This is a genomic window from Mycobacterium sp. (genome assembly GCF_965229105.1).
Taxonomy (GTDB): domain Bacteria; phylum Actinomycetota; class Actinomycetes; order Mycobacteriales; family Mycobacteriaceae; genus Mycobacterium.
The window spans coordinates 6,567,918-6,624,662 of the sequence record NZ_OZ245858.1; the positions used below are offsets into that span (position 1 = coordinate 6,567,918).

General features: G+C 66.0%; 53 protein-coding genes (1 of these 53 cut by a window edge). 24 read left to right on the top strand and 29 right to left on the bottom strand.

The window, feature by feature from the left end; all coding sequences use genetic code 11:
- Positions 1-143: the end of an AMP-binding protein gene (locus ADBZ9O_RS30930; RefSeq protein ID WP_526527325.1), read on the top strand. Its footprint begins 1,339 nt before the window's first position; 143 of the gene's 1,482 nt are visible here — the last part of the coding sequence; its start codon lies beyond the left edge, outside the window; its stop codon occupies positions 141-143.
- On the opposite strand, the gene ADBZ9O_RS30935 is transcribed toward ADBZ9O_RS30930, so the two are convergent.
- Positions 109-1,248 carry an acyltransferase family protein gene (locus tag ADBZ9O_RS30935; protein ID WP_526533694.1) on the bottom strand — a complete coding sequence of 380 codons (1,140 nt, stop codon included), beginning with the start codon at positions 1,246-1,248 and terminating at the stop codon, positions 109-111. The genes ADBZ9O_RS30930 and ADBZ9O_RS30935 overlap by 35 nt on opposite strands.
- A 201-nt stretch (positions 1,249-1,449) precedes the next feature.
- On the opposite strand from ADBZ9O_RS30935, the gene pgfA reads away from it, so the two are divergent.
- Together pgfA and ADBZ9O_RS30945 are read left to right on the top strand one after the other, a co-directional pair.
- Positions 1,450-2,661, top strand: coding sequence for a cell envelope lipid trafficking protein PgfA (gene pgfA / locus ADBZ9O_RS30940; protein WP_526527326.1), 1,212 nt, complete (start codon positions 1,450-1,452; stop codon positions 2,659-2,661).
- 11 nt (positions 2,662-2,672) lie between these two features.
- Positions 2,673-4,400: an MmpA family trehalose lipid delivery protein gene (locus ADBZ9O_RS30945; RefSeq protein WP_526533696.1), complete on the top strand. Its 1,728-nt coding sequence runs from the start codon at positions 2,673-2,675 to the stop codon at positions 4,398-4,400.
- On the opposite strand, the gene ADBZ9O_RS30950 is transcribed toward ADBZ9O_RS30945, so the two are convergent.
- Positions 4,376-5,572, bottom strand: coding sequence for a glycosyltransferase family 4 protein (locus ADBZ9O_RS30950; RefSeq protein ID WP_526527327.1), 1,197 nt, complete (start codon positions 5,570-5,572; stop codon positions 4,376-4,378). The genes ADBZ9O_RS30945 and ADBZ9O_RS30950 overlap by 25 nt on opposite strands.
- Before the next feature lie 19 nt (positions 5,573-5,591).
- On the opposite strand from ADBZ9O_RS30950, the gene ADBZ9O_RS30955 reads away from it, so the two are divergent.
- From ADBZ9O_RS30955 to ADBZ9O_RS30965, 3 genes are all read left to right on the top strand, one after another.
- Positions 5,592-6,356 (top strand): class I SAM-dependent methyltransferase, encoded by a 765-nt coding sequence (locus ADBZ9O_RS30955; RefSeq protein WP_526527328.1) that lies wholly within the window; start codon positions 5,592-5,594, stop codon positions 6,354-6,356.
- A gap of 55 nt (positions 6,357-6,411) precedes the next feature.
- The gene (locus tag ADBZ9O_RS30960; protein WP_526527329.1) at positions 6,412-7,884 is read left to right on the top strand and encodes an aldehyde dehydrogenase; all 1,473 of its coding nucleotides are present in this window, start codon (positions 6,412-6,414) and stop codon (positions 7,882-7,884) included.
- A 180-nt stretch (positions 7,885-8,064) separates the two neighbouring features.
- On the top strand, positions 8,065-9,249 hold the full coding sequence (locus ADBZ9O_RS30965; protein WP_526527330.1) for a thiolase family protein: 1,185 nt from the start codon (positions 8,065-8,067) through the stop codon (positions 9,247-9,249).
- 7 nt (positions 9,250-9,256) lie between these two features.
- On the opposite strand, the gene ADBZ9O_RS30970 is transcribed toward ADBZ9O_RS30965, so the two are convergent.
- Positions 9,257-11,092, bottom strand: a complete 1,836-nt coding sequence (locus tag ADBZ9O_RS30970) for an acyl-CoA dehydrogenase C-terminal domain-containing protein (protein ID WP_526527331.1) — start codon at positions 11,090-11,092, stop codon at positions 9,257-9,259.
- 166 nt (positions 11,093-11,258) lie between these two features.
- On the opposite strand from ADBZ9O_RS30970, the gene ADBZ9O_RS30975 reads away from it, so the two are divergent.
- The gene (locus tag ADBZ9O_RS30975) at positions 11,259-11,426 is read left to right on the top strand and encodes a hypothetical protein (protein WP_526527332.1); all 168 of its coding nucleotides are present in this window, start codon (positions 11,259-11,261) and stop codon (positions 11,424-11,426) included.
- 62 nt (positions 11,427-11,488) lie between these two features.
- Positions 11,489-12,064 carry a TetR/AcrR family transcriptional regulator gene (locus ADBZ9O_RS30980; RefSeq protein WP_526527333.1) on the top strand — a complete coding sequence of 192 codons (576 nt, stop codon included), beginning with the start codon at positions 11,489-11,491 and terminating at the stop codon, positions 12,062-12,064.
- Here the strand turns inward: ADBZ9O_RS30980 and ADBZ9O_RS30985 are convergent.
- The 4 genes from ADBZ9O_RS30985 to ADBZ9O_RS31000 are packed head-to-tail and all read right to left on the bottom strand — an operon-like array spanning position 12,061 to position 15,397.
- A complete protein-coding gene (locus ADBZ9O_RS30985) occupies positions 12,061-12,360 on the bottom strand; it encodes a hypothetical protein (protein WP_526527334.1) in 300 nt (99 codons plus the stop codon). The genes ADBZ9O_RS30980 and ADBZ9O_RS30985 overlap by 4 nt on opposite strands.
- 10 nt (positions 12,361-12,370) lie before the next feature.
- On the bottom strand, positions 12,371-13,873 hold the full coding sequence (locus ADBZ9O_RS30990) for a class I adenylate-forming enzyme family protein (RefSeq protein WP_526527335.1): 1,503 nt from the start codon (positions 13,871-13,873) through the stop codon (positions 12,371-12,373).
- 47 nt (positions 13,874-13,920) lie between these two features.
- Positions 13,921-14,463 (bottom strand): dihydrofolate reductase family protein, encoded by a 543-nt coding sequence (locus ADBZ9O_RS30995; protein ID WP_526527336.1) that lies wholly within the window; start codon positions 14,461-14,463, stop codon positions 13,921-13,923.
- A 1-nt stretch (position 14,464) separates the two neighbouring features.
- Positions 14,465-15,397, bottom strand: a complete 933-nt coding sequence (locus ADBZ9O_RS31000; RefSeq protein WP_526527337.1) for a helix-turn-helix domain-containing protein — start codon at positions 15,395-15,397, stop codon at positions 14,465-14,467.
- A gap of 75 nt (positions 15,398-15,472) precedes the next feature.
- Between ADBZ9O_RS31000 and ADBZ9O_RS31005 the strand changes: the two genes are divergently transcribed.
- The 3 genes from ADBZ9O_RS31005 to ADBZ9O_RS31015 are packed head-to-tail and all read left to right on the top strand — an operon-like array spanning position 15,473 to position 18,591.
- On the top strand, positions 15,473-16,306 hold the full coding sequence (locus tag ADBZ9O_RS31005) for a PaaI family thioesterase (protein WP_526527338.1): 834 nt from the start codon (positions 15,473-15,475) through the stop codon (positions 16,304-16,306).
- Positions 16,307-16,327: 21 nt separating this feature from the next.
- Positions 16,328-17,497 carry an acyl-CoA dehydrogenase family protein gene (locus ADBZ9O_RS31010; protein ID WP_526527339.1) on the top strand — a complete coding sequence of 390 codons (1,170 nt, stop codon included), beginning with the start codon at positions 16,328-16,330 and terminating at the stop codon, positions 17,495-17,497.
- Entirely contained in the window at positions 17,494-18,591 is a 1,098-nt protein-coding gene (locus tag ADBZ9O_RS31015; protein WP_526527340.1) for an acyl-CoA dehydrogenase family protein, read from the top strand. The genes ADBZ9O_RS31010 and ADBZ9O_RS31015 overlap by 4 nt, the downstream gene beginning before the upstream one ends.
- Here ADBZ9O_RS31015 and ADBZ9O_RS31020 read toward each other — a convergent pair whose 3' ends face one another.
- Entirely contained in the window at positions 18,592-19,431 is an 840-nt protein-coding gene (locus ADBZ9O_RS31020; RefSeq protein ID WP_526527341.1) for an arylamine N-acetyltransferase family protein, read from the bottom strand.
- 250 nt (positions 19,432-19,681) lie between these two features.
- On the opposite strand from ADBZ9O_RS31020, the gene ADBZ9O_RS31025 reads away from it, so the two are divergent.
- Positions 19,682-21,619 carry a WXG100-like domain-containing protein gene (locus ADBZ9O_RS31025; protein WP_526527342.1) on the top strand — a complete coding sequence of 646 codons (1,938 nt, stop codon included), beginning with the start codon at positions 19,682-19,684 and terminating at the stop codon, positions 21,617-21,619.
- A complete protein-coding gene (locus ADBZ9O_RS31030) occupies positions 21,616-21,927 on the top strand; it encodes a hypothetical protein (protein ID WP_526527343.1) in 312 nt (103 codons plus the stop codon). Before ADBZ9O_RS31025 ends, ADBZ9O_RS31030 begins: the two co-directional genes overlap by 4 nt.
- Before the next feature lie 233 nt (positions 21,928-22,160).
- Here ADBZ9O_RS31030 and ADBZ9O_RS31035 read toward each other — a convergent pair whose 3' ends face one another.
- Complete coding sequence (locus ADBZ9O_RS31035; protein WP_526527344.1) at positions 22,161-22,937, bottom strand: enoyl-CoA hydratase/isomerase family protein; 777 nt, start codon at positions 22,935-22,937, stop codon at positions 22,161-22,163.
- A gap of 200 nt (positions 22,938-23,137) precedes the next feature.
- Between ADBZ9O_RS31035 and ADBZ9O_RS31040 the strand changes: the two genes are divergently transcribed.
- The 3 genes from ADBZ9O_RS31040 (at position 23,138) to ADBZ9O_RS31050 (ending at position 26,770) form a co-directional block, all read left to right on the top strand.
- Positions 23,138-23,878, top strand: coding sequence for a 1-acyl-sn-glycerol-3-phosphate acyltransferase (locus tag ADBZ9O_RS31040; protein ID WP_526533698.1), 741 nt, complete (start codon positions 23,138-23,140; stop codon positions 23,876-23,878).
- A gap of 71 nt (positions 23,879-23,949) precedes the next feature.
- On the top strand, positions 23,950-25,536 hold the full coding sequence (fadD12, locus tag ADBZ9O_RS31045; protein ID WP_526533700.1) for an acyl-CoA ligase FadD12: 1,587 nt from the start codon (positions 23,950-23,952) through the stop codon (positions 25,534-25,536).
- The gene (locus tag ADBZ9O_RS31050) at positions 25,526-26,770 is read left to right on the top strand and encodes an alpha/beta hydrolase (protein WP_526527345.1); all 1,245 of its coding nucleotides are present in this window, start codon (positions 25,526-25,528) and stop codon (positions 26,768-26,770) included. Before fadD12 ends, ADBZ9O_RS31050 begins: the two co-directional genes overlap by 11 nt.
- Here ADBZ9O_RS31050 and ADBZ9O_RS31055 read toward each other — a convergent pair.
- The gene (locus ADBZ9O_RS31055) at positions 26,767-28,188 is read right to left on the bottom strand and encodes a WS/DGAT/MGAT family O-acyltransferase (protein ID WP_526527346.1); all 1,422 of its coding nucleotides are present in this window, start codon (positions 28,186-28,188) and stop codon (positions 26,767-26,769) included. The two genes, ADBZ9O_RS31050 and ADBZ9O_RS31055, sit on opposite strands and share 4 nt — an antisense overlap.
- Positions 28,189-28,232: 44 nt before the next feature.
- Positions 28,233-29,453, bottom strand: a complete 1,221-nt coding sequence (locus ADBZ9O_RS31060; protein WP_526527347.1) for an alpha/beta hydrolase — start codon at positions 29,451-29,453, stop codon at positions 28,233-28,235.
- A 169-nt stretch (positions 29,454-29,622) separates the two neighbouring features.
- On the opposite strand from ADBZ9O_RS31060, the gene ADBZ9O_RS31065 reads away from it, so the two are divergent.
- The gene (locus tag ADBZ9O_RS31065) at positions 29,623-31,263 is read left to right on the top strand and encodes an amidohydrolase (protein WP_526527348.1); all 1,641 of its coding nucleotides are present in this window, start codon (positions 29,623-29,625) and stop codon (positions 31,261-31,263) included.
- Here ADBZ9O_RS31065 and ADBZ9O_RS31070 read toward each other — a convergent pair.
- The 6 genes from ADBZ9O_RS31070 to ADBZ9O_RS31095 are packed head-to-tail and all read right to left on the bottom strand — an operon-like array spanning position 31,260 to position 37,020.
- The gene (locus tag ADBZ9O_RS31070; RefSeq protein WP_526527349.1) at positions 31,260-32,057 is read right to left on the bottom strand and encodes an ABC transporter permease; all 798 of its coding nucleotides are present in this window, start codon (positions 32,055-32,057) and stop codon (positions 31,260-31,262) included. The two genes, ADBZ9O_RS31065 and ADBZ9O_RS31070, sit on opposite strands and share 4 nt — an antisense overlap.
- Positions 32,032-32,973, bottom strand: a complete 942-nt coding sequence (locus tag ADBZ9O_RS31075; RefSeq protein WP_526527350.1) for a 2-aminoethylphosphonate ABC transporter permease subunit — start codon at positions 32,971-32,973, stop codon at positions 32,032-32,034. The genes ADBZ9O_RS31070 and ADBZ9O_RS31075 overlap by 26 nt, the downstream gene beginning before the upstream one ends.
- Positions 32,970-34,124: an ABC transporter ATP-binding protein gene (locus ADBZ9O_RS31080; protein ID WP_526527351.1), complete on the bottom strand. Its 1,155-nt coding sequence runs from the start codon at positions 34,122-34,124 to the stop codon at positions 32,970-32,972. The genes ADBZ9O_RS31075 and ADBZ9O_RS31080 overlap by 4 nt, the downstream gene beginning before the upstream one ends.
- A 1-nt stretch (position 34,125) precedes the next feature.
- A complete protein-coding gene (locus ADBZ9O_RS31085) occupies positions 34,126-35,175 on the bottom strand; it encodes a 2-aminoethylphosphonate ABC transporter substrate-binding protein (protein ID WP_526527352.1) in 1,050 nt (349 codons plus the stop codon).
- 19 nt (positions 35,176-35,194) lie between these two features.
- Positions 35,195-35,881: a phosphonatase-like hydrolase gene (locus tag ADBZ9O_RS31090; protein ID WP_526527353.1), complete on the bottom strand. Its 687-nt coding sequence runs from the start codon at positions 35,879-35,881 to the stop codon at positions 35,195-35,197.
- Between the two features lie 23 nt (positions 35,882-35,904).
- On the bottom strand, positions 35,905-37,020 hold the full coding sequence (locus ADBZ9O_RS31095) for a TIGR03364 family FAD-dependent oxidoreductase (protein ID WP_526527354.1): 1,116 nt from the start codon (positions 37,018-37,020) through the stop codon (positions 35,905-35,907).
- Positions 37,021-37,127: 107 nt separating this feature from the next.
- Here ADBZ9O_RS31095 and ADBZ9O_RS31100 point away from each other — a divergent pair, with 107 nt between their 5' ends.
- Positions 37,128-37,691, top strand: a complete 564-nt coding sequence (locus tag ADBZ9O_RS31100; RefSeq protein WP_526527355.1) for an HD family phosphohydrolase — start codon at positions 37,128-37,130, stop codon at positions 37,689-37,691.
- Positions 37,688-38,404, top strand: a complete 717-nt coding sequence (locus ADBZ9O_RS31105; RefSeq protein ID WP_526527356.1) for a GntR family transcriptional regulator — start codon at positions 37,688-37,690, stop codon at positions 38,402-38,404. Before ADBZ9O_RS31100 ends, ADBZ9O_RS31105 begins: the two co-directional genes overlap by 4 nt.
- Before the next feature lie 15 nt (positions 38,405-38,419).
- Here ADBZ9O_RS31105 and ADBZ9O_RS31110 read toward each other — a convergent pair whose 3' ends face one another.
- A complete protein-coding gene (locus tag ADBZ9O_RS31110) occupies positions 38,420-38,830 on the bottom strand; it encodes a RidA family protein (RefSeq protein ID WP_526527357.1) in 411 nt (136 codons plus the stop codon).
- Positions 38,827-39,861, bottom strand: coding sequence for an acetamidase/formamidase family protein (locus ADBZ9O_RS31115; RefSeq protein ID WP_526527358.1), 1,035 nt, complete (start codon positions 39,859-39,861; stop codon positions 38,827-38,829). The genes ADBZ9O_RS31110 and ADBZ9O_RS31115 overlap by 4 nt, the downstream gene beginning before the upstream one ends.
- Positions 39,862-39,931: 70 nt before the next feature.
- Between ADBZ9O_RS31115 and ADBZ9O_RS31120 the strand changes: the two genes are divergently transcribed.
- The 3 genes from ADBZ9O_RS31120 (at position 39,932) to ADBZ9O_RS31130 (ending at position 43,175) form a co-directional block, all read left to right on the top strand.
- Positions 39,932-40,828, top strand: coding sequence for an alpha/beta hydrolase (locus ADBZ9O_RS31120; protein WP_526527359.1), 897 nt, complete (start codon positions 39,932-39,934; stop codon positions 40,826-40,828).
- Positions 40,829-40,894: 66 nt separating this feature from the next.
- Positions 40,895-42,022 (top strand): acyl-CoA dehydrogenase family protein, encoded by a 1,128-nt coding sequence (locus ADBZ9O_RS31125; RefSeq protein WP_526527360.1) that lies wholly within the window; start codon positions 40,895-40,897, stop codon positions 42,020-42,022.
- A gap of 61 nt (positions 42,023-42,083) precedes the next feature.
- Entirely contained in the window at positions 42,084-43,175 is a 1,092-nt protein-coding gene (locus tag ADBZ9O_RS31130) for an acyl-CoA dehydrogenase family protein (RefSeq protein WP_526533702.1), read from the top strand.
- Here ADBZ9O_RS31130 and ADBZ9O_RS31135 read toward each other — a convergent pair.
- From ADBZ9O_RS31135 to ADBZ9O_RS31145, 3 genes are read right to left on the bottom strand one after another with little or no spacing between them, the layout of a single operon-like run.
- Positions 43,172-44,458: an amidohydrolase family protein gene (locus ADBZ9O_RS31135; RefSeq protein WP_526527361.1), complete on the bottom strand. Its 1,287-nt coding sequence runs from the start codon at positions 44,456-44,458 to the stop codon at positions 43,172-43,174. The genes ADBZ9O_RS31130 and ADBZ9O_RS31135 overlap by 4 nt on opposite strands.
- Positions 44,458-45,561: a CoA transferase gene (locus ADBZ9O_RS31140; protein WP_526527362.1), complete on the bottom strand. Its 1,104-nt coding sequence runs from the start codon at positions 45,559-45,561 to the stop codon at positions 44,458-44,460. Before ADBZ9O_RS31140 ends, ADBZ9O_RS31135 begins: the two co-directional genes overlap by 1 nt.
- A 30-nt stretch (positions 45,562-45,591) precedes the next feature.
- Positions 45,592-46,500, bottom strand: coding sequence for a hotdog family protein (locus tag ADBZ9O_RS31145; protein WP_526533704.1), 909 nt, complete (start codon positions 46,498-46,500; stop codon positions 45,592-45,594).
- Between the two features lie 188 nt (positions 46,501-46,688).
- Between ADBZ9O_RS31145 and ADBZ9O_RS31150 the strand changes: the two genes are divergently transcribed.
- Together ADBZ9O_RS31150 and ADBZ9O_RS31155 are read left to right on the top strand one after the other, a co-directional pair.
- The gene (locus tag ADBZ9O_RS31150) at positions 46,689-47,813 is read left to right on the top strand and encodes an acyl-CoA dehydrogenase family protein (RefSeq protein ID WP_526533706.1); all 1,125 of its coding nucleotides are present in this window, start codon (positions 46,689-46,691) and stop codon (positions 47,811-47,813) included.
- A 1-nt stretch (position 47,814) separates the two neighbouring features.
- Entirely contained in the window at positions 47,815-48,543 is a 729-nt protein-coding gene (locus ADBZ9O_RS31155; protein ID WP_526527363.1) for a GntR family transcriptional regulator, read from the top strand.
- On the opposite strand, the gene ADBZ9O_RS31160 is transcribed toward ADBZ9O_RS31155, so the two are convergent.
- From ADBZ9O_RS31160 to ADBZ9O_RS31190, 7 genes are all read right to left on the bottom strand, one after another.
- Positions 48,540-49,478, bottom strand: a complete 939-nt coding sequence (locus ADBZ9O_RS31160) for an enoyl-CoA hydratase/isomerase family protein (protein WP_526533708.1) — start codon at positions 49,476-49,478, stop codon at positions 48,540-48,542. The genes ADBZ9O_RS31155 and ADBZ9O_RS31160 overlap by 4 nt on opposite strands.
- An 11-nt stretch (positions 49,479-49,489) precedes the next feature.
- Positions 49,490-51,019, bottom strand: a complete 1,530-nt coding sequence (gene fadD4 / locus ADBZ9O_RS31165; RefSeq protein ID WP_526527364.1) for a fatty-acid--CoA ligase FadD4 — start codon at positions 51,017-51,019, stop codon at positions 49,490-49,492.
- 60 nt (positions 51,020-51,079) lie between these two features.
- Complete coding sequence (locus ADBZ9O_RS31170) at positions 51,080-51,826, bottom strand: carbonic anhydrase (protein ID WP_526527365.1); 747 nt, start codon at positions 51,824-51,826, stop codon at positions 51,080-51,082.
- Between the two features lie 44 nt (positions 51,827-51,870).
- Entirely contained in the window at positions 51,871-53,700 is a 1,830-nt protein-coding gene (locus ADBZ9O_RS31175) for a phosphoenolpyruvate carboxykinase (GTP) (RefSeq protein ID WP_526527366.1), read from the bottom strand.
- Between the two features lie 212 nt (positions 53,701-53,912).
- Positions 53,913-54,176: a hypothetical protein gene (locus ADBZ9O_RS31180; protein ID WP_526527367.1), complete on the bottom strand. Its 264-nt coding sequence runs from the start codon at positions 54,174-54,176 to the stop codon at positions 53,913-53,915.
- A gap of 59 nt (positions 54,177-54,235) precedes the next feature.
- Positions 54,236-55,666 carry a hypothetical protein gene (locus ADBZ9O_RS31185; protein WP_526527368.1) on the bottom strand — a complete coding sequence of 477 codons (1,431 nt, stop codon included), beginning with the start codon at positions 55,664-55,666 and terminating at the stop codon, positions 54,236-54,238.
- Positions 55,663-56,727, bottom strand: coding sequence for a hypothetical protein (locus tag ADBZ9O_RS31190; RefSeq protein WP_526527369.1), 1,065 nt, complete (start codon positions 56,725-56,727; stop codon positions 55,663-55,665). The genes ADBZ9O_RS31185 and ADBZ9O_RS31190 overlap by 4 nt, the downstream gene beginning before the upstream one ends.
- Between the last annotated feature and the right edge of the window lie 18 nt (positions 56,728-56,745).

Below are 56,745 nucleotides of genomic sequence, written 5' to 3' on the forward strand. Positions count from 1 at the left end.
TGAGTCAGCGACTGGAGGGTTATAAGGTGCCCCGGGCGGTGGACTTCGTCGATACCCCACTGCGTGATGATGCGGGTAAGGCGCGTCGCTCGGCGGTGCGCGCCGATGTCATTGCGCGACAACAGGCTCAGGTGCGTCACTGACCGAACTGTCCAGCGGCGGTGGCGGCTTATCGGGCGTCGACGCGCGGTATTCCCAGCGCCGCAACATCTGTCGGCACGGCGACTCGACAAGCGCATAACTCACCGCCGCGATGGCGAAGCCGAAGATCAACGTCAACGCCAGCACCACCGGCAGGTGGCCGTTGAAGGCGAACTCCCCGATCACAGGAAAGACCATCGCCAACGCGGCCAGATGCCAGACGAACAGGCCGTAGGACCAGCGACCCAAGGTCACCATCACCGGGTGGGCGAGGATGCGATGCGGGGTATCCGGCCGGTCCAGGACCAACGGTGCGATCAAGGCGCCTGCCAGTATCGCGCCCATCGCGGTCTTGACGGCAAATTGACTTGCGGTCCCGGGGATCAGCCCCTCAGGCCCCGCCACCGGTGAGGCGGCCACCAGGTAAGCGACGACGGCGATACCCGCCATCAGCAGCCGGTTCCTGGCCAGCCGATGCGCCAGGCCGGGGGAACTGACGGTCCACTCGGCGAGCAACATGCCCGCGGCAAACCACGAGCTGAACGCCGGCGGCCAGTTCAGCGGGTTCACCCCGACCGGCGCGTCGTAGGGCAGCGCGGCCATCGCCGCGCCCCAGCCCCAGCTGGCCACGGCGACCGCCGCGATCACCGGGATCCGGGCCCGCACGGGTAGCCGCCGCGCCAGCAGTGCGAGCACCGGCAGCACCAGATAAAAGCTGACCTCGACCGACAGGCTCCACATCTGGGTCAGACCGCCGGTCAGCGTCAGCGGCACATAGATCTGGGTGAGCGACAGATTCGCCAGCCACACCGTCAGGTCGGCGTTGGAGGCGTCCGGCAGCAGCGCCAGGATCACCACCACCGCGACCAGGTAACCCGGCATGATCCGGACGATGCGGGACCGCAGGTAGTGACCGGTCGCCGGCTGACGGCGGAGCCCGCGGACCGCGGCGGCATGACCCCGCCACAGCAGGAAACCCGATAGCGCGAAGAACACCGCGACCGCCAGATCGAAGCGGCCGAACAGCCGCCCACCGACCCCGCTCGAATGCCCGGTCTGAAACGCAACGTGGGTGATGACGACCCCGATGGCTGCGCAGGCACGCATTCCCTCGACCGCGGGCAGGAAGGTGCGCGTCCCACCTGCCTGTGCGTCGTTCACCTGATCCAGTGTGCAGGTGTCATATCGGCCGCGAGCGGCTACCCCACGCGACGACCCAAGGACCAAAGGCTGACCCTTACGTTCTGCTGTTAGGGTCTGAAATCGGGTTTGCCTCCGCTACCTGGACCGGAAAGAAGGTACGGCAGCTTGAATCGTGCAGTCATGTTGCGTATCGCCGCATGCGGAATATTGGGACTCGGGGCCGCCCTGCTGATTGCCGCGCTGCTGCTGTCGACCTATACCGCGGGCAAGATCAAGAAGATCCCCCTCGATATCGACACCACGCTGGTGAGCAACGGCACCGGTACCGCGCTGGATCCGGCCTCGCTCTCGGAGCAGAAGTTCGTCTTCGACAGGAATGTCCCGCTGGTCTCCCAGCAGCAGCTCAGCGTCGAGTCACCGGCCAACGCCGATGTGGTGACGCTGCAGGTCGGCACGACCGTCCGGCGCACCGATAAGCAGCAGGACAACGGGCTGATGCTGGCCCTGGTCGACTCCGTGACGATCAACCGCAGCACGGCGATGGCCGTCAGCGATGACACCCACCCCGGTGGCGCGGTGCAGAAGCCCCGCACGATCGAAGACACCAAACCCCCGACCAATATCGCCCTGCCGCACGAGGGCCTGTCCTACCGGTTCCCGTTCAGCACCGAGAAGAAGACCTACCCGTACTTCGATCCGATCGCGCAGAAGGCGTTCGACGCCAACTATGAGGGCGAAGAAGACGTCAACGGCCTGACGACGTACCGCTTCCAGCAGAACGTCGGCTACGACGCCGACGGCCAGCTCGTCGACCCCCTGAAGTACTCCTCGCTGTTCGACAACGACGAGGACGGCGTCGTGACCGCCCGCGCGTCGCTGTGGGGACTGCCGGGTGACCCGGACGAGCCGATCACCATGACGCGCTTCTACGCCGCTCAGCGGACGTTCTGGGTCGATCCGGTCTCCGGCACCATCGTCAAGTCCGAGGAACGCGCCAACCACTACTACGCCCGCGACGGGCTCAAGCCCGAGTTCGCGCTGGTCGACTACTCGGTGACCTCGACAGAAGAAACCGTCGAAGCGCAGGTCGCCGCGGCCAGGGACGAACGGGACCGGGTCGCGCTGTGGACGCGGGTCCTGCCCATCACGTTCACCGCTGCCGGGCTGGTCTCGCTGGTGGCAGGGGCCCTGCTCGGCTCGTTCAGCGTGCGGGCCGAATCGGCGTTGATCGACCCCGGTCTCGATGGCTCTGATCACGGCTTCTTCCGACGCGACGTCGACACCGGGCCGATGCCTGCGGCGGAGGCGGCGACCGAGAAGCTGCCTGCCCAACGGCCGGACCTGCACCCGGATTCGGGTCCGCCGCCCGACCGGTAAGTACGCGCATGATGTCCCGGGCACACCGCTGGGCGGTGCCGGGATATGCACTGACGTTGGCGGTTATTGTCACGGCGCCACTGTTGGCGCCGGGTTATCTACTGCTGCGCGACGCGGTGTCGACACCACGGTCATATCTGTCCGATGCGGCCCTCGGGTTGACCGAGGCGGCGCCGCGCGCGCTGCCGCAGGATTTCGTGATCGCGCTGGCCTCCCAACTGCTCGACGGCGGCGTTGTGGTCAAGGCGCTGTTGTTGGCCGGTCTGTGGCTGGCCGGCTGGGGTGCGGGCCGGTTGACCGCTGTGCTTCTGCCCGAGGCGGGACTGGCCGGGCAGGTCGTCGCGGTGACGGTGTCGATCTGGAATCCCTATGTCGCAGAACGCCTGCTGCAGGGGCATTGGAGTTTGTTGGTCGGTTACGGCGCCCTGCCATGGGTGGCGGCCACGGTGCTGCGGTTGCGCACCGGGGAGGTGGGCCGCCTCGCCGGGTTCGCGGCATTGGCATTCTGGATTGCGCTCGCGGGTCTGACGCCGACCGGACTGCTGCTCGCTGCCGTCCTCGCTTCGGTCTGCGTACTGGCCCCTGGCGAGGGCTGCCCGCGCTGGTGGTGCGCGACCGCCGCAACGATCTTCTCGGTGCTGGCGGCGCTGCCCTGGTTGGCGGCCGCGGCGGTGACGGAATCCCTCTCGGCGTACCAGTCGTCCGGGGTGCCGGGGGTCGGGGCGTTCGCGGCCAGGGCCGAGCCGGGACTTGGCACCCTGGGCAGCCTGGCCGGACTGGGTGGTATCTGGAATGCGGAGGCGGTACCCGGTTCACGCTCAACGCTTTTCGCTGCACTGGCCACCGTGGTCCTGTTGGCCGTGGTGGCGGCAGGACTGCCGGAGCTGATCCGCCGCCGCGCGGCCGTACCGCTGCTGGTGCTGGCCGCCGTCGCCGTCGTGCTGCCCGCACTGATGGCCAGCGGTCCCGGCTTGGCCGTCGTGCGGGCGGTGGTGGAGACGGTCCCTGGACTGGGGGTGCTCCGCGACGGGCAGAAGTGGGTGGCGCTGGCCATGCCGGCCTACGCCGTGTCGGCGGCGGGCGCGGTACTCACGGTCAACCGCCTACGCCCGGCGCTGCCGTCGATCGTGCCCGCGCTTGTCTGCTGCCTCATGGTCGTGCTCACCCTGCCCGACCTGGCGTGGGGAGTGGGCGGCCGGATGACCGCGGTGCGCTACCCCCCGGGCTGGACCGCGATAGCCGCGCAGATCAACGCCGATCCCAGACCGGTCGCGGTGCTCCCCGCCGACTCGATGCGGCAATTCTCCTGGTCCGGTAGCGCACCGGTGCTCGATCCGCTACCGCGGTGGGTCCGCGCCGATGTCCTGACCACCGGCGATCTCACCATTTCGGGCCGCACCGTACTCGGTGAGGGCGCCAAGGCCAGGGCTGTCCAAGACCTTCTGCTGGCCGGCGCCGATCCGGTCCGGTTGAAGGACGCCGGCGTCGGCTGGGTGGTGGTGGAGACCGGAACCGGTGGCGAAACAGCCTCGGCGGCAAGGACTCTCGACCAGTTACCGGTGGCGTACCGGGATGCCGATGTGACGTTGTACCGGGTAGGAGGCGAAGCGCCGGGTGCGACGAGTGCGCTGCGCCGTGAGGTGACCGCTGCACATCTGGTCTGGCTGGCCATGCTGATACTGGGCGCCGCGGGGATGGCTCTCGCCCGGGTGGGTCAGACCAGGCCGCTGACGCGCTGACCGTCGTGGACGGCATGCAGTACGGTGCGCATCGCATCGGCGCTCTGGCGCCAGGAGAATTCATCGCTACGCAGCTGCGCTTTACGGCCGAGCTGATCGCGGAGCACCGGGTCGCGGAGCAGTTCGTCGAGCCGGCGCACCAGTTCGGGATGGTCGTCGACGAGCACACCGGTGACACCGTCGATGATCGAATCGTTGAGGCCACCGGATGACCGGTAGCCGATGGTGGGCACCCCGTGTTGAGCGGCTTCGACCACCGCCAGTCCCCAACCTTCTTTGCGGGACGGCAGCAGATGCACCCAGGCACGTTGCACCACATGATGTTTCGTCGCATCGTCGACGTGGCCATGAAATGTCACGAGGTGGCTGATACCCAGCGCGTCGGCGTGGTCGACCAACCGCTGACGCCACCATCCGCCGCCGACGATATCGAGGTGCAGGCCGGGGATGGCGCCGTGTAACTCTGCGACCGCGTCGAGGGCATCCTCGATCTGCTTATGCGGTACCAGGCGGGACAGCACCGCCACCCGCGGCGTCGCGGACCGGGCGGCGGTCAGGCTGTCCGCCGGGGCATCGTCGACGCCGTTGCGTACCACCGCGATTCGATCCTGGCCGACCCCGAGCTCGGCAAGATCGCGCGCCGACGGTAGCGACACCGTCACGTACTGGTTGCGGCGGTGGATCCACGGCGACAGCGTCGATTCGACGAACCAGCCGAACCGGCTGAGCACGCGGCCCGCGACCGGCCATTGCTCGCGGTGGCTGTGGTGCACCAGCACCACGACCCGACGGCCGAATGCCAGCCGGGCCAGGAACGGCAGGCCGTTCTGGGTGTCGATCACGACATCGGGTTTGGCGTGGCGCAGCGGGCCGAGCCCGAACCGCGAGAACACCATCGCCAACCCGGCCAGGATGTACACGGTGTAGGGCCCGCCACCGCGGGTGATGTCGATACCGTCGACCACGCTGCGCCGCGGTGCCCCCGGGTACCTGGCGGTGCGCAACGTGACGGCCACGCCGGAATCCACCAGTTGCGCGCCAATCCGCTGCAGGTAGGCCTCGCTGCCGCCGCCCTGGGGGTGGCCGATATCGCGCCAGCACAACAACAACGCCGAACGAACACCATCCCGCTTTGGGATGGTGGTGCGGTGTTGTGTAGGGGCGCCAGACATCGCCCCCTAGGGTAGCCGCATGGCCGCTACCGACGTTTTTGCGCGGCGTGCGACCCTGGCCCGCTCGGTGCGACTGCTCAGCCAGTTCCGCTACGAGCAGTCCGAGCCGGCCCGGTTCTACGGTGCCCTGGCCGATGACACCGCCGCAATGGTCGATGACCTGTGGCGTGGCACGCACGGTCCAGCACCGACCGGGTGCACAGTCCTCGACGTCGGCGGTGGCCCCGGGTATTTCGCCGATGCGTTCGCCGGTCGTGGCATGGCCTACCTCGGAGTCGAACCGGACCCTTTGGAAGTTCATGCGGTGCCTGCGCCTCGCGCAGGATCAGGGACATTCGTCCGGGCCTCCGGCATGGCCCTGCCCTTCGCCGACTCCAGCGTCGATATCTGCCTGTCGTCCAATGTCGCCGAACACGTCGCCCGGCCGTGGCAATTGGGTGCCGAGATGCTGCGGGTGACGCGCCCCGGCGGGCTGGCGGTGCTGTCCTACACGGTCTGGCTAGGGCCTTTCGGCGGTCACGAAATGGGTTTGACCCACTATCTGGGCGGGGCCAGGGCGGCTGCGCGCTACACCCGCAAACACGGCCATCCGCCGAAGAACTACTACGGTTCGTCACTTTTTCCGGTGTCGGCGGCCGCGGGACTGGACTGGGCCGTTCACAGTGGCGCGCTGGTCGCCGCATTCCCCCGCTACCACCCGCGATGGGCGTGGTGGATGACGAGTGTGCCGGTGCTGCGGGAGTTTCTCGTCAGCAATCTGGTGCTGGTGTTGCAACCGTCGTGAATGACTGAACTGCAACAGGTTCTCGTTTTGCGTTTCGGTGGGTAATGTGACGCTCATGACACAGAGCACGGCGTTCAAAACCGAATGGGACCAGCTGTTCATCGGCGGCAAGTGGGTTGAGCCGTCCACGTCCGAGGTCATCGAAGTGCATTCCCCCGCCACCGGTGAGTTGGTGGGCAAGGTGCCGCTGGCGTCCGAGGCTGACGTCAACGCTGCCTGCGCGGCCGCGCGCAAGGCCTTCGACGAGGGCCCGTGGCCGCATATGTCGCCCGCCGAGCGAGCCGCGATCCTCGCCGCCGCGGTGAAGATCATGGAAGAGCGCAAGGAAGAACTCTGCTTCCTGCTGGCGGCCGAAACCGGCCAGCCACCGGCCATCGTCGACATGATGCAGTACGGCGCCGCGATGTCGTCGTTCCAGTTCTTCGCGGGCGCTGCCGACAAGTTCACCTGGCGCGACTTCCGCGACGGGGCCTACGGCACGACGATGGTGCTGCGTGAACCGGTCGGCGTCGTCGCCGCGGTGACGGCGTGGAACGTGCCGTTCTTCCTGGCCGCCAACAAGCTCGGCCCCGCGCTGCTGGCGGGCTGCACGATCGTCGTGAAGCCAGCCGCTGAGACCCCGCTGTCACTCTTCGCGATGGCAGGAATCTTCGCCGAGGCCGGGCTGCCGGAAGGCGTGCTCTCGGTCGTGCCCGGCGCCGTGGACACCGGGCGCGCGCTGACCGCCAACCCCGAGATCGACAAGTTCACGTTCACCGGGTCCAGCGCGGTCGGCAAGGAGATCGCCAAGATCGCCGCCGAGAAGCTCAAGCCGTGTTCGTTGGAGCTGGGCGGCAAGTCCGCGGCCATCATCCTCGAGGACGCCGACCTGGACTCGACGTTGCCGATGCTGGTGTTCTCCGGGCTGATGAACACCGGGCAGGCGTGCGTCGCACAGACCCGCATCCTGGCGCCGCGGTCGCGCTACGAGGAGATCGTGGAAAAATTGGGTGAAGCTGTCCGGAATATGCCCGTCGGGCTGCCCGATAACGCCGGAGCGATGATCGGAGCGTTGATCAGCGAGAAGCAGCGCGACCGCGTCGAGGGCTACATCAAGAAGGGCGTCGAGGAGGGCGCGCGCATCGTCACCGGTGGCGGCCGCCCCGAGGGCCTCGACGGTGGCTGGTTCGTCGAGCCGACGCTGTTCGCCGATGTCGACAACTCGATGACCATCGCGCAGGAGGAGATCTTCGGACCCGTACTGGCGGTGATTCCGTACGACACCGAAGAGGACGCCGTACGCATCGCCAACGACTCCCCGTACGGCCTGGCCGGCTCGGTGTACACCACCGACAACGACAAGGCCATGAAGATCGCCGCCCAGATCCGCACCGGCACCTACGCGGTCAACATGTATGCCTTCGATCCCGGCTCGCCGTTCGGTGGTTACAAGAACTCCGGTATCGGCCGCGAGAACGGCATCGAGGGTGTCGAGCAGTACACCCAGGCCAAGAGCGTGCTGCTGCCGTTCGGGTACACCCCGGAGTAGTTAGTTCTCCTTCCACACAGAGCTGAGTGCGACCAATTGCCAGTAACGGTCGCACTCAGTTCTGCATGGACTGTGGTTGACGAAAACCCGCCCCGGTGTAACGCGGCACATGGGTTCTCTGTATAACAGAACGTAGTTCTCTTGCCATTTTTGTGAGTAGCTCACCCCCTGGGAGAAGACATGACCGCCAGCAGCAAGGCCGTGATCGTCGCGGCCGCCCGCACCGCCATCGGCACCGCCCGCAAGGGCACTCTCGCCAACATGCCGGCGATCGAGTTGGCCAAGCCCATCGTGGCCGCGGCCGTGGACCGCTCGGGGCTGGATCCTTCCGACTTCGACGATCTGGTGCTCGCCGAGAGCTTGCAGGGCGGCGGTGACAGTGCCCGCTATATCGCGGTTGACCTTGGCATGACCGAGATCCCCGGGATCGCGGTGAACCGGCAGTGCGCATCGAGCCTTTCGGCCATCGCGATCGGCGCCGGTCAGATCGCCTCCGGGATGAGCCGCGCCATCCTGGCCGGCGGCATGGAATCGCTGTCGAATATGCCGCAATTCAGCAAGCGCAAGGCGTTCACGTCCGGCAAGGCTCCCGAAGATTGGGAGCGGTTCTCGCCGATGTCCAACCCGCCCGCCCCTGACGCGCCGCCCTATGACATGTCGATCACCGTCGCGTGGAACTGCGTACAGCAGTACGGCCTGACCCGCGAGGATCAGGATGCCTGGGCCCTGCGCAGCCACCAGCGCGCGGTCAAGGCGATCGACGCCGGTTCCTTCGTCCACGAGATCATCCCGATCGAGGTCCCGCAGGAGGATGGGTCGACCATCACCTTCGCCGAGGACGAGCATCCGCGGCGGGGCAGCTCGCTGGAGAGCCTGGCCGGGCTGAAGGTCCTGCATCCTGAGATCGAGGGCTTCAGCGTCACCGCAGGCAACTCCTCGGGTACCAATGATGCGGCCGCCGTGCTCGCGCTGGCCAGCCCCGACACCCAGCAGAACATCCTGGCAAGCATCCTGTCCTGGTCGCAGGTCGGCGTGCCGCCGAACCGCACCGGCAGTGGGCCGATCACCGCCATCCCGAAGGCGCTCGAGCTGGCCGGGCGCAAGCTCGAAGACGTCGCACTGTTCGAGATCAACGAAGCCTTCGCCGCCCAGGCTGTGGCCTGCGCACGCCAGCTCGGTCTCGACGAAGAGCTCGTCAACGTCTACGGCTCGGGCATCAGCCTCGGGCATCCGATTGCCGCGACCGGCGCCCGCATGGTCACCTCGGCGATCTACGAGCTGCGCCGCCGCGGTGGCGGTATCGGCGTGTTGTCGATGTGTGCAGGCGGCGGTATGGGTGCCGCAATGGTTATCGAGGTCGCCTAGCAGCCCGTCAGAAGGCGGCTTCGTCGAGGTCCATCAACGATAGGTCGGCCCCTTCGGCGATTCGGCGCTGGGCACTGAGCCTTGGCAGCATATTCTTCGCGAAAAATGTTGCTGCCCCGACCTTTCCGCGGTAAAAGTCGCGGTCCTTCGGCGACGGATCTGACTCGAGAGCGTCGAGTGCGATCTGGGCCTGCTGCAACAGCAGCCAGCCGATCAGTACGTCACCGACGGCCAGCAGGAACGATACCGACTCCAGGCCAACCCGATAGAGCTCACGGGCATCTTGCTGCGATCCGATGAGGTAACCGGTCAGGCTGCTCACCATGGCCCGCACATCATCCAATGCCTGACGCAACAGCACCTGGCTCTCGGCGAGTTCGGGTCGCGCTCCGGCATTTTCGAGGAACTTCTCGATCTGACCGACGACGTGTCCCAGCGCCGCGCCCTGGTCACGGGCGATCTTGCGGAAGAAGAAGTCCTGCGCCTGGATGGCGGTGGTGCCCTCATAGAGCGAGTCGATCTTGGCGTCGCGAATGTACTGCTCGATCGGGTAGTCCTGCAGGAAGCCGGAGCCACCGAAGGTCTGCAGGCTCTCGGTCAGACACTGATAGGCACGTTCGGAGCCCACCCCTTTGACGATGGGGAGCAGCAGATCGTTGACCCGGTCGGCCATTTCGGCGTCAGCGCCGGAGACGATCTCGGCGACCGACGGGTCCTGATGCGCCGCGGTGTACAGATACAGTGCGCGCAGCCCCTCGGCATAGGCCTTCTGAGTCATCAGCGAGCGACGCACATCGGGGTGATGGGTGATGGTGACCCGCGGTGCGGCCTTGTCGGTCATCTGGGTCAGATCAGCGCCCTGGATCCGACTCTTGGCATAGTCCAGAGCGTTCAGATAGCCGGTCGACAGCGTGGCGATTGCCTTGGTACCGACCATCATTCGGGCGTACTCGATCAGTTTGAACATCTGTGCGATGCCCTTGTGGGTGTCGCCGACGAGCCAGCCCGTGGCAGGCACACCGTGCTGGCCGAAGGTCAACTCGCACGTCGCTGATGCCTTCAGGCCCATCTTGTGCTCCAGGCCCGTCACGAAAACCCCGTTGCGCTCGCCTGGTTCCCCGGTCACCGGATCGGGCAGATACTTCGGCGCCAGGAACAGGCTGAGCCCCTTGGTGCCGGGGCCGGCGCCTTCGGGGCGGGCCAGCACGACGTGCAGGATGTTCTCGAACATGTCATCGGTATCGCCATTGGTGATGAACCGTTTGACACCGTCGATATGCCATGTGCCGTCGGGCTGTTCGACGGCCTTGGTGCGCCCGGCACCGACATCGGAACCCGCATCGGGTTCAGTGAGCACCATCGTGGCGCCCCAGTTGCGTTCGATAGCCTTTGTCGCCCAATGCTTCTGCTGGTCGTTGCCGATGTCGTGGAGGATTCCCGCGAATACCGGGCCCGCCATGTAGAGGAACGCGGCCGGGTTGGCACCGAGCACGAATTCGTTGATCGCCCAGCCCACCATCTGCGGGGCGGCCACGCCGCCGACGCTCTCGTCGAGCCCGATCCGGAACCACTCCCCCTGCCGCCAGGTGCGGAGAGATTTCTTGAACGCCTCGGGTATCGATACGACATGGGTGTCGGGGTCGAACGTCGGCGGGTGCCGGTCGGTATCGGCGAACGATTCGGCAACGGGCCCCGCTGCCTGCCTTTCGGCCTCTGCCAACATCTCCCGGATGGACTCGCCGTCAAGATCCCCGAAGGCCCCACCCGCAAGAGCCTTATCCAGTTCGAGGACCTCGAACAGATTGAATTCGAGATCGCGCACATTGCTCTTGTAGTGCCCCATGGGCGTGAGCGTAATCCGACCGGGCTGCCCCGGAAAGGCTCCGCCCAATTATGACGCCGCCCATAATTCCCAGGTTGGAGCGGGCTAGTAATCGCCCTGAAGGGCAGGGTTTGCCCAGTGGGCCCGTCAGTTATATGCTGCCTATCATAATCTGAGGAGGCCCACCATGTGGGACGTCGAGCTGAACATCGCCGGGCACCAGTTTGTGCACCGCGCGGCCCAGCGTGGCAGCCAAGCCGTCGATGGACGCGCAATCGTGAGCTTCGCAGCGCACCGCATCGCCGGACTGCCCGCACACGTCCGCCAACAGGTCCGCAACCTACGAGCCGCCTGAGCGCCAGCTTGCCTAACTCAACGCCCTTGCCTTCCTCTACGCGGGGTTCCACCAGACGCAACATGCTGGTCAGCGCCGCCGAACTGATGCGAGAACGCGGTGCCGCCGGCGTCACGATCGACGGCGTCCTCACCCGAAGTAAGGCGCCGCGCGGGTCGGTGTACTACCACTTCCCCGGTGGCCGCAACCAAATCCTGGCCGAAGCGCTGAGCTACGCCGGCGACGTCATCACCGCGCGGATCGAGAACGGAATCGCCGCCGGCGCGTACGACCTGATGGACAAGTTCGTCGAATTCTGGGAGCACGTGCTGGTCGACAGCGATTTCACCGCGGGTTGCCCGGTGGTCGCTGCGGCCACCGCGTCGACCGACGACGAACCGCAGCTGACCGCGGTGGCAGGAAAGATCTTCGGCCAATGGCACGACGCGATGGCACGTGCCTTCGAAGGCGACGGGTTCGACCGCGATAACGCGCGGTCACTGGCAACGATGTGTATCGCGTCGTTGGAAGGCGCTGTCGTCCTCTGCCGCGCCACCCGCAGCGCAGCCCCGCTGCGCGAGGTTGCTGGTCATGTCGAATTCCTGATCAAGGCAAAGGAATTCGTGCAGCGAAACGGGCTGCCCGCGGCAAGCAGCTAGTCGCTCGCGGGCAGCGGCTTGGCTTCCTTCAGGCTCAATGGCTCCTCGCCGATGGCCAAGGTGCCCTGGCCTGCTTTGGTCACCAGCACCTCGGCACCGCCGGCATCGACGTAACGCTTACCCATCGCGGTGCCGTCGGAGAACTTCGGATCGACTTCGCCCTGGACCCTTTCGGCGTCGAGCGCGACCATCACCGTTCCGCCGCAACGCAGATCATCGAGGCTCTCGCCGGTCTTGACCACGATCACCTGGGTGCTGTCGACCTGACTCTGCAGGCGGGTGCCGTTCTTCACCATGAGTTCGTCCTCACTTCTGTGCATTCAGACTCGCGACGATTTCGCGTCGCAGGATCTTGCCGGTCGCGTTCGTCGGTAACTCGTCGCGGAACACTACCCGGTCGGGGGTACGTGAACCGCGAAGGCTTTTGCGCACATGCTCGCGCAGTTCCTCGGGGTCAGGGGTGATCCCGGCAACCGGAACGACCACCGCGACGATGGCGTGACCCCACTGCGGATCATCGGCCCCGACGACCGCGACCTCGTGCACGTGCGGGTGTTCGATCAGGACATCTTCGAGCTCGGCGGGCGCGATGTTCTCACCGCCTCGGATGATGGTGTCATCGGAGCGGCCCCCGATGAACAGATAACCCTCCTCGTCGAGGGTGGCGATGTCCTTGGTCGGGAACCAGCCCTGTTCGTCGAGCACCGATCCGATCCCGGTGTACTTCCCCGACACCTGCTCGCCTCTGACATACAGCTCGCCAGTCTGTCCCGGCCCGAGGACTGTGCCTGCCTCGTCACGGATCTGCAGTTCGATACCGGGCACCGGCTGCCCGACCGAGCCCAGACGCTTCGCGGCGGCGGGATCGGTGCAATTCTTGACGGCGGCGTGCGCGGTGCGGTGGTCCTCGGGGGTGAGCACCGCGATGGTCGAACTGGTCTCCGTCAGTCCGTAGGCGTTGACGAACCCGGCCTGCGGCAGCAGCTCGAGCGCCTTGCGTACCAGCGGCAGGCCCACCTTCGAGCCACCGTAGGCGAGGTTGCGCAACGTCGGCAGCGGGTGCTCACCGGACTCCAGCACACCGACGATGCGGTCGAGCATCGTGGGGACCACGGTCGCGCTGGTGACGCCTTCGTCCTGGATCAGCCGGACCCACTCGCAGGCGTCGAAGTTGGGCAGATACACCATCTTTCGGCCCGCATACAGATTCGACAGCGCCGCACTGACACCGGCGATGTGATACGGCGGTACACAGATCAGCGCGGCATCGGAGTCCTCGGCCGAGGCGAATTCGACGGTGCCGGTGATGTAGGTGGTCAGGTTGTTGTGGGTGAGTTCGACAGCCTTGGGCACCGACGTCGTGCCCGAGGTGAACAACACGACCCCGACGTCGTCGGGGTCGGGGAACTCCGCGGCGGGTTCGGCGGTGCGGGCGGCGGCCAGGAAGTCATCGGAATCCATCACCTGTTTGCCGGCCGAGCCGATCATGTCGCGGTACCGGGCATCGACGACCACCAGGGCCGCAGGCAGTCGCTCGATCAGCGCCGCGATGCCGTCGGCCGACAGCCGGTAGTTGATCGGGGTGAAGGTGCGCCCGGCACGCGCGGAGGAGAACAGCAGCAGTGGCAGCATGGCGCCACCTGCGCCCACGTAGGCGACGTGCTCGCAACCGGATTCGGCGATGACACCCGCGCCGCCGTCGGCCAGATCGCTGAGCTCCTGGGTGGTCAGGCGCATGTTCCCGGAGACGACGGCGACCCGGTCGGGATCGCCCGACAGCGCCATCTCCAGCAGTAACGAAATACTCATCGCATCTGCATGTGAACGGACTTAGCCATATTTGGAGAATATCATTCTCATGTAGCGGCGACCGGTCCCGCCCCGCGCTTCCATCGGGCGCAGACGAAGTCACCGTTGACACCCGACTCGACCAGCGCCCACTCGGAGCGGATCGGCAGCAGCCTGGCACCGGATCCCAGACTGCACGGTGCGTACGTGACGACCATTTCGTCGATCAGGTCGGCCTGCGCGAACTGCGCGGCCACGTCACCACCGCCGACCACCCAGACGTCTTTGTCGGCGGCAGCCGCGAGGAGTTCGGGATGCAGGCTCGCCACAGAGCCGGAGTGAATGTGCACGGGGTGGCCGTCGACCACGATCTGCGGGCGACGGGTCAGCACCCACGTCGGTTGCTCGTACATCCACTCCCCCGGCTGGTTTTTCACGATCCACTCGTAGGTCGCCGAGCCCATCACCAGTGCGCCGACGGTCCTGACGAACGCCTGATAACCGAACGGACCGTCCGCATCAATGGCGCGGGTGACCAGCCAGTCCAGGCTGTCGGCGGCATCGACGATGAAACCGTCCAAGCTGGACGCGGTGAAATAAACGCATGCCATGTCAGTGACCTCTCATCCAATCCAGTGGATCGCCGTGGCGGGTGGGCACATCGAGCCGGGCCAGCATGGCGCGGGCCAGCTCCCGGCGATGCGCGGCGTAGGTCAACACATGGGCGACGATGCCGTAGAGCTGAAATGACTCAGGAGGGTCGCAGAGCGCGTCGATGACGGTGTCGGCGAGACGTCCCTCTGCGGTCATCTTCGCCACCATGGCCGCCCAGTGCGCAGCGATGGCGTCGTGGTGTTCGGCCAGCGAACGAGCGCTCACCACCAACGGATCGGTGCCAGCACGCGACGGGAAGTCGCGACCTTCGATACTGGCCAGCCAGACCTCTTTGGTCCAGACGATCCCGCACAGCACGGCAGCGACACTCGGTTCGGGCCCGTCCCAGTCCAGAACCACCTGGTCCGGCGAAATCGGCTGTTGCCATTGACTTTTGGACAACTCAGTGGCGCGGCCGATCAGGTAGCCGGTATCGGCGATATCGTGGGCGATCATCAGCGCGGGGATATCAGCTGGCGCATCAACGGGATCGCTGCTGTCGAGCCACAGGGAGAACGGCGGGTGGAAGTGCAACCCGTTCGGGGCGGGCAGCCGAAAAGCCGCGCCCACCTGTGACGGTGGGGTCCCGAAGCTGCGCCGGAAGGCGCGGGAGAACACCTCCGCCGAGGACCAGCCCTCATCGGCGGCGACGGCGGCCACCGCCTCACCGCGCTGCAACCGCCACGCCGCCCGCTCCAACATGATGCGGCGACGCAAGGCCGCTGGCGATTCCCCGCTGAGCCGCCGCACTTCGCGGGAGAAGTGGAACTCGGAGACAAAGGTGCGTCGCGCCATGCCTTCCACGCTGGTGTTCTCGGCTTCGACGACGGCGTCAAGCAACTCGCGTAGCCGGTCACGTCCCGGTGCGGGCGACGTCGGTTCTGCACTCACAGGTACCGAGTATCGTCGCCCGGGGCGCTGTGGGACATGACTATTCCTGCTCACCCGCCCGATAGTGTGCATCGAATGAGCGACGCCGACGGGCCCGATATCGAGACCCCGGAGAACATTCTGCGGCGGTTTGACATCCGGCATCTGGAAACGAATGTGGCCGAGGGTATTTCGGTGTCCTCCATGCCGGTGGCGGACTTACTCAACCCGATCACGGCACACCCCACGGTCGGGCCGCTGGCAATCCTGCTCGATGCGGCCGGGGGTAACAGCAACCACTTTCGCCGCTCCCCGACCGAGTGGACCGTCACCAGTGAGCTGGCGTTCGAGATCAGCCCCGACGGTATCGAGGTCCTACTGGCCAAACCCGAGCTTCCGGTGCTGGCCAGCGCGCGACCACTGGGACCGAAGGGTGCGACGGCGCTGTCGGTGTGCACGTTCACCTGCGGTGACGTCATCATCGGCGGGGGCACGGTGCGTTCGTTCTATCTGCCCGCAGGGGACGGTATGCCGACGACACTGCCCGCGCACGCGCCGCCGACACCGCGCGCGCCGCTCTCGGAGTTGATGTCGGTGCAGGTTCGCGATCCCGACGATGGCGCCACGGTGTTGGCGCAATGCGTCGATCCGATCCTGAACAACTCCCTGGGGATCGTCAACGGCGGCGTCGCATCGGCCGGTCTGGAATTGGTGGCGGCCGCGGCGATCGCCAACGGCACCGCGCCGGGCACGCTGATGCGCACCGCGTCCCTGCGCGTGAACTTCCTGCGCCCGTTCTTCGCCGGGGATCGGTCGCACTACCTCGGGACGCCACTGCGGATCGGACGCAGTACCGCTGTCGCCGACGCCAGGGCCATCGACGACAGCGGAAAGGTGGCTCTTACCGCCCGGGTCACCGCGTACTCCTGAGCACGGTGTAGACAAGGGCGTGTGGGAGCTCAATCCGGATTCGATGCGCTGTGCGCCAACGATCCCGACCTGACCACGCTGCGGGCGTCGATACGTGACTTCCTGGCGGCCGACCGGGACGAGTATGGCTGGCAGCCGGCCGTCGATGCGTGGTTGTCGCAGTGGGATGCAGCCTTCAGCGCGCGGTTGGGCGAGGCGGGATTCCTCGGCCTGACGATCCCGACCGAATACGGCGGGCACGGTCTCGGTCACCTGCACCGGTACGTCGTGACCGAGGAACTGCTGATCGCCGGGGCCCCGGTGGCAGCACACTGGTTCGCCGACCGCCAGGTCGCGCCGGGCTTGCTGGCCTATGGCACCGAGGATCAGCGCAGGAAGATCCTGCCGAAGATCACCGCGGGGCAATTCTTCTCCGCGATCGGGATGAGCGAACCGCAGGCGGGTTCGGATCTGGCCGCGGCGACCACGCGCGCCACGAAAACCGATGGCGGGTGGGTCCTCAACGGGCGCAAGGTCTGGAGCAGTGGCGCACACCTCGCGCATGCCATCGTGGTGCTGGCCCGCAGCAGCCCGCTGGATACCGAGCATCGGCATGCCGGGTTCAGCCAGTTCCTGGTCCCGATGGACGCCGACGGTGTGTCAGTCGAACCGATCGTGATGATGGACGGCGGGCACCACTTCAACGAGACGACGTTCACCGATGTCTTCGTGCCCGACGGCGATGTCATCGGCGCGATCGGTGACGGCTGGCATCAGGTCACCGCCGAGTTGTCGTTCGAGCGCAGCGGACCCGAACGCATCCTGTCGACGGCCCCACTGATCGTCGGCCTGATTCGTGCGCTGAGCGCGCAGAGCGCGGTCGATGACCGCACCGCCGCCGACGTCGGCGATTTCCTGGCTCGGCTGATCTCGCTGCGTCAGCTCTCGGTGTCGGTGGCCAGGGCGCTCGCGGCGGGTGAGTCGGCCGCCAACCAGGCGGCGCTGGTCAAGGATCTCGGCACCAGGTTCGAGCAGGATTCGGTGGTGCTCGTCGCCGACCTGCTGGACTACCTCGACGCGGGCTCCCCCGCACATCCGGCGCTGCGCACGATGCTGAACACCGCGCGGGCACATTCGCCGGCGTTCACGCTGCGCGGTGGGACCAATGAGGTGTTGCGCGGGGTCATCGCGAGAGGGATGGGGTTGCGATGAATGTGCTTGCGGGCGGGGTGTTCGCCGCCGGTGGCGGTGACGACGAAACCGCCGAACTTCGTGCGCTGGTCGAAGAAATCGGCACCAGGTCCTTTGCGGCCCGGCTCGGTCAGCGTCGCTTGCCCGAAAAGTTCGACGATGCCGCGTGGGCGACGCTGGAGGAAACCGGGCTGAGCCGGCTGACCAGCACGCCGGATCTGGACGCCGGACCGGTCGAAGTGGCCGCCGTCCTGCGCGGGTTGGCTCGCCATGCCGTCGCGGCGCCGATCGCCGAGACCGATCTGCTGGCCGCTTGGTTGGCGACTGCCGCCGGTGTCGAGGTGTCCGAGTCGGGACCATTGACGATCGCGATCGCCGACGCCACCGTGACCGACGGTCGGGTGGTCGGAACGGCGGCGCGCGTGCCGTGGACGCGGGCGGCTTCCACTGTCGTGCTGGCGATTCGGATGGACGACGGACTGCTGGTCGGGGCGGCAAAGCCGGACGACCTGACCATCCGCGACGGCTACAACCTGGGCGGCGAGCCCCGCGACGATATCGAATTCGAACTGTTCGCGGAGGACTTTGCGCCGGTCGCGACTCCGGTGGCCGAGGAACTGACCCGCCGCGGCGCGTGGGCCCGGTGCGTGCAGATCATCGGTGCGCTCGACGCGGCGGCGGAACTATCGGTGGCCCACACCAGGGACCGGGTCCAGTTCGGCCGCCCGCTGAGTAAGTTCCAGGCCGTCCAGCATTCGTTGGCCGGGATGGCCGGTGAGATCGAACGAGCCAGGGCAGCAACGACTTTGGCCGTGGTAGCGGCCGCCGACCACGGCTTTGTGGCACCGCAGACCGACTACGCGGTGACGGTGGCGAAGGTCGTCCTCGGTCGGGTGGTGCCAGTGGTCAACACCGTCGCACACCAACTGCACGGCGCGATCGGTGTGACCATCGAGCACCAACTGTGGTCGTCGACCAACCGGGCGCACAGCTGGATCGAAGAGTTCGGCAGCACCGGGCACTATGCGCGCCGGCTGGGCCGGGTGGCGCTGGCCGCGGACGACGCCGCGCTGTGGGATGTGCTCACCGGGGCCGATCTGCGGGGCTGGCGCTAGTCAGGCGTCGAGCACCTCGGTGATGCGGGCATGCACGTCGCCGATCCCGCCGGCATCGATGCCGAACCGGTTCATCAACACATCAAGCACCTGAGCCGCATTGTCGAGGCGGGTGCGTTCCGACGGGCCGTTGAGGTGGTGCACGGATAGGTTGCGGCCGCGCAGGTTCCAGCGCGCTTCGGGGGTGACCAGCGACGCGCTCAACCCGACGACGAACGTCGAAGCGGGATGGGTGGAGACGTACCAGCTGCCGACCTCAAGATCGATCCGCGGGCGCGGCTGGTCGGTGAAGGTGTACAGCGGTTGCCAGGTGTCGCGGATCAAGGTTTCCAGGACGTAGCCGTCGGCCGGGCCGTTGCCGTAGCGACGCAACCGGTAGGGCTCGTGCCGGGTCTGCTGGACCTCGTTGACCACCAGGCGGATAGGTGACGTCAGCGTCTGTCCGCCGAACCCGACGTCGACCAGGTACCGCTCATCGACGCCGGGGATCCGGACCGTGAGCACCTGGTGCGTCTCCGCGGGTGGCGGGCCATCGAGCCAGACCGGGTTGAGCCACACCACCCGACCGGTCAGCACGGTGACCTCGAATCCCAACTCCGCCAACACATATCCGAACAGACCGTTCTGCTCGTAGCAGTACCCACCGCGGCGGTGCCGGACCATCTTGTCGGTCAGCGCCTCGCGGCTCAGGTCGACGACGGGGATGCCCATCAGCGGGTTGAGGTTCTCGAATGGGATGTGCTCACCGTGCGCTGTGACCAGAGCGTGCAGCGTGTCCAGGGTCGGGTCGGTCGGCCCGGTGTAGTCGATGCGGGTGAAATAGCCCGTCAGGTCCGCCATGGGTACATGGTGCCGCCTCAACTCGGGTTGAGGTCAAGGCATTTTTCGGTCGAGCGGCTCAGGTCACCAGGCCCCCGCTGGTGCTATGTCCGAGTTCACCACCATGGTCGCTCGTGGTCGTTGAATCGCCGCAAACCGCAGCCATCTACAGCCCTGGTGGCGAACTCGGGCATAGCGTCAGCAAAGAGGGTGACTTTCGGCTTCGCGACTTGATCGCCACAATCGAGGCGATGTCTGAACGGACGTGCCCGTGGCTCAGCTTGCGGTAGACCCCGAAGCGCTATCGAGCGCCGGCGCAGCTGTCGGCGCGGTAGGTGATGGCCTGCTCACGGCGATGACCGCGCTGACGAGCGCGCTCAACGCCAACACCGGCCAGGATGCGGCCGGGGTCTTGTTCGGCAGGCAGTACGCCAACACCAGCGGTGACCTGCTCAAAGCAGTAGCGGCCGGTATCAACGCCAGCCGCAACACCGGTTACGGGATTCAGATCACCGCGGCCAACTATTCGCGCGCCGAGGCCGCCTCGGATATCAGCGGGCGCAGTCAACCTCTGCCGGCTCCGCCCTGCCCGGCACCCATGTCTGCGCCAGGCCCGCCCAGTCCGACCGGTGGCGGCGTCGCCGAGCCGATGCTGTGGGCAGTAGTTGAGTTGTTGGTCGGCGACCTGTGGCCCAACGGCGATTCCGCGGCGATGCGGACGGCCGCCGCGTCGTGGCGGACCTTCAGCACCGCGCTGTACCACGTGAGCAGCGCCAACTCCGGCCCATACAACGTCGTCGGCGCTCAACAGATGCCAGAAGGGGAGATCGTCAAGGCGTCGGTCCGGGATATCGGAACGCTGCTGTCCTCGGTGGCAGGCACGTGTCAGACCATCGCTTCCGAGTTGGATGCCTTCGCTTCGGATGTCGAGCAAACCCAGCAGGCGATCCGCGATCTGCTGACCAAGTTGGGCTCCATCGGCGGCATCGCCGGCACGTTCTTCGAGTTCCTCAAAGGTCACGGCGAGGACGAATTGGACGAGATCGCTGACGACATCAGAACCGTCCTGAGCCATGTGAAAACCGAAGCGGCTGCGAAGTCCGCGCTCATCGAAGCAGCCAAGCAGAATGTCGACAGTTGGGCCGTGAGCCTGGAGCGTTTCGCCGACCGCAAGTTCGTCGACTTCTTCGGTGAAGACGTCGGGCGGGTGCTGGGTGCCGGATTCCACGCATTCGTCGACGCCAGAGAGGGCGACTTCCGCTGGGCAGTCGGCATGGCCGAGGGCATCCAGGGCATGAACCCGCTGCGGTTCGTCTACGACCCAGAGGGTGCAACCCAGACCTGGAAGGGGTTATCGGACACTACGGCTCTGCTGAATCCGAGCACACTCGCGGCGAGCGTGGCATCCGACCCAGAGGGCGTCACGGACATCCTGAAAGGACTCGCCCGGACCGACGAGTTCGACCCGAACCGGCCGATGCTCAGCCTGGAACAGAACATGCTCGACATTGCGAGCCTGGGGATTCCGGGAGTTGGTGAGGCGGGGGCAGGAGCCGATGCGGCGGGAGCGGCCGCCCGAGCCGCCCGGGCCGGAGAAGTTGCCGACGACGCCGCCGGCGTCGCGCGCACCGCCGGTACCGCAGGCGAACTCACCCGGGCTACCACTGCGCTCGGCGACATCTCCAAACAGTCGGCAGGCATCAGCAGCAAGCTCGACGATATCGCCAAGACCCCGGTGATGCGGGAGCCTTCCCCGGGTGGTCGGCCGGTCTCACCGACGGTGCCCCATGAAGCTCCGCCGCCACCGGTCGTTAAGCAGCCGGCGAGCGCACCCGCCGAGTCTCCAATGCCGACGGCCTCCGACCATCCGGTCGAACCCGGTGTGCACGACGGCGGGACCGACGGGCCGCTACCGAACGACATCAGCTCGCCGGCCAGCTTCGATCCGACCACGTTGCGTGGCATGTCGGCCGATGATGTTCGTGCATTAATCCCCGATGATTGGGGAGTTCGACCAGCAAAGCGCGGTGACGGCGACACCTACGAAGATCCCCTGCACTTCGGCCGGCAGATCCGAATCATGGACGGCTATCCGGCAGGGAGCCGCCCCGATGATATGAATCTAGGCCCCTACGTGGTCGTATCGCAGAACGGCGACAAGCTAAAGATTCCGTTGAAAGGAAATCCGACTCTGAAGGGATCGCCATGATCGAAACCGACCCCGTGGTTGCTTCACTTGTTCAGGACGTGCGAGATCTCATCGGGATGAAGAGCTACGGCTTATACGAGTTGATTTGGACTTTGAATACAGAGCATCCCGAGCTTGACCGCGATCAGAAGCTCGACAAATCTCTCTCCGCCGTGCGTGAGTTGGTTGCGACAGACCGGTTACGCATCGTCAAACTAAACTGGCCATCCGAAGAGGTCGTCGGAGAGATCGACCTCTCACAGATCGGGCCGTCTGACTTCGATGACCCTGCCAAAGGTGTTCCGTATTCAGCTCTAATGGAGCTTTGAGGCGCCCCGGTGTGTCCGACGCCTCTGAGCCATGACCATCGATCTCGCAAACGGACCCGACTCGCTACCTGACCAATAGTCCCTCGCCGGTGCTATGGCCGAGTTCACCACCATGGTCGTTGGTGGTCGTGGAATCGCCTCAAACCGCAGCCATCCACAACCCTGGTGGTGAACTCGGGCATAGCGTCGGCAACAGACAGTCCCCCGCAGAGCCGCCCACGCGCGGCGAAGGTCTAGGTGCCCGTCCACTTCGGGGGGCGCTTCTCGGCGAACGCGACCGCACCTTCGCGGGCATCCTTCGACGCAAAGACCGGCATGAGGATCTTGATCTGCTCTTTCCACTGCTCAGCGGGCGACCAGTTGCGTGATTCGACGATGATCCGCTTGGTCGCGGCCACCGCGAGCGGGCCGTTGGCGGTGATCTTCTCGGCCAGGGCGATCGCGGCATCCAGCGCGCCGCCCGGCTCAGACAGCACGTTGACCAGGCCCAACTCATGCGCGCGGACGGCGGGCAGGTTATCGCCGGTGAGCGCCAGTTCCATCGCCACGGCATACGGGATGCGCTGCGGCAGGCGCAGCAGGCCACCGCCGCCGGCCACCAGACCGCGCTTGACCTCGGGGATGCCGAAAGCGGCGTCCTTGGCTGCGACGATCAGATCGGTCGCGAGCGCAACCTCGGTGCCACCGGCCAGCGCATACCCCTCGACGGCGGCGATCAGAGGCTTCACCGGCGGGCGCTCGGTGAACCCGAGGCCACGGCCTTCGATATCGACGCGCTCACCGCGGGCGAAGGCTTTGAGGTCCATGCCCGCGCAGAACGAGCCGCCGGCACCGGTCAGAATCGCAACCGACAAGCCGGGGTCGGCGTCGAGGCGATCCATCGCGTCGGCCAACCCCTGGCTGACCGCCAAGTTCACCGAGTTCTTGGCCTTCGGGCGGTTGATCGTGATGACCAGAATCCGGTCACGCTGCTCGACGAGTAATTCCGGTTCAGTCGCTTCTTCGCTCACGTGCTGATGGTAAACGTCACAGTAAGGCTGACGGGAACCGGCCCGACCCGGCGGCCATGGCAAACTCGAAGCCTCGGTAGGATCATAAAACTAGAACACGTTCCAATATCCAAGGGGGACCCGTGGAACCGAGCGACGTGGACACAACTGAAGCAGCCGGCCCGGTCACCAAATGGGATCCCGGCCTCACTCAACGGGTCATGGGACTGCTCCGACCGCTGATCAAGGGCTGGCACCGCTCCGAGGTCCGCGGCCTGGAGTCCTTCCCGCCGGGCGGCGCACTGGTGGTCTCCAATCATTCCGGCGGCCTGTTCGCGATGGACGTTCCGGTATTCGCCACCGGATTCTATGAGCACTTCGGCTACGACCGACCGGTCTACACACTGAGCTTCGACCTGATCTTCACCGGGCCGACGGCGGACTTCTTCCGCAAGACCGGTTTCATCCCCGCCAACCACGAGAACGCCGACGAGGCGCTGCGCACGGGCGGGGTGGTCGTGGTGTTCCCCGGCGGCGACTACGACGTCTACCGGCCCACCACCGCCCGCAACAAGATCGACTTCGGCGGGCGCACGGGTTACATCCGCGCCGCGCTCAATGCGGGCGTACCCATCGTGCCGACCGTCGGCATCGGCGGCCAGGAAAGCCAGATCTACCTGACCCGCGGCACCGAGGTGGCCAAGCTGCTGCGCCTGGACAAGCTGTTGCGGGCCAAGATTCTGCCGGTGTCGTTCGGCTTCCCGTTCGGGCTGTCCGCGGTGCTGCCCGTGAATGTGCCGCTGCCCACCAAGATCGTCCAGCAGGTGTTGGAGCCGATCGATATCGTCGCCGAGTTCGGCGAGGATCCCGACGTCGACGAGGTGGATGCGCATGTTCGGCACGTCATGCAGAAAGCGCTGGACAAGCTGGCCAAAGAACGCCGACTGCCGGTGATCGGCTAACGCGGATGCTCGGACTGCCCGCAATCCCCGGACTCGACCGGCTCGCCTCGGTCGGCGATCTCCTTTTCACCATGGTGCAGTCCGGCGTGATCGCCCCGCTGCGCCCCGATAAGTATCTGCGGATCATGGCTGCCGCACAACGTGAAGGCCTTTCCGTGACAAGCGGTTTCGCGATGTCGGCGCAGCGTTGCCCGAACCGTGCGGCACTGATCGACGAGCTCGGCACCTTGACCTTTGCCGAGATCGACCAGCGGTCCGACGCACTGGCCGCCGGACTACAGAAGCTGGACGGCGGCGCAGACACCATCGGGATCATGTGCCGCAACCATCGCGGTTTCGTCGAATCATTGATCGCGGCCAACCGGATCGGCGCACATGCCCTGCTGTTGAACACGTCTTTCGCCGGACCAGCCCTGGCCGAAGTGGTCGAGCGCGAAGGCGTCGATGCGGTGATCTACGACGAGGAGTTCGCCGCCACCGTCGACCGGGCATTGGCCGATCGACCGGCGGCCGCCCGGATTATCGCCTGGACCGATGACCCCGACGCGCATGACCTCACCGTGGAGAAGATGATCGCCGCGAACAGCGGTCAGCATCCGATCAAAAGCGACAGCGCCGGCAAGCTGATCCTGCTGACTTCCGGGACGACGGGAACACCGAAGGGCGCCAAGCATTCCGGTGGTGGTGTCGCCGAACTCAAGGCGATCCTGTCCCGCACGCCGTGGCGTACCGAGAAGACTGTCGTGGTTGTCGCGCCGATGTTCCACGCCTGGGGCTTCTCCCAACTGGTGTTCGCGGCGTCGATGGCCTGCACCGTCGTCACCCGCCGCAAATTCGATCCCGAGGCCACCCTCGAGCTGGTCGACCGCCACCAGGCCTACGGATTGTGCGTGGTGCCAGTCATGTTCGACCGCATCATGGACCTGCCCGACGAGGTGCGCCGAAAGTACAGCGGCCGGTCGCTGCGGTTCGCCAGCGCATCAGGCTCCCGGATGCGCCCGGATGTCGTGGTGAAGTTCATGGACGAATTCGGTGACGTCATCTACAACAACTACAACGCCACCGAGGCCGGCATGATCGCCACGGCCACGCCGGCGGATCTGCGGGCCGCCCCCGATACGGCAGGTAAACCCGCCCTCGGCACCGATATTCGGATCCTCGACGACAGCTTCGCGGAGGTCCCGACCGGTGAGGTAGGCCAGATCTTCGTCCACAACAGCTCGCAGTTCGACGGCTATACCTCATCTTCTGGGGGAACCCAAAAATACTTTCACGACGGATACATGGCATCGGGCGATGTGGGGTACCTGGATTCGGCGGGCCGGCTGTTCGTCGTGGGCCGTGACGACGAGATGATCGTCTCCGGTGGCGAGAACGTCTATCCGATCGAGGTGGAGAAGATCCTGACAACCCACGGCGATGTCGCCGAAGCAAGCGTGATCGGTGTCGATGACGAGACCTACGGCCAGCGGCTGGCAGCGTTCGTCGTTCTGACCGGTGTCGGCACCGCGGACGAAGACATCCTCAAACAGCACGTCCGTGACAATCTGGCCAATTACAAAGTGCCGCGCAGTATCACGATCCTCGACGAGATGCCACGCAACAACACCGGCAAGGTGGCGCGACGGGAACTGCAGGACTTGGCCCGTGAGTCGTAAGCCCCGGCCGCTGCTGCGTGCAGTGGCTGAGCTGCTGATCGCCGCCAACGGCGTGCGGCCGCTGGCCCGGCAGGGCTACATCACCATTCCGATCTTCTTCCTCGGCTGGCCGACCAGCGAAAACGCGCCGCTGCTGCTCGCCGGGTCAGCTCTGGATGCCACCCGGCGCGGGCTGCGCGGCGACTTCGCCGGACGACGGGGCAAGGTCGCCCTGGGACTCACAGGAGCGGCGTGGGCTCTGTTGGGGCTCATCTACTTTCGGAATCTGCGCTCGGCCGAGCCACTGGAGGCGGGCCTGCGCGAGGCGCTCGGCGACGACTACCTTACGGTCGCCGCCAGGTCGCAGCCGGCGGCGGAAGCGCGTCGCCGCGCCGGTGTGTTCCGCACCGGCTGGTCACGACATCGCTACGTCACCAAGTCGAGCACCGTCCGCTACGGACCGCACGGCCGGGCCAACCTGGCCGATATCTGGCGTCGCAGCGATCTACCGCGCGACGGTAAGGCACCGGTGCTCCTGCAGGTTCCCGGCGGCGCATGGGCGATCGGGATGCGGCGCCCGCAGGCCTACCCCTTGATGAGCGACCTGGCCGAACGCGGCTGGATATGCGTGTCGATGGCCTACCGGGTCAGCCCTCGGCACACCTGGCCCAATCACATCGTCGACGTCAAACGTGCGTTGGCGTGGGTGAAGGAGAATATCGCCGATTACGGTGGTGACCCGGATTTCGTTGCCATCAGCGGTGGTTCGGCCGGCGGGCACCTGACCGCGCTGGCGGCACTGACCCCCAACGACCCCCAGTACCAGCCCGGTTTCGAAGACGCCGACACCTCGGTGGTGGCCGCGGTGCCGGTTTATGGCCGCTACGACTGGTTCTCCGATGAGGGCACGGGACGTCCGGAGTTCATCGCGTTCCTGCAGAAGTTCGTGGTGAAGAAACCCTTCGCGGCGTTCCGCCAGATGTACCTCGATGCCTCGCCGATCACCCGGTTACGCCCTGATGCACCACCATTTTTCGTCCTGCACGGCACTGACGACTCGATCATCCCTGTCGACGAGGGACGGGTGTTCGCCAAAGCGCTGCGCGAGGTGTCGACGTCGCCGGTGGCGTACTCAGAAGCGCCGTACGCCCAGCATGCGTTCGATTTCTTCGGTTCGCCCCGCGGACATCACACCGCAGATGCCATCGAACACTTTCTGTCCTGGGTGCACGCCACCCGGGGCCCATCTGGTTAGCGGGCCATCGCCGTTTCGACCACGGTCAGCTCCTCGGAAAGCCCTGCTGCACGCCGAATATCGATGAATTCGTCGATCATTCCGTCGGTGACCTCATGCGGGTCGTCGACAGTGGCACCATCGGCGAGCACCGAAATATTGAGCTGGTCGACGTAACTCCAGACGGTGATGTTCAGCCCGCTCAGTGCAGTCAGCGGCCCGACACTGTAGATCTCGGTCACCAGGGCGCCACCCACCCGGCCGCGTTCCCTGGGCCCGGGCACGTTCGAAATGTTCAGGTTGAGCACTTTGTTCTGTTCGCCGTCGCGTTCAGACAACCAACCGAAGACCCGTTCGAAGGCCACTGGCGGAATGTAATTCGCCCAACGGCTGACAAGTTCAGGCCCGATCAGGTTGTTACTCTCCTTGGCCAGCACCGCATTATCGTGCGCGTCCTGCACCCGGGCCAATGGCGTGTCGATGTGCACCGGTATCGGCATCAACACACCGGTGAAATAGTTACCGGAGATCCGCTGCTGGTTGAAGTCGAACGCCACCGGCACGGATGCGAGGAGGGGGTGATCAGCCTCGCCGTCGTATTGCAGCAACAACTTTCGCAACGCACCCGCAGACAGCGCCAGTACCAGGTCGTTGATCGACACACCGAGGTGCTTGCTGGTCTGTTTGATATCGGCCATCGACAGGGTGGCGGTGGCAAACCGCCGCTCGGGTGTGAGCTTATGGTTGATGAAACTCGGTGGCGGCGTGAAGGGCCGCGTTAGCTCCGGTGAGAGCTTGCGCGAGCTGCGTCGTACCCGGTTTATCCCCTGCGCGGTGTACTTGATGGTCGCCGGGACCCGGCCGATCTGGCGCAGATGGTCACGAAATGCGGAACTTAACAACGCTTTTCGACTCGGCGGCGCGTCGGCGAGATAGGACTCACCATCGCCGTCGAAACCTGGTTGCAGGTCGAGCCCGAGCGCGATCAGATTGGCCGAGGCAACTCCGTCGGCCAGCGCATGGTGGATCTTGGCGACCACCGCGATCCGCCCATTGGCCAGCCCCTGGACGAAATACATCTCCCATAGTGGGCGACTGCGGTCCAGCGGGGTGCTGGCAATCTCACCGATGGCCTCGTCGAGCTGACGACGACCACCCGGCGCGGCGACCCGCCACGGCCGGATGTGGTACTCAAGGTCGACGTCGCAGTTCTCCCGCCACATCGCGCGGTGAAACTTGAACGGAATATCGATCAGCTCATAGCGGAACGGATACAGCTTGTGCATCCGACTGCCGAGGACTTGGCGGAACTCCTCGACCCCGAACTGCCGGTCACCAAGGTCCTGCAGCTCAATGACCGCAACCTTGATGGTGTGCATATGAACGTTAGGCGCTTCGCTGTACAACAGAAACGCGTCCCACCCGCTGAGTCTCTTCACTGGCCTGCGCCTCCCATGACGAGGACCCTACAAGCGGGCGGCGGTCAAATGACCTCTTTGGCTCGGATCACATTCCTGGTGCGGTGAATCTGGTTGAGGAACAGCCCGATTGCCGTGGCCATCGAGCCGGTGCGGGCACCGTCGGTCATATCGAACCCGTGACCGGCTCCCGGCAGCTCCACATAACTGACGACCGAATGTGATTCGGCGCGAAGCCGTTCGACGAAGCTGCGGGCCTGCGCGACCGGGATCACGGTATCGCCGCTACCGTGAATGACCAGGAACGGCGGGGCGTCGGCGTGCACTCTGGCGATCGGCGAGGCGTTGCGGAACAGCTCGGGCTCGCGTTTGATCCTTTTGTTGACCACCACCGTTTCGAGGAACTCGACAAATCTGGCGCGTTCGGCGGTCGAGCGGTCCTCCCAGTCGTAGCGGCCATAGATTCCGATCACTGCGTCCACCGAGGTATCGGCCCCGTCGGGCAGGTCGCCCTGGAATTCCGGGTCCCCCGGTGTCAAGCCGGCGAGCGCCGCCAAGTGACCCCCGGCCGAGCACCCCGCGATGGTGACGAAATCGCGGTCCCCGCCGAAGCGGTCCACATTGGCCCGGGCCCAGGCGATGGCGGCCTTGACGTCCGTCATGTGCCGCGGCCAGCGGTTCGACGGCGAAACGCGGTAATCGATAGACAGACATACCCAGCCGAGTTCGGCCAGATGCGACATCAGTGCGTAGCCCTGCATGATCCGGCTGCCGTGCACCCACGCGCCGCCGGGGACGAAGATCATCACCGGGGCCCCCGCGGGCACATCTTTGCGGCGCCAAACGTCGAGAAGCTGCTCGGGATCGTCGCCGTAGCGCACCGATGAGCGGTGCACATGCTTGCGGTGCTGCAGTGCCTTCCACAGCGGCGGGGTCCGTTCCGGCGCCGGCCACTCGATATCGAGATCGGCGGCGGGCACCACACCACGCAACGCGGCTGCGGACACCGCGTGGGTCTTATCGCGCTCCTGCTGGCGAATTTCGCCGATACCTGGGGTGAACCAGGACCTTGCCGTCGCGGAGAGCATTTCGGGGACCACCCGAGCGCCCCAGATGCCCATCGCGGTATACCCGCCCAGCGATTCCAGGTGCTTGCCGATGACGGGCAAGGATGTCGACGCGACACTCGCGGCCAGCATGTAGTCCGCAGGACGCGCGTGCAGCAACCACCGCGCCCGGGAGTACATGGTGGGCCCCGGGTAACGGGTTTCGGGTCGAACAGTCATCGTCGGAGCGTACCCCGGACATACTCAGGGGTAACGACAAAATTCACGACCTGTCTACTACGCCGTACGGTCATGTCGTTCCCGCAGGTCAGACGGTTGCACCGGGATCCGACACGCCCCACTTTCGAGACGACACGCCGTGCGGCGCCGCAAGGGGTATGAAGATGACATGACCGCACCAGCGGACGTCATTTACATCGGCGCCAATATTGTCACTCTCGTTGACAGCAATCCCACTGCCGAAGCAGTCGCGGTCGAAGATGGACGCATTGTCGCCGTCGGAACCCGCGATGACGTCGTCTCCGCCCACCAGGGCCCCACCACCGTCGTCAGAGAGCTGCGCGACGCCACCATGGTGCCAGGGTTCATCGACCCGCACAGTCACTATTTGAGCGCTCTGACGGTGGTCAACCAGGTCAACCTGTTTCCGCCACCGGCCGGTCCCGGTGCCGATGTCCCGTCGATCATCGCTGCCCTCAACGACTTTCGAACTTCGCGACAGATTCCCGCGGATGAATTGATCGTCGCCTACGGCTACGACGACACCGCCATGCCCGACGGTCGCACCCTGCACAAAGAGGACCTCGACGCCGACTTCCCAGATAACCCAGTGCTGGTCGGGCACGTTTCGATGCATGGCGCGGTGCTGAACTCGGCCGCGATGCGCACCTACGGCATTTCCGCGGAGACGATTACCCCACCGGGCGGGGTGATCGTGCGCAAAGCCGGATCCGAGGAGCCCGACGGACTGGTGATGGAGACCGCCTATCTGCCGATCATGAGTGCGATGCCCAAGCCGACGCCTGAGCAGGAGATTCAGTGGAGCATCGCCGCTCAGAAGATGTACGCCTCCTTCGGATTCACCACCGCCCATGAGGGCCTGTCCCACGCGAGTGATATCGCGCTGATGCAGCGGGCAGCAGCAGGCGGGGCCACGGTGATCGATGTGATCGCGTTCCCGTTCATCCTGGAACTGGACGCGGTGCTGGCCGATAATCCGCCCGAGACGTTCGGCACCTACCGCGACCGGTTCAAGCTCGGCGGCGTCAAGATCACCATCGACGGTTCACCGCAAGGGCGGACCGCCTACTTCACCACGCCCTACCTGGTCGACGGGCCCGACGGACAACACGATTGGCGTGGCGAGCAGGGTTTCCCGCAGAGCGTCGTCAATGACTGGTTCACCAAGGTCTACGGCCTCGGGTTGCCGCTGAACATCCACGCCAACGGTGATGCCGCCATCGACATGCTGCTCGACGCGCATGTGGCAGCCGCCGGTGACGAGGTCGCCAAAGACCGCAGGACGGTGGCCATCCACGCCCAGTTCGTCCGGGCCGATCAGCTCGATCGGTTCGTCGAATACCAGATCATCCCTTCCCTTTTCACTGAGCACACGTTCTACTTCGGCGATGCGCACATCCGGCTGCGCGGCCGCGAACAGGCAGACTTTCTCAGCCCGATGCGGGCGGCGCTGGACCGCGGACTGCGGGTGACCAACCACACGGATTTCGTGGTGACCCCGTTGGACCAGATGTTCCTGTTGTGGACCGCGGTGAACCGGGTGGCCCGCAGCGGTGAGGTGATCGGCACCGATCAGCGGGTGACACCGCTGGAGGCGCTACGGGCGATCACCATCGACGCCGCGCACCAATACTTCGAGGAGGCCGACAAGGGTTCCATCGAGGTCGGTAAGCTCGCCGATCTGGTTGTCCTTGACGGTAATCCGTTGACCGTTGACCCGATGACGATCAGGGACATCACTGTGCTGGAGACGATCAAAGAAGGTCGGACGGTGTACTCGGCGGTCTAGCGCAGCGCGGCCCGGCCGCGGATCCGACCCAGCACCAACAGCGCCAGCAAGGTGACCAGGAGCAGCACCGTCGTGCAGGCCGCCGCCTGGAATGCCTGACCCCGGTCGGTCAGGCCGAAGATGGTGACCGGCAGGGTCTTCCACGTCGCCGGGTAGACCATCACGGTGGCCCCCAACTCGCCCATCGACAGCGCGACGGCCAGGCCCGCGGCAGCACCGAGCGCGGGCATCAGCAGCGGCACGGTGATCCGGAACAGTACGCGCACCGGGCCTGCGCCAAGGGATTCCGCCGCCTGCCGATACGCCGGGTCGAGGCGATCCAGTGCCGCCGATACCGCACTGAAAGCGAACGCCAACACCAGAACTGCGTGAGCCAAGATCACGATCCACCGTGTTCCGCCCAAGAGCAGTGGCCGCGAGTTGAAGGCGATGAGCAGGCCAAGTCCGATGGCCACCGACGGCACCGCGATCGGCAGGTGAAACACCGCATCGGTGAGCCGACGCAGCCAGCCGGGCGCCTCGCGGGCAGCGAGTGCTGCCCAGGTGCCAAGGATCAGGGCCAGCCCACCGGCGACGAGGGCGGTCTGGAGGCTGACCGAAACGCTGGCCAGATTTTCACCGGACAGGGCATCGCCGACGTGCCCGAACCCGAGATCAGAAGGCAGAGCACCGTTCCACGAACCGGCCAGCCCGGCCAGCACCACAGTGGCCAGCGGTGCGACGAAGACGACCAGCACCACCAAGCCGAAGACCGTGAGTAGTGTTGCCCTACTTCGCAGGTTCCACAGCAACATCTGCGCTCACTCCACTTTCCTTGTGGGTCCGGCCACCAACCCGTGCGAAAACCATCCGATAGATCACGTACAGGGCCAGCGATAACACCACCTGAACGGTCGCGATCACCGCGGCACCCGGCAGGTCGAACGCGACGATGCCCCTGGTGTAGATCAATACGGGCAGGGTGATCACGCCCTTGGCCCCGGTGAACAGCACGATGCCGAACTCGTTGAGGGTCAGTAGCAGCACCAGGCTGCCACCGGCTACCAGTGCGGGCCAGGCCTCAGGCAGCACCACAACGCGCAACACCCGCAGCGGGGACGCGCCGAGGCTGGCCGCGACATCGAGTTGTTGGCGCGGGAGCAGAGCGAACGACGCCAGTAGCGGGCGAACGACGAACGGGGTGAAAAAGGTGACTTCGGCCGCAATCACTCCCGCCGGGGTGTACCGGAAATCCAGTGCAGGCGAGGAAGACCCGAAGATCTCGGCGATAAGCGCGTTGGCCGCACCCGCCGTACCGTAGAGAAAGGTGAACGCCAAGGTGATCAGGAACGACGGCAGCGCCAGGATCGTGTCGATCAACCTGCCGACGATAGACGCGCCGGGGAACGGCACGAACGCGAGCACGATCGCCAGGAAGGTGCCCAACACCAGGCACAGACAGGTCGATATGACGGCGATCGACACCGTACGCCACAGCGCGTCCCGAAAGACCTCCGAGCTCAACACCGTCGTCCAGGTCGACCACCCATGGCCGGTACCGACTTTCGTCGATTCCAGACACACTCTGATCAGCGGATATACCGCAGCCACCAGGACGACCAGCAGGGGCGCCAATGCCCACAGCGTCGCCCGCGACCGTCCGGCGGCCGGCGGGTTCACCGGCTGATCGGTCGGATCGACGGGCGCAGGCTGATCGAGAACTGTGGTCATGTCGGATTCCGCACCAGCACCCCGGCGGGCTCGGGAAACCGGACGCCGACCTCGGTGCCGATCTCGAATTTCGCATTACCTGGCGCATCGACCTCGATCAGCTGATCGGGCAGACCGTTGACCGAGAGCATCAACCGGGTGGTCGCTCCCCGCCACACGGTTGCGTTGACGTTGGCGCGCAGGGCATCCCGGTTACCCAGTCCGACAATCTGCATGGCGTGCGGCCGGATGCAAAGCAGCGCGCGTGATCCCGGCTCCCAATCATTCTTGGCCAGCTTGGACTGCGGCGCCTCGGCGCTGACCGTCTTGTGCGCGATGGTCACCAACGCCGAGGTGCCGATCACCCGACCGACGGTGCAGGGAATCAGATTGGCGCCGCCGAGAAAGGCCGCGGTGAAACTGGTTGGCGGACGTTTCCACAGGTTCTCGGCGGTGTCGACATCCATCAGCCGGGCGTCGTTCATCACCACGATTCGGTCGGCCAGCGCCAATGCCTCGGCCTGGTCATGGGTGACATAAAGCATGGCGGTGTCGGGGAGTGCCTCTTTGAGGCGCTGCAATTCGGCGAGCATCGACTGCCGCAACCGGGCGTCGAGCGCGGCCAGGGGTTCGTCCAGCAGAAGCACTTTCGGCCGGATTGCCAGGGCGCGGGCAATCGCCACCCGCTGCTGTTGCCCGCCGGAGAGCTCGCGTGGCAAGCGGTTTCCGAAATCGCGCATGCCGACCATATCCAGCGCCTCGGTGACCCGGCCGTCGATGTCCCGGCGGGGCACCCGCTGCGATCTGAGCCCGAACGCCACGTTGTCGAACACCCGCATATGCGGGAAGAGGGCATAGGACTGCAGGACGACTCCGATGCCCCGTTTCGCCGGCGGAAGATCGGTCACGTCGCGGCCCCCGAGCCGGACCCGCCCCGACGTCGGCCGGACGAACCCGGCCAACGCGTTGAGTGCGGTCGACTTTCCTGAGCCGCTGGGGCCGAGCAGTGCGACGGTCTCGCCGACGGCGACCCGCAAATTGAGGTCGACCAGGGCGTGCGTCACCTTCTTGCCGCGTCCGTAGGCAACCCCGACCCGGTCGAATGTGATTGCCGGTGAGACGGATTCACTGACGACCGCGGTCCTGGGCCGAACTACCCCTGCTTCGGCCATCTCAGCTACCGGTGGCCTTCTGATATGCCGCGACGTCCGCATCAAGATCGGTCAGCACCGCGTTCCAGTCCGGCACCCAGACGGTAACTCCCTTGAGGACCGCGGCGGGGGTGTTCGGCGCCGCGTCTGACGAGCCGACCAGCGAATCCAGTACCGGAATGCCCAGCGCATCGGGCGCGACCGTCTTCTGCACGTCTTCGGTCAGCAGGAAGGCCAGCAGCTTCTTGGCGGCCTCAGCGTGCGGCGCACCTTTGGTGACACCTGCGACATACGGCAGCGACACCGTGGTTTTCGTCCCGTCGGCGGCAGCGGGAATGAAGATGGTGAATTTCGAGCCGTCATCCTTGATCGAGCCCAGGTTCATCTGCACGTCCCCGTTGGCGACCAGCAGCTCGCCATTGCTGACCTTCGGCTGAAGCTTGCCGGTCGACGAGGACGGACCGACATTGTTGGCCTGCAACTTCCCCAGGTAGTCCAGCGCCGCCGGCTTACCGAGCAGGTGCTGGAGCAGGACCAGTACCGCGGTGCCGTCGCCAGCCTGGCCCGGCGTCGAATACTGCAATTTACCTTGGTATTCCGGCTTGAGTAGATCATCCCAGGTGGTCGGCTGCGGTTGGGCGCCCGGATTGACGATGAAGCTCAGTGCGTTGTTGACGATCGGGACATAGTTGCCGCCGGGGCCCACCTGATCGGCCGGGATACCGGCGGTGTCAACACCACTGGGCTGCAGCAGGCCAGATTTGTCCGCCTTCTGGATAAACGGTGGCAGTGTCACCAACAGGTCGGCCTGCGGATTGGACTGTTCCTTCTCGACGCGCGACACCACTTCACCCGAGCCCGCCTCCACCACGTTGACGTTGATGCCGGTGTCTTTGGTGAATGTGTCGAACTGCGATGCATACCAGGCGCCCAGACCGTCGGCGCTGTAGACAGTCAGGGTCTCGCCACTCCCCGAGCCGGACGACCCGGTACCGCCGCACGCCGCGGTCAGGCTCACTGACGCCGCAGTCAAGGCAATAGCGGCTACTCGTAAAGACTTTCGCATTCCCATGGGCTCTTCTCTTTCGGATTTAACGGTGGAGCAGGATCAGATCGGCAAAATCGGTAACGGTGCCAACGACATGGCTGGCCCCGGCGGCGCGAAGCTGCTCCTCGGTATGGGCGCCGGTGAGCGTGCCAGCGGCGATGGCACAACCCGCCCGCAGGGCACTGTCGATATCGCTGCCGGTGTCACCGAGGGCGGCCACGTTATGCACACCATCGATCTGCAGGCGCATCAACGCGGTCAGGATCAGGTCGGGAAAGGGCCTGCCCCGAACCCCCTCGCCGGGTGCCAGCACGAGATCGGCCAACGACTGCCACCCCAGCGCCGCCAACAGCTTTTCCTGCGTGGAGCCGCTGAACCCGGTGGTCAGCGCAACCCGGACACCTGCGTCGCGCAGTCTCGTAATCGCCTCTGCCGCACCGTCGATCGGGCGGGCATGTCCTTCGTCGATGAGCTCGGAGTAGGCCGTTTCGAAGGCGTCGTTGGCGTGTTGCGCCAGTTCCTCGCTGTCGAACAGGGCACGGAACACGGTGATCTTCGACTGACCCATGGTGTCCAGGACGTACTGGCGGGCGTGCTCCCGGTCCGCGCCGGCCGCAGGCACGCCGGCTGCTGTGGCGGCCGCCTCGAACGCCGTCAGCACCAACCCGTCGTCGGCGACGGTGGTACCCGCCATATCTAGCACGGCGAGTTGAATCCGGTTATCTGGCATCGGTTTACCTTTCCGAGGGTCGATCAGAGTTCAATGAGATCGGCGGTCTGTTCAGCGATCGCCGGCCCTAACGTCATGCCGCGACCGCCGGGACCGGTGACACACCAGACGCCGTCGGCGATGAAGGTGCGGCTGACCAACTGGCCCGGATCGATGCACTGGCTGTACACACCGGCCCACCGCCGCCGCACCGGCGGCAACGGGCGACCGAGAAATTCCTCGACGAGATCGACCAGATAGGCGTACGGCGCCTCGTCGACGTCAAACGCGAACGGCTCGGTGTATTCGTGCGTGTCACCGATCGTCAATCCGCCGTGCAGCCGCTGCACGCACAGCAGTTGCATCCGGTGTTCGTCGGCCACGCTGTCCTGAGCCTCGTTATTGCACAACGCATCCAGTGCCGCGCCCGCAAACCCCGGGTAGTAACGGAAGCTGTCACCGTCAGCGATCGCGGTGGTCAGCGGTTCGCCGAGCGGATCGGTCTGCATCATCTGCAACCGCACCCGACGCACCGGCAACTCGCCGGCGAGTTCGCGGGTCAGGCCGCCGTGTACCGCGCCGGGGCACAGCAGCACGAGATCGCTGTCATGGCGGCGACCACGGTCATCACGGACGGTCCGGCCGTCGAGCGAGCGCGCCTCGGTGCCTGGCAGAAAGGTGTAGCGGCCGGTGTCGGCAAGGTATTCGCGGATCGCCGGTAACGCGTGACGGGATTCGACGGCGGCGTCACGGGAACAGTGCAGACCGGCAACGAATTTTCCGCGTAGTGCCGGATTGAGCACTCGGACCTGGCCGGGGTCGAGCAGTTCGAAACCGCGGGCGGCAGCATCCGGCCTGGCGGCCACTTCCTCTGCGACGGCGACCTCGCGAGGCGTGCGCAGCAGGGTGAGCGAACCAGCGGGTCGAAAACCGATACCCGGGATGCGCGCGCCGAGCTGTGCCCATAGTTCACGAGACCGCAGCGCGGTGTCGAGTTCGACGTCGGAGCGCCCCGAGACCCAGACCAGGCCGAAATTGCGGACGGTGGCGCCGCGCGCCTCGACTTCACGTTCCAACTGGGTGACCTGATGCCCACGCCGGATCGCTTCGACTGCATGCGCGGTCCCGAGGATCCCGCCGCCAATGATGGTCACCCGCATGCCTGAACCCTCCCTACCGATCAATACGGCGCCTCAACAAGCATGTGTTGAGGGCTGGAACAGCGGGTTAACAATTGGTATAGACCAATTGGGGTTATGCTGGCGCCGTGACTGTGCTGGACGAAACGGTGCTGACCCAAACGGAGGCGGTACTGACATCCCTACGGGGTGTCTGGGACGAGGACAGTGTCGACGAACTCGACCACGCCCTGCTGGCGGCGGCCTGTGCCCTCGCCGACGGGGCCGACGACGAACTTGTCCTCGCGAGTGCCCTGCACGATGTCGCGCACAGCGCGCTCGTCACCAATCCGGCGCAGGTCGGCCATGACATCGTCGCGCGCGAGTGGCTGACGGCCAGGTTCGGCGATCGGGTCGGCTGGCTGGCGGGGGCCCACGTCGCAGCCAAGCGCTACCTGGTGGCCACCGAACCTGCGTACCGCGATGGACTCTCGGAGACCTCGGTCATCTCGTTGACGGCCCAGGGTGGGGCGGGGGTGGACGCCGAGCTCGTCGCGCACCCGTGGTGGGCCGATGCTGTGCGGTTGCGGCGCTACGACGATGCCGCCAAAGATCCGCTGGCGCCGGCATCAAAACGTGCGACAATCGATGATGTGCTAGCCATCGCGGAACGCGTTCTGCGGCAACAACAATCCACAGAACAGTCCACATGAGCGCGCCCGGCCCCAAGCCGGTGCCCAAGCCGTACCTCGTGCGCACGGCCGTCGAGGAGCTTCTCGCCGACCTCACCGAGGGCGACGCGGTACCGGCCGAACGTGAACTCGCCGCTCGATTCACCGTCGCCCGCGAGACGGTGCGCCAGGCTCTGCACGAATTGTTGGTCGAGGGCCGCATCGAACGCCGTGGGCGCGGCACCGTGGTATCGAAACCCAAACTGGTGCAGCCGTTATCGCTGAAGTCCTATACCGAAGGTGCCCAGACGATGGGCCGCAAACCTGGCCGCCTGCTGGTCACCTGGCAGGATATCGATGCAACGGCGGAACTCGCAGCAGCGCTGGATATCCCGGACGGGGGACCGGTGATGCACCTGGAACGCGTACTGCTGGCCGACGGTCAGCGGATCGGGCTGGAGAGTAGTTACCTGCCTCCGCACCGATTCGGTTTCCTGCACCACACATTCGATCCGACGACATCGCTGTATGCGGCCATCCGGGCGTCGGGGGTGGTGTTCGGTGCCGCTGTCGAACGGATCGAGACGGTCCTGGCATCACCCCGCGAGGCGGAACTCCTCGAGTCGACCACCGCCATGCCGATGCTGCGGCTCAACCGCCGGTCGGTCGATACCGAAGACCGGCCGATCGAGGTGGTGCGCTCGTTGTACCGCGGTGACCGGGTCGCCTTCGAAGCCCTGCTGAACGACCGCTGACCGACCCAGGGGGCGTCAGTCCCAACCCTCGGATTTCCAGCACACCCAATCGATTTCGACGCGGGCGCCGACCGCGAGCCCCGTCGTACCCACGCAGGTGCGCGACGGTAACCGGGTGGGGAACCAGTCCGCATACGCGGCGTTGAACACCGCATAATCGGCCCAGTCCATCAGGTATGCCCGCACCGACACCACATCGGCCAGGGCACCGCCGCACAACTCGGTCACCCGCACCAGATTGCGCAGCACCTGATCGGTCTGGGCGGCGATACCTCCTTCGACCAGCGCACCGGTGACATCGGTCGGCATCTGACCGGTGACATACAGCGTCTGCCCTGCCGCCGTCGCGTGCGCGAATGGCGCGACGGCCGGCGGCACACCGTCGAGCGGGGTGAAGGTGAATGCGCGAATACCGTTACCGCTCATAGGATCGCAGCTCCGAAGCGGGGGAAGCACCGTTTGTCGATGCGGCCATGGACACCTTGCCGCTGATCGACCACCTGGGTGACGGTGAAGTCGACCGCGACGGACATGAACGAATAGGCATCCGGACGCGACAACCCGAATTGGGTTTGCAGGACGCTCAGCGTGCGCAGGGCGGCCGCCTTCATCGCCTCGTCCAAGGTGTCACCGAAGCCATGCACCAACACTTCGGTGGCGGTTTCCAGCACCGGCACCGTCAGGGCCAGATCGCGCCGGATGGTCAGCCGCAGCAGGCCGTTCAGTGAGGACTCCAGCGCGGTCCCGCTGATCTCACCGTCGCCCTGGGAGACATGCGGATCACCCACGGACAGCAGCGCACCAGCCACCTGCACCGGGTAGTACATCCGCCCGCCCGCTCCGATGCGCCAGTTGTCCACATTGCCGCCGTGATCGCCCGGCGGGACCGAGGAGACCCGCTCGGGGGCGGCGGGCGCCACCCCCATCGTGCCGAAATGCGGGCGAAGCGGTACCACGACGCCCGGCAGCGCCGGTTCGCGCACAACGCTGTCGGGAGCCACCACGACGCCTGCCGCATCGGCGATCGGGGTGGTGGTCCAGGTGTAGCCGAACAACGCCCGCCCCAGCTGTGCAGACGTGTCGAGTTCGTAGATGGTTACGCGTTCATGGCCGAGCTCGTCGTACAGAAAACCCCAGTGCGCCGCCAGGTTCGAGCCGTACGGCAAGCGCGGCGTCGCCTCCAGGATGTCTACCTGCAACACGTCACCGGGTACGGCTCCGGCCACGGCGATTGGTCCGGTCAGCAGGTGCGGGCCCGGACCGCGGTCCTGGACCTGTTCGAAGACGTCGCGGATGCCGGCGTCCATCAACAGATCGGGCGCGTCCCCGGCGTGATGGGTCAGCGTCTCGATGGCAATCAGATCGCCGGAGGCAACGGTCAGCGCCGGCGCGAGCCGTGGATCGAAGTAACCCCAGTGCACATTCGCCGGGGTGGCTGGAAGCTGATGGAGTGCCATTGTGCTCACCTCATCACGGCAACCCCTGACCCGCCAGCCGAACGGATGACGGCCCAGTACTGTCGGGCCCGTGACGATCACCGATATCCACCCCGAGTTGCGCAAGGCAGCGCGCTGGATTCCGCGCAACTTGATCCGACCGAGCACGCTGCCGATCGCCAGGGCGCTGCAAAAGCTGCAGGAGCGGCGGCGCACACCCGGTGTGGAAGTCCTGACCACAGCTGACGGCATCCGCATCAGACTGCACCGGCCACCGGGCCAGACCGCACCGGGTCCGGCGCTGCTGTGGATCCATGGCGGCGGGTACCTCATCGGCTCGGCCCAACAGGATGACCGGGTGTGCAAACAGTTCGCCGCGGAACTCGGTCTGACGGTCGCCGCTGTCGACTATCGGCTGGCCCCGGAGAATCCGTATCCGGCAGCGCTCGACGATTGCCACGCCGCCCTGACCTGGCTGGCGGGCCTGCCTGCCGTCGATCCGGACCAGGTGGCTATCGGCGGTGCCAGCGCCGGTGGCGGGCTGGCTGCCGCGTTGGCCTTCACCGCCCGCGACCGCGGGATGGTCACGCCGGTGCTGCAACTGTTGGTCTACCCGATGTTGGACGACCGGTCCTCGGCTCGAGCCGATGTGGCCGATGCCGACTTCCGGATGTGGAGCCGGGACGCCAACCGCTGGGGATGGTCGGCATATCTGCGCGGCGCCGACCCCGAGGTGGCCGTTCCGTCGCGCCGCACCGACCTGGCCGGCCTGCCACCAGCGTGGATCGGCGTGGGCTCCAACGACCTGTTCCACGACGAAGATCTCGCCTATGCCGACGCACTCAAGGCTGCCGGCGTGCCGTGCGAGGTGGTGGTCGTTCCCGGCGCGTTCCACGGCTTCGACGCGGTCGTCCCGAAGGCAAGCATCTCGCGGTCGTTTTTCGACAGCCAGTGCGCCCACTTGAAGTTGGCGCTGGCCGACACTTAGTCAGTCGGCACCACGTGGGTCCTGAGTGTGTTCCGCAATACCCAGGAGCTGTGAGACGGTGGTCGCATGGTGGTGCGAGAAACCGACGAGAACCGCACATTACGGAAGACCGTTGCGGCGTTTCTGGAGGCGCGTTCGCCGCAGGCCCGAGTCCGGGAACTGATGGCGACCGACACCGGTCACGACGCGGACATCTGGGCCGAGCTGGCCGCGATGGGTCTGCTCGGGCTGCTGGTGCCCGAGGACTTCGGCGGGGCCGGGGCCGGTCACGTCGAGATGGGCATCGTGATGGAAGAGATGGGGCGGGCCCTGCTGGGCGGGCCGTTCTTCTCCACTGCGGTCCTGACCACCCAGCTGCTGGCGGCATCGGGTGACGATGACGAACAGGCCACAATCCTGCCCCGGATCGCGGCAGGCGAGCTCATCACCAGCCTGGCGTTCGCCGAAGACACCTCGACCCGGCCGCCGCACCGGGTGGACACCGCCGCCGCCTCGATCGGCGGGCAATGGACGGTGACCGGGCAGAAGACGTTCGTCCTCGACGCCGGCGCCGCCGACCTACTGTACGTGCTGGCCGATACCGACGCCGGCCCATCGACATTCGCGATCGACACCGGCGCACCGGGGGTCAGCTGCGCGGCACTGGCCACCATCGACGCCACCCGTAAGCAGTACCGCGTCGAGTTCGTCGACGTCCCTGCCCGCCCGGTCGGCACGCCCGGTGCGGGTATCGAGGTGTTCACCGCCGCACTGGATCACGCTGCCGTCGCGCTGCTTGGCGAGCAGGCCGGCGGAGCGCAGCGAGCCATGCAGTTGGGTGTCGATTATGCGCGGACCCGTATGCAGTTCGGCCGCGCCATCGGCAGTTTCCAGGCGGTCAAGCACATGTGCGCCGATATGTTGCTCGAAGCGGAATCGGCGATTTCCGCAGCGCGCCATGTCGCGGCCGCATTCGACGCCTCCACTTTGAACACTGATGACCCGTCGCGCTGGGCGGATCTGGCTCTGGCGCAGGCGTATTGCTCGGACGCCTACGTCTTTGTCGCGGCGACCACCATCCAAGTGCACGGCGGAATCGGATTCACCTGGGAGCATCCGGCGCACCTCTACCTGCGTCGCGCCCGCACCGACGCCCAGCTACTCGGTTCGCCGGCCTATCACCGCGACCGTTATCTTCGACGCAAGGGAGCCTGACGTGACCGATAGCGTGCGCGCCGAAGCCCGGGAGTGGCTGGCCGCCAACTGGACTCCGGGAATGGACCGCAACCGCTGGGCGGATCTTGTGCTCGACGCCGGCTGGTCAGCACCGAGCTGGGCACCCGAATGGTTCGGGCGGGGCCTCAGTGATACCGAATCCCGCGTCGTCGCAGCTGAGTTCGCGGCGGTCGGCGCACCGGGCACCGGCCATGACCGAGCCAATCTGTTTGCCTGCACCCTGTATGACGCCGGCACCGAGGAACAGAAGCGGCGGCTTATCCCACCGTCGCTGCGCGGTGAGACCAAATGGTGTCTGCTCTACAGCGAACCGGGCGCCGGGTCAGATCTTGCGGGTCTACGGACGCGCGCCGACCGCGATGGCGACCGTTTCATCGTCAACGGGCAGAAGGTCTGGACCTCCTTCGCCGCAGGCGCCGACTACGGCCTGCTGGTGGCGCGCACCGACTGGGATGTGCCCAAACACCAAGGGATCAGCTTCTTCATGTTCCCGATGCGCCAACCCGGTGTCGAGGTCCGGCCCATCCATCAGATCACCGGTGAATCCGAATTCAACGAGGTGTTCATCACCGATGCACATGTGCCCGCGGAGAATCTGGTCGGACCGCTCGGCGGCGGTTGGGCGGTGTTGCAGACTGCCCTCGGCTACGAGCGCCGCCTGATGGGCGACCTGGCGCGCACCACCAAGGGCGCCACCAAACCACAGGAAGACAAGGACAGCCTGGCGGCACTGGCCAAGACCTACGACAAACTCGACGACAGCCATACCCGCCAGCAGATCGCCCGCATCGAGGCCTTGGTGGCAGTCAACAAGTGGAACACGCAGCGGGCCAAGGTTTCCGGCGGCGCACAGGCAGCCACCCTGATGGCGCTGGGCAAGATCGCCATGTCGCGGATCCTGCATGAGACGGCGCGCGTGCAGACCGAGATCGTCGACGCCGAATCGATGCTCGCCGGTCCGGACAATCCCGTCGGCGACGCCGTCACCTTCCGCACCCTGAATGCGTATTTCACCTCGATCGGTGGTGGCACCGATCAGATCCAGCGCAATATCGTCGGGGAGCGCGTACTCGGTCTGCCGAAAGAGCCGGAGCCCTACCGCAATACCCCGTTCCGGGAGTTACCGCACTAGACGCGGTGCACCTGGTGGCCGCCGATGATGGTGGCGGCGACCAGGCCGGCGTCCAGCTCGGCCAGGACAGTATCGGGGGGTGCGGCCAACAGGCAGAGGTCGCCGGGTTGACCGGGTGCGACGGTGCGCGCCGCCGCCGGATCACCCGGCGCGCCCAGGAACATCTCCAGAGCGGTTCTTGGCGAGACACATTCGCTAGGTCCGAGCACCGCGCCGCCGGTGGTGGTTCGGTGTACGGCCGCACGCATCACCGCCCATGGATCGTCATGACCGAACGGCATATCCGTCGAGAGCGCGACCCGGACACCGGCCGCCAGCAGCGAACTGACCCGCCAGAGTTGGTCGTATTCGTCGGCGGGGACATCGGCCAGGTACTCCTCGCCCCGCTCTGCGACGAAGTTCGGTTGGGTCACGACGGTGACCCCCAGGTCCGCCAGCTCGCTCAGGCAGTCCCCCGGAACCAGTGCCGCATGCTCGATCCGGTCCGCGGAGATTGTTCCGGCGGTGCGCAATGCCGCCATCGTCACCACCAGCTGTGCAACTGTCACACAGTGCACTGCCACCGGGGTGCCGTCGGCGTGGCTACTGCGCACCCAGGACGTGAGGTCGTCGAGGTCGAGCCGGTCATCGTGCAGAATCCGCTTGCCCGGGCTCAGCCGATGGACGAGCTGTGGGAGTTCTGCCCCCAACTGCCCGGCATCAGATTGCGTCAGATCCGGTGTGGCATCGGTGATTCCGGTGACGCCATACGAGGCCAGTCGACTCCCGAATGCGGCCAGCCCGACGGCGCGCCGCGGCACGGTGTCGGTCCATCCCGCATCGGCGCTGCGCAACCGGCCGTCAGGGTGATCCGGTTGACCGATCGCCGCCAGCGCCGCCGAGTTCAGCGTCCACAACACCCCGCTGCGGTGTTGCACCCGAACGGGTATCGCCGCGGTGATGGAGTCCAGGGCATCGCGATCCAGCGGGCCTGCGACGCTGTCGTGATAGCCCACCGCCCGGATCCAGCCGTCGCCGTCGGCGTCGAGGGAGGCGAGTGCTCTGCCCAGTTCGGCGCGGGACCGAACCTGGGGTGGTCCTGCCCGGACCGAACTGGCCGCAGCCGCGGCGGCGCGGATATGCACGTGGTGATCGTGCAGGCCGGGTATCACCAGCGCGCCGTGCGCGTCGAGGATGTCCTCACCGGGACGGGGGTCGAGATGCTCGTCGACCGCGACGATTTTCGAGCCGGTGCGGATATCGACGAGCCCGCCATCGAGTAGGTGGGCGCCTCGGATCAGCATCAGGTCCAACCTCTTTCGCTGACCAGCTGCCGCACCGCCGCATTATCGGCGCCGAGGGCCGATGCGGGTCGCGCGGTTAGCGGCATTGTCGGTTCGGCAGGGGTGGCAATACCTGATGCTGACACGTATGTCGCGGCCACAGCGGCCATCGCGACACCGATATGCACTCCCCCGCCGTGCGCCAGCGCCTCGACCACCGCTGCCGCCGCGGCCAGGCCGGTCAGCGGGTCCGCGATCGCATCGCCCATGAAGACCGGTCCGTGGTCGGTATGTTCGACCAGCCCACCCGCGACCGCGGCGTCATCACCGAAGGCCACCCGTTGCGTATCACCGCCGTGACCGGTGATGGACAGCCACACCCGGCCCGGGCTGGGCGGGCAGTCATGCGGTCCGAGCCCGCGCCGGTGAAGCGTCGCAGGCCGGGATCCTTCGAGCACGATATCGGCGACGGCCAGCAAGTCCCACACCGCTTGCCGATCGGCATCGAAATCCACTGCATAGCTCAGCTTTCCGGTGTTCATCCAGTCGAAGAACCTCCGATCTCCGGCCCTGGTGCCGTCCGGCCGCGAGGGGCTCTCGACCTTCACCACCGTCGCGCCTGCCCGCCGCAACAACTGCGCGCACAACGGTCCGGCCCACATCGACGTCATATCGACCACCAGCAGGCCCTCGATGCCGCGAGCGGGACCCGCTGTGCCACAGCCGAGTACGCGCGGCGCGGTGGGCTCAGCCTCACCAAGGGCCGCGAATGGCAGGTCGAGCAGGGCGGCACGATCGACGAACTCGGCCACTGTCCGCAGGATCGCCCACCGGCGAATTGCCGGCCACAGGTCGGCGGGCACCGCATCGGCGCCCAGCATGGCAGGCACCGCGGCGATATCGTCGGGCCGCGACAGCGTCAGCGCGCACCAACCGCCGACGGCCCGCACCAGCTGGGTGGCACCGCCGGCGGAAATCCGGCCCTGCGGCGATAACCCCAACAGGGCCGCGCGGCCGGTCAGCAGTTCGGTCGCGTCGATGGGCACTCCGGTGGCTGCCGCAATGAACTCGGCTGTCTCTCCGGCACGCTTGAGCACGCCGTCGGCGATACCGAGCGCACCCATCGACTTATTGTGCCGGAGCGGGGGTGAGCCTCAGAACACCCGGACGGTGAACCGCCAGTCCAGCACCTGACGATCGGGCTCACCGACGGCGTACACCAGTGACCGCAACCCCAGCACACCGCCGGCGCCGGTGGGCTCGGCGGATTCGATCTGCAGTTCGCTGTAGAGGGTGTCCCCCTCGTGGACCGGGCCGGTGTGATCGCACGACTCCCAGCCCAGCACCGTCACCAGATTCGGCAGCAGTCGACTGGCCTGCGCCAGCGCCAGTCCGATGGTGTGCCCGCCGTACACCAGACGCTGGCCACCCACTCGCAAATCATGGTGCGTGGCAGCAATATTCAGGCTGATCCGGGCCAGCTCGGGGGCGCAGCTGACAACATCGCCGGTGCTGTGCAGAACCTCCCCGGCCACGCCGGCGTCAAAATGAGGACCCGGTATGCGCGCCCGGAACGCTTCGGCGTCCCAATCTGCGGTGGGATCGACGGCCACCGGATGGTCTGCGCCGATCGTCGACAGGTCATCGTTATGACCGGTATCGGGGGCGTCGGGACTCAGCGGCAGCATTGCGCAGCGGTAGAAATCCAGCACGAGGCGGTCAGCCTGGTCGATGGTGATCATCCGCAGCGCCGCCAAGCCGGTGGCCGCACGACCCGGTTTGGTCGAATTCTGTTTGAGGCCAACCACTTCCGTGCGGGTATAGATAGTGTCTCCGATGACAGGAAAACGGTGGAAGGTCAGGCCGCGGTAGAACAGATTGGCCTTCACCCGCTGTGTGGCCAGCGTGCTCTGTCCGATCGCCACGTCGGTGACCAACCCCGGGTGGGCGAGCGCGGACGTCGCACCCGTCACCTGGTGGGTCAGCGCGACGTCCAGCGGTAGCCGCATCCGGTCACCGATGATCGACTGGTGCACCGCCGCCGCGCCCTGGGTCAACGTCATCGACGTCGCCCCGTCGAACACCTGCCCCACCGTCAGGTCGTCGAAATAGGGTCCGCCCGAAATTTGGCCGTACAAAGTCACGAGAGGTGATGTTCGCAGCACTTCAGAGGGTGTGTCAATATGGCCGTACAAATAGACGGCAACGAGGACGCGCACCGGTGAACGTAGATCTCAGTGATGAAGAGCAGATGCTGGTGGCGACGGTGCGGGCATTCGTCGACCGCGATGTCCGCCCGACCGTACGCGAGGTCGAGCACGCCAACACCTACCCCGAGGCGTGGATCGAGGCGATGAAACACCTCGGCATCTTCGGTCTGGCCGTGCCCGAGGAATACGGCGGCACCCCGGTCTCGACGCCCTGCTACGTCGAGGTCACCCAGGAACTCGCCCGCGGCTGGATGAGCCTGGCCGGTGCGATGGGCGGACACACCGTCGTCGCCAAACTGCTGGCCCTGTTCGGCACCGAGGAACAAAAACAGCACTACCTGCCGCTGATGGCCACCGGGGAACTGCGCGCCACCATGGCGTTGACCGAACCGGCAGGCGGTTCAGACCTGCAAGCCATCACCACCACCGCCCGCCCCGACGGCGACCAGCTGGTCATCAACGGGTCGAAAACGTGGATCTCCAATGCGCGGCGCTCCGGGCTGATCGCCCTGCTGGCCAAGACCGACCCCGATGCCAACCCCAAACACCGCGGCATCTCTGTCGTGCTCGTCGAACCCGGACCGGGCCTGAGTATCTCGCGTGACCTGCCCAAACTCGGCTACAAGGGCGTCGAGAGCTGCGAACTGTCCTTCGACGACTACCGCACCCCCGCATCGGCCATCCTCGGCGGTGAACCGGGACAAGGCTTCGCGCAGATGATGAAAGGCCTCGAAACCGGCCGCATCCAAGTCGCCTCGCGCGCCCTGGGGGTGGCCACCGCGGCGCTGGACGATGCCCTGGCCTACGCCCAGAGCCGGATGAGTTTTGGCGTGCCGATCTGGAAACACCAGTCGATCGGCAATTACCTCGCCGAAATGGCCACCAAGCTCACCGCTGCCCGCCAACTCACCTTGCACGCCGCCCGCCGGTACGACAGCGGCGGCCGCGCCGATATGGAAGCCGGGATGGCCAAACTGTTCGCCTCCGAGACGGCGATGGAGATCGCGCTGAACGCCGTCCGTATCCATGGCGGCTACGGCTACTCGACCGAGTACGACGTCGAACGCTACTTCCGCGACGCCCCGCTGATGATCGTCGGCGAAGGTACCAACGAAATCCAGCGCAACGTCATCGCCGCCCAGCTCGTCAAACGCGGCGGCCTCTGAGGTGAAGGAGGCACCCGCGTATCAGACAGTGCGCCAACAGCTTCGCGATCAGATCGCCGCGGGCGTGTACAGCGACGGCGCGCGGTTGCCCACCGAATCCGAACTGGTCGAGCAGCACGGGGTGAGTCGCCAGACAGTGCGACGGGCATTTCAGGATCTGGTCGCCGAGGGTGCGGTGTATCGGGTGCCGGGGCGAGGCACCTACGCCAGCGAGGCCGGCGGACGCTACCTGCGCCAGTTCGGCTCGATCGAGGATCTGATGTCCTTCTCCGAAGACACCACGATGGAGGTCCGCTCTGGTCTGCGCCGCCATGTCGACGTCGAGGCCGCCAGCCGGCTCCGGCTCGACGGCGATATCGTCTACTCGGTGGTGTTCCGGCGCCTTCACGGCGGCGTACCGTTCGTCATGACCCGGGTCCATCTGCCCGAAGCCGTGGCGGCCACTGTGCTCCGGGCTCCTGAATTGGCTGATGGCGCAGTCAGCACATTCACCATCATCGGTCTGTTGGAGCCGCATCTTCCGGAGCCCATCACCCAAGCGGCACAATCGATCACGGTGGCAAGCGCCAGCCCTGAGGTGGCGGCCGGCGTCGATTGCCCAGCGGGACATCCGATGCTACGGGTGGACCGGTTGTATTCCGATGCCGCAGGAACCCCCGTGGAGTTGGCGGTCAGCCACTTCCTGCCCGAGCAGTACACCTACCGGGTGACGCTGCGCAGATCCAGTTAGCGCAGCTCGTCGACCAGCCCCCATGCCAACGCTGTCTGCGGGTTGATGAACCGTCCCGACAACACCAGGTATGCAGTGCGCCACCGCCCGATCCTGCGAGTGACGCTGACGGTGCCGCCAGCACCGGGGATCAGCCCGAGCGTCAGTTCCGGCAGACCCAGCGTCGCATCGGGCGCGCACATCACATGTCCGCAGAACGCCGCCATCTCCAGACCGCTGCCGAGGACCTGGCCGTGTACCTCAGCCCGGCAGGCCGGGCCGAGCCGCGCGGTGAGTTCGTCGAGGACCAGCGCCGGGCTGTAGCGGGTGCGGGCCAGGTGCGCGGTCGCCGGATCAGTGAAGGTGCCGAACTCGGCGAGATCCCCACCGCTGCAAAAGGACGGGCCGTTACCGCTGAGCACCACCTCGCGCACCGAGGTGTCCAGCTGCGCCACACTGAGCAGGGCAAGGAGCTCCGCGCGGGCATCGGTGCTGAACGCGTTGTGACGCTGCGGCCGATTGAAACTGATCCGCACCGTGTCGCCATCTCGCTGAGCTACCACGGGATTCGGATGATCCAAGGGCCGGGCGGGCCCCCGGTCCGTGAGCCAGTTTGCAAACTCCGCCCCGGATTGCAGGGTCGAATAGGCCAGCGACTCGGCGATCACCCCTGCGAACGCGGGGGCGTCGACGTCGATGGCACGCAGCACGTCATCGCATACCGCCGCGGCCTGCGGCCACGTCCCCACTCGATCGTGCAACTCGGCGAGTACCTGCTCCACCGATGAGACCCAGACGGTCCTGCGGTCGTCACTGTGTTGGTCGACGATGGTGAAGGTTGCGTTATCCAACCAGTATTCGGCTCCGGTGCGGGTCGGGTCGCCCACGGCGATGACGATGTCGGCCGCCCCCGGCCCGGGTTCGGGCGGCGGTTCCGACAGGTCGACGACCCGCAGTGGAGCGACGGTCACGGCTGGTGAGAGTACTTCTCAATCAGGGTCTGTTTGTAGAGCTTGCCGGTGTCGGTCCGCGGCAGGGCGGCCTCGAAGGAGATCGTGCGTGGGCATTTGTAATGCGCCAGCCGATCCCGCAGCCACGCCACCAACTCAGCAGCGAATTCGTCAGTGGCATCGGCAGGATCGACGGTCTGCACCACACCCTTGACGGCCTGGCCCATCTCGTCGTCGGGGATGCCGAACACCGCGGCGTCCATCACCTTCGGATGGGTGACGAGCAGGTTCTCGGCTTCCTGGGGGTAGATGTTCACCCCGCCGGAGATGATCATGTGATGCCGCCGGTCCGTCAGGTACAGGTAGCCTTCCTCATCGACATAACCGATGTCGCCCACCGTTTTCCAACCGCGCGTGTCACGCGACTTGGCCGTCTTGTCTGGGTCGTTGAGATACTCGAAGTCGACGCCGCCCTCGAAGTAGATCTCGCCGGCCTCGCCGGGCGGAAGCTCATTGCCATCCTCGTCGAGGATATGAAGGTTGCCCACCATGGGCCGCCCGACCGATCCCGGATGGGTCAGCCAGTCTTCGGCACCGATCAGCGTGGATCCGTGCGCTTCCGAGGAGGCGTAGTACTCGTCGACGATCGGTCCCCACCAGTCGATCATCTGCTTCTTGATGTCAACGGGGCACGGTGCGGCCGCGTGCATGACGCGCTCGAGACTCGACACGTCGTAGGACGTCCGGACGTCCTCTGGGAGCTTCAACATGCGGGTGAACATCACCGGAACGAACTGTCCGTGGGTTACCCGGTGCTTGGCGATCACATCCAATGCGCCTGCGGCGTCGAACTTTTCCATCACCACCGTGGTGATGCCGGCGGCCTGGGTCTGCATTGACCAGACGGAGGGAGCCGTGTGGTACAGCGGTGCGGGACTGAGATAGACCGCCTCGGGGTGCATCCAGAACGACACCAGAGCCGACATCAGCCCGGGCGACTCGGACGGTGGCACGTGCGGGAGTGCCCGTTTGATGCCCTTCGGGCGCCCGGTGGTACCCGAGGAGTACTGCAGCAGATCGCCCTCGATCTCGTCGTCGATAGGCGTAACTGGCTGGTCGGCAACACAATTGGGGTAACTCTGCCACCCGTCGAGTTGTCCGCCCGCGATGAGCAGGACCGGCGGTAGTCCGTTGGGGAGTTCAGCACCGAGTCCAGAGAGCGTGTCGGAAAGCTTGGCCGAGCCGATGATGGCCTTGGCCGCGCTGTTGTCGATGATGTAGGCCGCTTCGGCGGCGGTCAGATGGGTGTTGATCGGGACGTAGTACAGCCCGCTGCGCCGCGCTGCCCACATCGCGGTATGAAAATGTTCGTTGTTCTCCATCAGTATCGCGACGGCATCGCCTTCGACCAGACCGGCCTGACGGAAGTAATGCGCCAGGTGGTTTGCCCGCGCCTCCAGCTCGCCAAAGGTCACGACCGTCCCCGACGGGTACATGATGATGGCGGGCTTGTCCGGGTTGGCTTCGGCGTGTTCACGAATCTGCATTAACGCACTTTACGACGCGGAAAGTTGACAGGTGTCAAGGGCCCGCATTTTCGGCCGAGTTCACAGGAGGGTGACTATGCCGTCGTCGAAGCTGTAGTAGGCAGCGAGCACCCTGGTCTTGCCCTTGGCCACCGCGGCGCTGACCAACTCCGACTTCAACACTTCGTCACGCGACATCTCGGCGTTGACGCGAATAGTGTTGTCCAGCAGGTCACCTGGCCGCTGTTGGGCGATACCGACCGCGGGCGCGATCGCGTCGACAAGGCTGCCAATATGCCCAGCCGGGGCCTGGCGGGTATGCAGACTTTCGATCGTCGCCGACACCGCACCGCAGAGCTCATGGCCCATGACGACGACCAGCGGCGAGTGCAGGTGGTCGACCGCATACTCCACGCTGGCCAGCAGAGCCGGGTCGACGATATTGCCCGCAACCCGCACCACAAACAGTTCGCCGAGCCCCTGATCGAAGATGACGTTAGGCGGCAACCGGGAATCGGAGCAGGTGAGGATGGTGGCGAACGGGTGCTGGACGGTGGCGATGTCCAACCGGTGCTCGGGGTCCTGCCCGCGGTGCTCCATCGCGTTGTTCACGAATCGCGCGTTGCCGTCCATCAGACGCGTGAGCGCCACCGCCGGGTCGGTGACAGGAGTTTTGTCGGGCGGATCGGGCACCGGCGGGGCGCCCGCCACCGTCACCGTCGTGGTGACCGTGGTGCTGTTCCCGCCCGAACCACAGGCCGTGGCGACAACCGCGGCCGAGGCCACACCAACAGCACTCAACCACTGCCTGCGAGAAATCCCGTTCACCCGAATGGCCCCCTCGGCTGCCCCACCGAGGCTCCGAGTAATCCCTACGCTTCTTCGGCCAGTCGGGTCTTGAGCGCGTCGAACTCGTCCTTGATACCGGTCGGCAGCTTTTCGCCGACAAATTCAAACCACTCTTCGATCAGCGGCAATTCCTGGCGCCACTCGTCGGCATTGACGGCCAGCGCCAGGTCGACGTCGGCGGCGTCCACATCAAGACCGTCGAGATCGAGATCCGCAGCGGTCGGCACGATGCCGATCGGGGTGCTCTTGCCTTCGGCCTGGTGCTCGATGCGCTCGATCGCCCACTTGAGCACCCGGCTGTTCTCGCCGAAGCCTGGCCACAGGAAGCGGCCGTTGTCGCCGCGGCGGAACCAGTTCACGAAGAACACCGCGGGCATCTTGGACTCGTCGGCATTCTTGCCGAGGTCGATCCAATGCTGGAAGTAGTCGCCGACGTTGTAACCGAGGAACGGCAGCATGGCCATCGGGTCACGACGGACGGTGCCGACCTTGCCTTCGGCGGCGGCGGTGGTCTCCGAGCCCAGCGTGGCGCCGATGAAGACCCCGTGCTGCCAGTCGCGGGCCTGGGTGATCAGCGGAACGGTCGTCTTGCGGCGACCGCCGAACAGGATCGCCGAGATCGGCACGCCCTGCGGGTCATCCCACTCCGGGGCCAACGTCGGGCACTGTGAGATCGGGGTGCAGTAGCGCGAGTTCGGGTGCGCCGCTTTGCTTTCCGTCTCCCGCAGATTCCAGTCGTTACCCTTCCAATCGATCAGGTGGTCGGGCTCACCTTCCAGGCCCTCCCACCAGACGTCGCCGTCGTCAGTCTTGGCGACATTGGTGAAGACGGTGTTGCCCGCGGCGATGGTCTTCATCGCGTTGGGGTTGGAGTCCCAGTTGGTGCCCGGCGCAACACCGAAGAAGCCGAACTCGGGGTTGACCGCGTAGAGCCTGCCGTCCTTACCGAAACGCATCCAGGCGATATCGTCACCGACGGTCTCAGCCCGCCAGCCCGGGATGGTGGGCTGCAACATCGCAAGGTTGGTCTTACCGCACGCCGACGGGAAAGCGGCGGCGATGAAGTACGCCTTGTTCTCCGGGCTGATCAGCTTGAGGATCAGCATGTGTTCGGCGAGCCAGCCCTCATCGTGGGCCATCGCCGAGGCGATGCGCAGGGAGTAGCACTTCTTGCCCAGCAGAGCGTTGCCGCCGTAACCGGAACCGTAGCTCCAGATTTCGCGGGTCTCCGGGAAGTGGCTGATGTATTTCGTGTCGTTGCACGGCCACGGCACGTCCACCTGGCCGGGTGCCAACGGGGCACCGATCGAGTGCAGCGCCTTGACGAAGAACCCGTCGTCGCCGATCTTGTCCAGCGCCGCCTGGCCCATCCGGGTCATGGTGCGCATAGAGACCACGACATATTCCGAATCGGTGATCTCGACACCGAGTTTGGGATCTTCCGCCTCAAGCGGGCCCATGCAGAAGGGCACCACCCACATGGTCCGGCCGCGCATCGACCCCCGGTAGAGCTCCGTCATCAGCCCGCGCATCTCGGCGGGTTCCATCCAGTTGTTGGTCGGACCGGCATCGATCTCGCGCTGCGAGCAGATGAACGTGCGCGATTCGACGCGCGCGACATCAGACGGGTCGGACAGCGCGAGGTAGGAGTTCGGCTGCTTCTTGTCGTTCAGCTTCTGGAAGGTGCCCACCTCGACGAGCTGCGCGGCCAGCCGCTCGTACTCTTCCTCGGAGCCGTCAGCAAACACCACCCGGTCTGGCTGGGTGAGCTCGGCGATCTCCTGAATCCAGGCGAGCAGCCCTTCATGTTTCGTCGGTGCGGTATCCAGACCTGGAATGGTCGCTGAGGTCATTTACATCTCCTACCCGAATTTCCGAGGGGTTCCCCGCCAAGCACGCAGACCATATTCCACCTTCAGGATCTTCACAGATGGTGGCCGTGGCCGTGTCTTGTTAGAGGTTAACGCGGGTGACATACCCGTGGTAAATCCAGGCTATGTCCGTTGACTCACAAGAACGATTCAGAAACCCCCAACTGGGGTGTTCATCGATTCAGATTGTTCTGTCAAAGTCGAAATCCCATCGAAATACCGTTATCCCCCACTAATTCGTCGCGTAATTCGTCATCACCGGTTCCAACGGTGCGCAGGCGGCCGGCTTCGACATCGCCGAGTCCAGTGTCGCTAGCTACCGACGGGTAACCGTCTGGCCGCCCCTCGGACGCGATCAGGTCAGGCACGATCACCCAGAGACGGTGGACAGCGCTGGGTAGGTCCTCATCAAGCCAGTCCTCGACATCGACGCGTGTGCGCAGCGAACTCCGGCTCATCCGCCAAGCGTAGGACCGTTGGGGTCATTCGTGCTCGGCTTCTCCTGATCATTTGGAGTTCATTCGCCGAGTTCGGCGCGCACGGCATCGAGTGCGCGCTGGACCACCGGCACCTGACGGTCCCTGACCGCGCTCGCGCGGGCCCCGGCCATCGCATGCTCACGTAACTCGGCATCGATGAGCCGAAGCTGACCGGCCAGCGCCACATCGCGGGCCTCCTCCTGCTCGGCCAGGTCGACGGTCAGCGATGTCTCCGCGGCCAGCACCCGAGTGGCCACTACCTGATCCACCGTCGCGCGCAGGGTCGCGGTGACATCGGAAACCCAGCGGTCCAACACCGCGCGATCGTGCAACAGGCCCCGCATCCCGACCACCCACACCGTGACAGCCAGACCGACCACAACACAGACGAGGGCACCGACCGCGGTCAATCCCGGAGCCAGATCGGCGAAGATCCGGCTCAGCGTCAACGCCACCCCCAGGCCGAAACCGGCGCCGAGCAACATCATCAGCCGGGTTTCGACACGGCGCGATTTCAGCGGCGGCGTACCGACAGATACCCCGGCACCGGCCGCCGGGAGCGATGAATCACCCTGAAAGACATGCTGATTGGCGATATCGGCGAGGTGCTCGGTGATACCTTCGTTGACTTCACCCACCACCTCGACGGCCCGCCGTTCGACATAGGTCGGGAAGCTGGGCATCGTGCGCCGGGTCAGTCCCGCGATGTCCTCCTGCAACTCAGACCGCACCGAGCTGCACCGAGTTCTGGCGAAGTAGGACAACTGCACGCGCGCCTGCTGGATCTGGCTGCGCAGGGTGATCGCACGCTCTGTCTTGGCCGTTCGGCGCTGGCGGGCCACCTCGACGCGGCTTTCCCGAAGCTTCGCCACCCGGGCGTCTCTGCCCACACTCTGTGCCGAGCTGTCGTAGTGCCGGATCTCGGCTCCGAGCCGAGATTCCCACGCCCGCAACCTGTTCCGTCGCGATAGCTGATCGCCGACCAGCCCTGTGCTGAGCACATCGACGAGCTCGTCAATCGCGACATCGCCCAGTTCGGGTGCCGCGGCCACCCCTACCCATGGCACGGCGGCATAGCGGCTGCGGTACGCGGTCAGGATCCGCCGGTCGTCGTCGAGCACATCACGCCAGCGTCGGTGCACATCGATTTTGGCTACCACACCGAGCACCAGATCGGTATGCGCGGCGGCGGTGTCCAGGAGCGCGCAATCAGATTCGGTCAACGGTGCGACCGCCGATGCCACGAACACCACAGTGACGGGGACTTCACCGTTGCCGAGTTCGTCAGATTCGACGAAAGTGTGCTCCGGTAAGCACTTTCGCAGCGCGGTGAGCACACTCGACGAGCCAGAAAGCCAGGGCCCCACGACCAGCACGGCATCGCGACGACGCACCGCGGGCGCCCGGACCTCCGGTGCGAGTTCGGCCACCAGCGCATCGACCGCGCCACCGGGATCCTGTTCCGTCACGGTGCCCAACCAGACGCAGCCCAACCAGACGCAGAAGACAGCAGCCGCAACGATCCCCTGGCGATATCCGCAGCGCAGCGTCGGTGCAGCACGCCGAGTGGACCCGCGGCGAGGTCGCGCCAGTGCACCGCCCTACGCAGATGCGCCACAACATCATCGGCCGGATCCACGCGCAGGCCCGCACCCTCGATCACGTCCACCGCCGCGGTCATCAGGGCCAGCACGGTGTCGTCGGCGGTCAGGAAGGCGGCGACGTCGTCGTCGGTGGCCGCCAGTAGACCCAGCTCGTCGACCACACCGAGCACCCGGCGATATCTGGCGTCGGCAGCGATGACGTCGATCCGCGCGGTCACGTCGTCAATCCGGCTGACCCGCCGCAGCGCCGCCCGCACATCCGGCGCGCCGCCGCATCGCTCCCGTCGCAACGTGACGACGCCGTGCGCGACACCAAAGAGATCAAGGGCTTCGATGAGCCGGTGCCGGATCTCTCGGGGCAACGAATGCGCACACGTGACGAAACCATCGGGTGAGCGCAGGTCGGCGGGTTCGTCGACGAGCACGGCCAGCGCGGAGACGAGGTGCTCATCAAGGACGGCCGGATCCAGGGCCGCCACCGCGAGCAGCCCGACCATCGGCTCGGTGGGTGCGCCGAGCCGCTGCGCCAGCGTCGCGCTGCGGCGGTGCGCGGCGATGAGTGGTCCCCCGGGGCCGAAGCCGGTCAGATCGGCCTTGTTGAGGACGGCCAGCGTGCAACCCGTCGCCACATCCTCGGGTTTGGCGACCTCGGCGACCACCAGGACGTCGATATCAGCCTCGGTCTCGACGATGTCCATCCCCGCACCTGAGAGCCCCGCGGCCGCCAGCGCGGTCCGCACCGTGCGGACCCCGACGCCGGCGCGGCCATGCACCCTCACGCCCAGCGGTGCGGTGACCCTGGCGGCCAGGACTGCCCACCGGCGGCCGGCCGGGTGTCCTGAAGCCGGATGGCCTGAAGCGGAGGCGCGATCAGCCAGCGCCTCGGCGAACATCTGCTGACCCGTCCGGTGATGTCGGACCTTCATGTCCAGCCATGGTGGCAT

What these genes read in the sequence shown, in the direction of transcription:
- ADBZ9O_RS30935 (WP_526533694.1), bottom strand. Translation starts at nt 1,248, where the DNA reads ATGCGTGCCTGCGCAGCCATCGGGGTCGTCATCACCCACGTTGCGTTT.
- ADBZ9O_RS30955 (WP_526527328.1), top strand. Translation starts at nt 5,592, where the DNA reads ATGGCCGCTACCGACGTTTTTGCGCGGCGTGCGACCCTGGCCCGCTCG.
- ADBZ9O_RS31130 (WP_526533702.1), top strand. Translation starts at nt 42,084, where the DNA reads ATGGACCGCAACCGCTGGGCGGATCTTGTGCTCGACGCCGGCTGGTCA.
- ADBZ9O_RS31015 (WP_526527340.1), top strand. Translation starts at nt 17,494, where the DNA reads ATGAATGTGCTTGCGGGCGGGGTGTTCGCCGCCGGTGGCGGTGACGAC.
- ADBZ9O_RS30950 (WP_526527327.1), bottom strand. Translation starts at nt 5,572, where the DNA reads ATGTCTGGCGCCCCTACACAACACCGCACCACCATCCCAAAGCGGGAT.
- ADBZ9O_RS31110 (WP_526527357.1), bottom strand. Translation starts at nt 38,830, where the DNA reads ATGAGCGGTAACGGTATTCGCGCATTCACCTTCACCCCGCTCGACGGT.
- ADBZ9O_RS30975 (WP_526527332.1), top strand. Translation starts at nt 11,259, where the DNA reads ATGTGGGACGTCGAGCTGAACATCGCCGGGCACCAGTTTGTGCACCGC.
- ADBZ9O_RS31030 (WP_526527343.1), top strand. Translation starts at nt 21,616, where the DNA reads ATGATCGAAACCGACCCCGTGGTTGCTTCACTTGTTCAGGACGTGCGA.
- ADBZ9O_RS31020 (WP_526527341.1), bottom strand. Translation starts at nt 19,431, where the DNA reads ATGGCGGACCTGACGGGCTATTTCACCCGCATCGACTACACCGGGCCG.
- ADBZ9O_RS30965 (WP_526527330.1), top strand. Translation starts at nt 8,065, where the DNA reads ATGACCGCCAGCAGCAAGGCCGTGATCGTCGCGGCCGCCCGCACCGCC.
- ADBZ9O_RS30960 (WP_526527329.1), top strand. Translation starts at nt 6,412, where the DNA reads ATGACACAGAGCACGGCGTTCAAAACCGAATGGGACCAGCTGTTCATC.
- ADBZ9O_RS31180 (WP_526527367.1), bottom strand. Translation starts at nt 54,176, where the DNA reads ATGAGCCGGAGTTCGCTGCGCACACGCGTCGATGTCGAGGACTGGCTT.
- ADBZ9O_RS30970 (WP_526527331.1), bottom strand. Translation starts at nt 11,092, where the DNA reads ATGGGGCACTACAAGAGCAATGTGCGCGATCTCGAATTCAATCTGTTC.
- ADBZ9O_RS31065 (WP_526527348.1), top strand. Translation starts at nt 29,623, where the DNA reads ATGACCGCACCAGCGGACGTCATTTACATCGGCGCCAATATTGTCACT.
- ADBZ9O_RS31125 (WP_526527360.1), top strand. Translation starts at nt 40,895, where the DNA reads ATGGTGGTGCGAGAAACCGACGAGAACCGCACATTACGGAAGACCGTT.
- ADBZ9O_RS31135 (WP_526527361.1), bottom strand. Translation starts at nt 44,458, where the DNA reads ATGCTGATCCGAGGCGCCCACCTACTCGATGGCGGGCTCGTCGATATC.
- ADBZ9O_RS30985 (WP_526527334.1), bottom strand. Translation starts at nt 12,360, where the DNA reads ATGGTGAAGAACGGCACCCGCCTGCAGAGTCAGGTCGACAGCACCCAG.
- ADBZ9O_RS31060 (WP_526527347.1), bottom strand. Translation starts at nt 29,453, where the DNA reads ATGACTGTTCGACCCGAAACCCGTTACCCGGGGCCCACCATGTACTCC.
- ADBZ9O_RS31040 (WP_526533698.1), top strand. Translation starts at nt 23,138, where the DNA reads ATGGGACTGCTCCGACCGCTGATCAAGGGCTGGCACCGCTCCGAGGTC.
- ADBZ9O_RS31150 (WP_526533706.1), top strand. Translation starts at nt 46,689, where the DNA reads ATGCTGGTGGCGACGGTGCGGGCATTCGTCGACCGCGATGTCCGCCCG.
- ADBZ9O_RS31090 (WP_526527353.1), bottom strand. Translation starts at nt 35,881, where the DNA reads ATGCCAGATAACCGGATTCAACTCGCCGTGCTAGATATGGCGGGTACC.
- ADBZ9O_RS31095 (WP_526527354.1), bottom strand. Translation starts at nt 37,020, where the DNA reads ATGCGGGTGACCATCATTGGCGGCGGGATCCTCGGGACCGCGCATGCA.
- ADBZ9O_RS31070 (WP_526527349.1), bottom strand. Translation starts at nt 32,057, where the DNA reads ATGTTGCTGTGGAACCTGCGAAGTAGGGCAACACTACTCACGGTCTTC.
- fadD4 (WP_526527364.1), bottom strand. Translation starts at nt 51,019, where the DNA reads ATGCAGATTCGTGAACACGCCGAAGCCAACCCGGACAAGCCCGCCATC.
- ADBZ9O_RS31105 (WP_526527356.1), top strand. Translation starts at nt 37,688, where the DNA reads ATGAGCGCGCCCGGCCCCAAGCCGGTGCCCAAGCCGTACCTCGTGCGC.
- ADBZ9O_RS31175 (WP_526527366.1), bottom strand. Translation starts at nt 53,700, where the DNA reads ATGACCTCAGCGACCATTCCAGGTCTGGATACCGCACCGACGAAACAT.
- ADBZ9O_RS31075 (WP_526527350.1), bottom strand. Translation starts at nt 32,973, where the DNA reads ATGACCACAGTTCTCGATCAGCCTGCGCCCGTCGATCCGACCGATCAG.
- ADBZ9O_RS30980 (WP_526527333.1), top strand. Translation starts at nt 11,489, where the DNA reads ATGCTGGTCAGCGCCGCCGAACTGATGCGAGAACGCGGTGCCGCCGGC.
- ADBZ9O_RS31085 (WP_526527352.1), bottom strand. Translation starts at nt 35,175, where the DNA reads ATGGGAATGCGAAAGTCTTTACGAGTAGCCGCTATTGCCTTGACTGCG.
- ADBZ9O_RS31140 (WP_526527362.1), bottom strand. Translation starts at nt 45,561, where the DNA reads ATGGGTGCGCTCGGTATCGCCGACGGCGTGCTCAAGCGTGCCGGAGAG.
- ADBZ9O_RS31080 (WP_526527351.1), bottom strand. Translation starts at nt 34,124, where the DNA reads ATGGCCGAAGCAGGGGTAGTTCGGCCCAGGACCGCGGTCGTCAGTGAA.
- ADBZ9O_RS31115 (WP_526527358.1), bottom strand. Translation starts at nt 39,861, where the DNA reads ATGGCACTCCATCAGCTTCCAGCCACCCCGGCGAATGTGCACTGGGGT.
- ADBZ9O_RS31145 (WP_526533704.1), bottom strand. Translation starts at nt 46,500, where the DNA reads ATGACGTTGACCCAGGGCGCGGCGGCGGTGCACCAGTCGATCATCGGT.
- ADBZ9O_RS30990 (WP_526527335.1), bottom strand. Translation starts at nt 13,873, where the DNA reads ATGAGTATTTCGTTACTGCTGGAGATGGCGCTGTCGGGCGATCCCGAC.
- fadD12 (WP_526533700.1), top strand. Translation starts at nt 23,950, where the DNA reads ATGGTGCAGTCCGGCGTGATCGCCCCGCTGCGCCCCGATAAGTATCTG.
- ADBZ9O_RS31190 (WP_526527369.1), bottom strand. Translation starts at nt 56,727, where the DNA reads ATGAAGGTCCGACATCACCGGACGGGTCAGCAGATGTTCGCCGAGGCG.
- ADBZ9O_RS31005 (WP_526527338.1), top strand. Translation starts at nt 15,473, where the DNA reads ATGAGCGACGCCGACGGGCCCGATATCGAGACCCCGGAGAACATTCTG.
- ADBZ9O_RS30995 (WP_526527336.1), bottom strand. Translation starts at nt 14,463, where the DNA reads ATGGCATGCGTTTATTTCACCGCGTCCAGCTTGGACGGTTTCATCGTC.
- ADBZ9O_RS30945 (WP_526533696.1), top strand. Translation starts at nt 2,673, where the DNA reads ATGTCCCGGGCACACCGCTGGGCGGTGCCGGGATATGCACTGACGTTG.